The sequence below is a fragment of the Nocardioides montaniterrae genome, from assembly GCF_054782655.1.
The window spans coordinates 166,465-217,841 of sequence record NZ_BAAGSB010000005.1; the positions used below are offsets into that span (position 1 = coordinate 166,465).

The window sequence follows — 51,377 nt, forward strand, 5'->3', positions numbered from 1 at the left end:
AACTTGGTGTCGGAGGGCATGACGAGCGCGGTGTAGGCGTCGAGGATGGTGCTCTTGCCGACGCCGGAGGCGCCCGAGATCATCGTGGTGTCGGCGCCCAGCGGCACCAGCGTCAGGCCGTCGAAGCCGCCCCAGTTGACCAGCTGCATCAGCGAGGCGCGCCACTGCATCGTGTCGTCGGTCGGCGCCACGACGGATGCCTCGGCGAAGAGGCCCGACGCGTCGGTCTCGGTGGCCAGGTCGCTCATCGTGCCTCCTCCATCAAGGACTCGTCCTCGGCCCGCTCGGCCGGGTCGGGCTCGTCGGCGTTGGCGGCCTGGAGCGCCGCGAGCAGCTCCTGGAGCAGCTCGAGCGGCAGCAGCGGCTCGACGGCCTCGGAGATCTCGAACCGGTCATCGGTCGGGGCACCGATCAGCAGCCCCGCCTTGTTGATGCTCTGCACGGCTGCGCGGGCACGCTTCTCGTCGCCCGACTCGTCGGTGGCGTACCGCGGCCGGAACGTCGCGACGTGCTCGACGATGTCCTCGCGGTCGATGAAGACGCGGTCCTCACCGGCGGCGGCGCCGGCGCGCAGGCGGTCCCGGAGATGGACCAGGACGACGGTCTCCTCGCGCGACCAGCTGGCGTCGTACAGCAGCGTCGGGAAGCGGCTGCCGGTCTCGGAGACCGCCTGTCGCTTCCACGCCACCTCGCGGTGGTCGTCGATCACCAGGTCGAGGAACAGGTCGTTGAGCCGCGACCGCAGCAGCCGCTCGTGCTCGACCAGGACCTGCCAGTCGCGCGGGTGCGTGCGGTGGGAGATGAAGCGCTGCTTGAGCAGCGTGACCAGCGTGCAGCGCTGGGCCAGGTCCAGACCACCCTCGTCGCCCTCGAAGAGCGAGACCGAGTAGTCCTCGAGCGGCTCGAGGTCGAGATCGGTGGTCATGCGGGCTCCTGCAGGTCGGGGTCGGGCAGTGCGGTCCGTGGCACCGAGAAGGTGCGCGGCGTGCCGTCGGGACGTACGGCGGAGAACAGCTCGTGCTCCTCGCCCGTGGCCCAGTCGCGGGAGGCCGCCAGGTGCAGCAGCCCGAAGATCTCGACAGGACGACGCAGGCTCTCGTCGAGCCCCTCGAACAGCTCGCCCAGCGACGAGGGCGGCAGCAGCCCGCTCAGTGCGTCGTCGAGCCGGCGGCGCAGCTCGCCGAGCTGCGGGCCGCCGTACTGCTTGAGCTGGCTCAACGAGAGCGCCGCCGAGCCGGCGGGCTCGGAGCGGGTGATGCGCTCGGGAGGCACGTCGTCGGCCGGGTCGTAGAAGCGCTCACGCAGGTGCTCGACGCCGGCGCGTCCGGGCAGGAGGGGTACGTCGTGGGTGGCGCGCGGGCCGGTGGAGGCCATCCAGCCCATCAGCTCGGACTCGACCTGGCGCAGCGTCTGAGCGAGCTCACGGTCGCGCGCCGCGTCGTGGGAGACGATGTACTCCTTGAGCGTCGCCGTGACCCGCGAGCGCTGCGAGAGGACCCGGTCGAGACCGTCGCGCACGAGGCGGACGGTGCCGCGCAGCTCGGTGCGATCGGCGTCGCCGAGGATGCCGTCGGACAGCGGGTGGTCGAGCAGCGCCGTGAGGTCCTCACGGAGCTGCTGGACCAGGGCGTCGTCGCGGAGCAGCGCGAACGCGCCCTCGAACGCGCGGCCCTCCTGGGTCGCGGTCATCAGCGCATCGGCGCGGGTGAGGTAGACGTCGATCACCTCGCCAGCCGGACGATCGTCGGCGCGGAACGCCGCCAGGATCTCCGCGCGGATCTGGGTGAAGCGCTCCTCGACGCGGGCGAAGTCGCTGGGCAGGGCCGAGATCAGCGAGAGCAGCTCGGTGAACCCTTCGAGCATGTAGTCCTCGGTCGCGCTGACCAGGTCGGCGCCGTCCACGAGGCGGTCGCGCTCGGCCTTGAGTCGCGCGATCTCGTCGTTGAGGATCGTCACGCGCGCGGTGCGGTCGGGATTGGCCTCGGCGTTGAACCGTCGGACCGTGCCGAGGATGGTGGCGATCCGGTGCTCGCTGAGCGTGGCCCGGTCGCGGGTCAGCGTCTTGACCAGCTCGAGGGCCTGCTGGGCGTGCGAGGTGAGCGTGTAGACCTCGCGGCCGCGCTCGTCGAGCGAGCGCACCAGCCACTGGCCGCGCATCCAGCGCTGGCAGATCTCGCGGCCGCTGCCGCTCGGGATGTCGGTGACACCGCTGAGCCGGATCTCGGCCAGGTGCTGCTCGACCTGGGTGTGCAGCCGCGCAGTCGGGATCGGGTTGTTGGCCCGGCCGAAGGCGGCCTGGAAGACCGTGACGACGGCCGGTGCCTGGCGCTGGTGCAGCAGCTGCAGGGTCGGCTGCGCGAACGCCTCGCGCACGCGCGCAAGCTCCCCCACGATGTCGCTCATCCGGGGCAGCATGCCAGAGGCGGCCGACAGCCCCGGGGGCTACCCCGGCATGCCGTCGAGCGGGGCCGCGACGGCGGTGACCACCCCGATCACCTCCACCGCCGGTCCGAGCCAGCGGACCCCACGATCGCTGAGCAGGACCTCGCGGCCGAAGCGGCGCTCGAAGACCCCCGCGCTGCGCCGGCCGGCCTCGATGACGAGCAGCACGTCACCCCGCGCGGGACGTACGCCGGCCTCGACCCGCACCTCGCTGCCGGCCGGCCAGCCGCGGGTGCGGGAGAGCTCGCCACCGATGCGGAACGTGCTGGTCGGCGGGCCGGTCGGGCGTCGGCGTACGGGCGCGCGCGGAGCGGGTGCCAGCCCCAGGGCGAGCTCGCCCTGGCCACGGTTCATCGAACGCACGTTCGAACCCTACCGGGCGCGGCTACCGTTGACACGTGACGGCTCCCCCGGTCGAAGGTCAGCACAGGCATCTGGCCAGCCGCTTGATCGCGCGGCTCTACCTCGGCATCGCGACCCTGCTCATCCCGTGGACGGTGTACCTCGCGATCACGCTGCCCCGGCGCAGCGTGGCCCACCACTACGACGCGGCCTGGGTCGGCTTCGACGTGCTGCTCACCGTGGTGCTCGCCCGCATCGGCTGGCTCGCCGCACGGCGCCACGCGCACTTCGTCCTGACCGCGACGGCCGGCGCGACGCTGCTGATCGTCGATGCCTGGTTCGACGTCGTGACCGCCGGTCCCGGTGAGCCCCGGGTCCAGGCCATCGTGCTGGCACTCGCCCTGGAGCTCCCCGGCGCGTGGCTCTGCGCCATGCTCGCCCGTCGCGGCCTGGCCACCCTGGTCGCCCGCGCCGCGGCAACCCCGCGCAGATAGGGTCGCCGGGTGTCGCCGTACGCCTCTCCCGACGAGCGCATCCGCAAGCTGCTCCTGGCCGTCGACGCGCCCTCGTTGCTGCACCGCCACCACCACGCGCGGGCGCACACCCGCCTGCTCGATCGCGGCGGCCGGCCCGCCTGGGCGCTGCACGGGATGCTGCGCCAGATCATCGAGGCGATCGACGCGTTCGCACCCGACGCCGTGATCTTCGGGATCGACGACCGGGCGCGGTCGCTGCGCCGCGAGCGCTACCCGGACTACAAGGCCGGTCGCGCCGAGAAGGATGCCGAGCTGGTCGACCAGCTCGACCGCTGCGGCGCGCTCCTCGACGCGCTCGGCCTGGCGACCCTCACTCCCCCGGGCCTCGAGGCCGACGACGTCAACGCCTCGGCGGCGACCTGGGCGGTGCGCAACGACTGGGACTGCGTGCTGATCACGTCCGACCGTGACGCGTTCGCGCACATCAGCGAGCGCACGAGCGTGCTGCGGCTGATCGACGGCGGGATCCACGGGTCGCCGCTGCTGACGCCTCCCCGGATCGAGGCGATGTACGGCGTCCCCGCCGACCGCTACCTCGAGTTCGCGGCCATCCGCGGCGACGCGAGCGACAACCTGCCGGGGATCAAGGGGATCGGCGAGAAGACCGCCGCCACGCTGCTGGCCGAGATCGGCTCGATGCAGGCGGTCTGGGCCGACATCGAGCACAACGAGGGGGCCGCCCTGATCGCTGCCCTCGATGCCATCGCCGACGAGCGCGGGGCCCGGCGCAACGGCCGGACCGTGGTCAACCGGCTGCGGGCGGAGGGCGCGCGGGCGGCGTACGAGTTCAACCTGGAGCTGATGGCCGGCCGCGACGACCTCGACCTCGGGCTGACCCCGGACATCCCCGGTACGCCGGGCCTGCTGCCGCTCGACATCGCCCGCGTCGAGCGCGTCGTCGGCCACCTCAACACCGACGCCACCACCTCGCTCGCGCTACGCGTCCTCACCGGCGACCCGGCGTCGGTGCGGCCCGGCTGACGCGCAGGCCGTGCTCGTCTGCGCGCTCTCCGACGTGCTGCTGCTCGGCTCCCTGGCGGCTGTGCACGACAGCTCCGACGGTGGCCGCTGGTGGTTCCTGGCACGACCCCGCTCGTGGCAGGTCCTCGAGATGCTCGTCGCGGCGGCGATGCTCCTCGTGGCCGCGCGCCTGGCGTTCGGCTGACCCCGCTGCGACACCCGCCGTACCCTCGGCCCATGTCCCACCTCGACGTGCTCCGCTGGATCTGGCACGTCCAGGGCGACTGGATGGTGTGGAACACGGTGCTGGCGTGGGTCCCGGTGGGCCTGGCCGCGCTGCTCTTCCGGGGCCGCACCACGCACGGCGGCGTGCCGTGGTGGCTCGGGCTGGTGGTGTTCGGCCTGTTCCTCCCGAACGCGCCGTACGTCGTCACCGACCTGATCCACCTGCCGCCGACCATCGATCGGCTCGGACCCGACGCGCCCGTCGCGACGACCGTCTACCCGGTCTACGCGGTTTTCATCGCCTCCGGCTTCGTCGCCTACACGCTCAGCCTCGGCATGGCGGGCACCTTCATGGAGCGGGCCGGCCGGCACTCCTGGCGACTCCCCCTGCGTCTCGCTACCCACGCCCTCTGCGCGATCGGGATCTTCCTGGGCCGCTGGCCCCGGCTCAACAGCTGGGAGCCCTTCACCGACCCGCACTCGGCGCTCCACCGCATCGGCAACGCCCTCGCCTGGGACCGGGCGCCCGGGCTGATCGCGACGCTCTTCGTGGTCACGACCGTCGGTCACTTCCTGACCAAGGCCGTGCTCGATGCGATCGGCTCCGCTCGGAGACCACGCCACGCCGGCTGACGTCCCTGGTGGCCGGCCGCTCGGCGTACGCCGTCGCCCCACCGGTCACATCCGTCACCAGCTCTCATCATTTCCGGAACTTCCACCCCGTTGCATTGGGGTGGAAGTTCAGGAATCACCGGTGAACCGGTGATTCCTCCACAGACCGCCTCACCACGGCGAGGGCTGATAGTCCTTCACGAAGCAGCCGTAGATGTCGTTGCCCAGCTCGCCCTGCACGATCGGGTCGTAGACGCGGGCGGCACCGTCGACGAGGTCGAGAGGCGCGTGCCAGCCCTCGGCAGCGATGCGGAGCTTCTCGTAGTGCGGCCGCTCGTCGGTGATCCAGCCGGTGTCGACGGCCGTCATCAGGATCCGGTCGGACTCGAAGTACTCCCCCGCCGCGGTGCGGGTCATCATGTTCAGGGCCGCCTTGGCCATGTTGGTGTGGGGGTGGCCCGGCCCCTTGTAGCGTCGGGAGAACTGTCCCTCCATCGCCGAGACGTTGACGATGTACGCGCGGCGCGCCCCACCGGCCACGGCAGCGCGCATCGCGGGCCGCAGCCGCGAGTTGATCAGGAACGGCGCGATCGAGTTGCAGAACTGCACCTCGAGCAGCTCCAGCGGGTCGACCTCGTCGATGAGCTGGGTCCAGGAGTTGTTGTCCTGGATGTCCGGGATCAGCCCGCCGGCGTCGATGGCGGTGCCGGCCAGGTGCTGCTCCAGGGAGGCGCCGCCCGCCTTGAGCGCCAGCGCCGTCATGGACGCGGCGTTGTGGGCAGCCAGTGCGGCCTCGCTCGACTCGCCCTCGTGGTGGGCGACGGCATGGTCTGCCAGAGCGCCGGCGATGGCCGCCGGATGGGCCTCGGAGATGTGGTCGAAGGTGACCATCTCGGGCAGCTCGATGCCTGAGGGCAGCGGCGCCAGCTCGCCGTCGGTGAGGTGCGAGTAGGCGCCGGGGAGGCGACGTACGGTCTGGCAGGCGTTGTTGATGATGATGTCGAGCGGGCCGTCGGCCGCGACGTCGTCGGTCAGCGAGATGACCTGGGTGGGGTCGCGCAGGTCGATGCCGACCACCTTGAGCCGGTGGATCCAGTCCGCGGAGTCCTCCATGGCGGCGAAGCGGCGTACGGCGTCCTTCGGGAACCGGGTCGTGATGGTGGTGTGCGCACCGTCGCGGAGCAGCCGCAGCGCGATGTACATGCCGATCTTGGCGCGGCCACCGGTGAGCAGGGCGCGCTTGCCGGACAGGTCGGTCCGCTGCTCGCGCTTGGCGTGCGACATGGCGGCGCACCGGGGGCAGAGCCAGTGGTAGAACGCGTCGACGAGGGTGAAGTCCTCCTTGCAGATGTAGCAGCCGCGGGCGGTGATCAGCTCCCCCGCGAACGCACCCTGCGTCGTCGAGACCAACGGGATGCCGGCGGTCTCGTCGTCGATCCGCATGGGGCTGCCGGTGGCGGTCTTCGCGATGATGTCGAGGTCGTGCTGCAGCTTGGCCTGTCGGATCTCGGCCCGCCGCTGCTTCTTGATCAGCTTGTACATGTACGACGCGGCGCGCTTCATCGTGCGGACGTCGTCGTGCTCCGGATCGAGTCGCGGGATCTGCTTGAGGACCTTCAGCGCGATCGCGAGGTCATCCGGGTCGATCCGCTCGAGCGGTGCGTCAGCGTCAGGCACTGCCCGATTCTAGGCGGACGACGCCGAAGGCCGAGAACCCGCGAGAACACCTGAAAAAGGGTATCGGGCCGCGACCTCTGGGGGGGTCGGTCGCGGCCCGATGACATCCATCATTACACACCAGTCACACGACGCAACATCGGGGTCACGGCTCGTCCCAGAAAATCTTTTCCACCACCGATCGGGCCCGTCGGGTCGCTCGGAGGTAGTCGTTGACGAGCTCATCGGTGCGGTCGATCGGGTGCCCGAGGATGCACGCGACGGCCCTGCGCTCCAGGGGCGCGCGCGGGAATTGGTCCCCCGGTCTCCCCCTCGCGAGCACCACGGCGTTGCGGATCCGGCTCGCCAGTCGCCATGCGGTGGCCAGCCGCTCGGAGTCGGCGGCGTCCAGCAGACCTGCCTCGAGCGCGGCGTCGAGCGCGGCCAGGGTCCGGGTGGTGCGCAGGCCCGGAACGGCCGCGCCGTGCCGCAGCTGGAGCAGCTGGACGGTCCACTCGATGTCGGCCAGCGCACCGCTGCCGAGCTTGAGGTGGAGAGCCGCGTCGGCACCGCGCGGCAGCCGCTCGTCATCGACCCGCGCCTTGATCCGCCGGATCTCGCGGGTGTCGTCGGCCGAGAGTCCCGCCTCGGGGTAGCGCAGCGGATCGATCATCGTCCGGAACCGCTCGCGCACCCTCGCATCGCCGACGACCGGGTCGGCCCGCAGCAGCGCCTGCGCCTCCCACACGGCCGACCACTTGGCGTAGTAGGCGGCGTAGGAGTCGAGCGTGCGCACCAGCGCGCCCTGCCGACCCTCCGGCCGCAGGTCGGCGTCGACCACGAGCGCGGGCTCCGGTCCCGGGGCGGCGAGCGTGCGGCGTACCTCCTCGGCGACGGCCTTGGCGAAGCCCGCCGCGACATGGGCGTCGGCGCCCTCGAGCGGCTCGTGCACGAACATCACGTCGGCGTCCGAGCCGTAGGAGAGCTCGCCGCCGCCGTAGCGGCCCATCGCCACGATCGCGATGGCGGTGGGCGCGAAGTCGAGGCGTCGCACCTGCACGACCGACGCGATCGCGGCGTCGAGCGTGGCTGCCAGGGTCGCATCGGTCAGCGCGGTCAGGCCGCGCCCCACCTCGTCGACGTCGATCAGCCCCAGCGCGTCACCGGCCGCGATCCGCAGCAGCTCCCGACGACGTACGCCGCGCAGCGCGCGACTGGCCCGCTCGATGTCGGCCTGCCGGCCGGCGGTCGCGGACATCTCCTCGGCGAGCTGCTCGCGGCCGAGCGGGACGAGGTCCGAGCCCAGCAGGCGCACCCCCGCCGGCTCGCGCTCCAGGAGGTCGGTGCAGTAGCGCGAGGTCGAGAGCAGGTGGGCCAGCCGCTCGGCGACCTGGCCCTCGTCGCGCAGGGTGGTGAGGTACCAGGGAGTGGTGCCCAGCGCCTCGCTGATCCGGCGGAAGCCGAACAGCCCGCCGTCGGGGTCGGCGCCGTCGGCGAACCACTGCAGCATCGCCGGCAGCAGGGTCCGCTGGATCTGCGCGGTCCGGGTGACGCCGGTGGTGAGCAGCTCGAGGTGGCGCAGGGCGGCCTGCGGGTCGGCGTACCCCAGCGCCGCCAGGCGCTCGACGGCAGCGGTCGAGGAGAGCCTCGCCTCCCCCGACGAGATCTGCGCGACGGCGGTGAGCAGCGGACGGTAGAAGAGCTTCTGGTGCAGCCGGCTGACCTCGCGGCGCTGGCCCATCCAGACCTCCTCCAGGCGCTCGCCCGAGGACCGGAAGAAGCCCAGGCTGCGGCCGAGCCGGCGCAGCGACTCGGGGTCGCTGGGCAGGACGTGGGTCCGCTGCAGCCGGTGTAGCTGGATGCGGTGCTCGAGCTGACGCAGGAACGCATAGGCGCGGTGGAGGGCGGCACCGTCGTCGCGGCCGACGTACCCGCCCTCGCTCAACGCGTGCAGCGCCGAGAGCGTGGTCGGCTGGCGGATCGACTCGTCGGTGCGCCCGTGGACCAGCTGCAGCAGCTGCACCGCGAACTCCACGTCGCGCAGCCCGCCGACGCCGAGCTTGAGCTCCCGGTCGGCATCCTTGACCGGGATGTGGTCGACGACGCGACGACGCATCGCCCGGGCCGCGTCGACGAAGCCGTCGCGGTCGGCGGCCGACCACACCATCGGACGGGTCATCTCCACGAACTCACGTCCGAGCTCGAGGTCACCCGCCACCGGGCGGGCCTTGAGCAGCGCCTGGAACTCCCAGGTCTGCGCCCACTTCTCGTAGTAGCCGCGGTGGCTGGCGAGCGTCCGGCTCAGCGGGCCCGCCTTGCCCTCGGGCCGGAGGTTGGCGTCCACCGGCCAGATCGTGCCCTCGGCGGTGTGCTCGGAGCAGATCTGCATCATCTGCGCCGCCAGGCGGGTCGCCACCTGGACGTCGCCGTCGTGCACGAAGATCACGTCGACGTCGGAGACGTAGTTGAGCTCGTGACCGCCGCACTTGCCCATCGCGACCACCGCCAGACGGGTCCCGTCGGCGGCCTCCCCCAGCCGCTCACGGGCGATGGCGAGCGCCGCGTCGAGCGTGCCGGCGGCGAGGTCGGCCAGCTCGGCCGCCGCATCGTCGACGGCCAGGTCGTGGCTGAGGTCGCGGGCGGCGATCCGCAGCAGGTTGCGGCGGTACTCCACGCGCAGCGCGTCGGGATCGCGCGCGGCCATCAACCGCTCACGCAGGAGGTACGCCGGCGCCCGGGTGGTGCCGAGCGTCGGGTCGGCCAGCTCCCGCCAGTGCTCGGGGTGGGCGACCAGGTGGTCGGTCAGCGCGCTGCTCGCTCCGAGGACCGAGAGGAGCCGCATCGCGGTCCCCTCGTCGTCGACGACCTCCTCGACCATCCCCGCACCACTCACCTCGGCGAGCCGGGCCAGCCCGCCCAGAGCGGCGTCCGGGTCCGCCGTACGACCGAGGTAGGTCAGTGCCGGCTCGCCGTGGATGCCGAGCGCGTCCAGCCCCGCGCGCGCCCGCTCGACGTCCGCGAACCCGGCGCGGATCAGGTCGAGGCGTGAGGCGGAGCGGACCATGCCGGACCTCTGCTCAGAGGACCGAGAGCATCCGGTCGCGCTCGAAGGCCGTGACCTGGCCGCGGTACTCGTCCCACTCGGCGCGCTTGTTGCGCAGGAAGTAGTCGAAGACCTGCTCCCCCAGCGTCTCGGCCAGGAGCTCGGAGCTCTCGGCGACCTGGATCGCGTCGATCAGGTTCTTGGGCAGCGGGGTCAGGCCCAGGCTCCGGCGCTCGCGCTCCGAGAGCGCCCACACGTTGTCCTCGGCCTCGGGCGGGAGCTCGTAGCCCTCCTCGATGCCCTTCAGGCCGGCGGCCAGGATGACGGCGTACGCGAGGTAGGGGTTGGCGGCGCTGTCGATGGTCCGCAGCTCGATGCGCGCGGACTGGCCCTTGTTGGGCTTGTACATCGGCACCCGGACCATCGCCGAGCGGTTGTTGTGACCCCAGCAGACGTACGACGGCGCCTCGCCGCCGGTCATCATCCGCTTGTAGGAGTTGACCCACTGGTTGGTCACCACGCTGATCTCCCCCGCGTGGTGCAGGATCCCGGCGATGAACTTCCGCGCGGTCTGGGAGAGCTGGTACTCGGCGCCCGCCTCGTAGAAGGCGTTCTGGTCGCCCTCGAAGAGGCTGACGTGCGTGTGCATCCCGGAGCCCGGGTGGTCGGTGAACGGCTTGGGCATGAAGGTCGCCCACACACCCTGGCTCAGCGCGACCTCACGGATCACCGTGCGGAACGTCATGATGTTGTCGGCGGTGGTCAGCGCGTCGGCGTAGCGGAGGTCGATCTCCTGCTGGCCCGGACCGCCCTCGTGGTGGCTGAACTCGACCGAGATGCCCATCGCCTCGAGCATCGTGATCGCCTCGCGACGGAAGTCCGAGCCGTGTGAGTGGACGGTGTGGTCGAAGTATCCGCTGCGGTCGAGCGGGGTCGGCTTCTTGCCCTTCTCCGGCTCGTCCTTGAAGAGGTAGAACTCGATCTCGGGGTGGGTGTAGAAGGTGAAGCCCTGCTCGGCGGCCTTGGACAGCGTCCGCTTCAGCACGTTGCGCGGGTCGGCGTACGACGCCGAGCCGTCGGGCATCACGATGTCGCAGAACATGCGGGCGGTCGACGGACCCTCCACGCTGCGCCACGGGAGGATCTGGAACGTGCTCGGGTCGGGCAGCGCGAGCATGTCGGACTCCGACGTACGGGCGAAGCCCTCGATGGCCGAGCCGTCGAAGCCGATGCCCTCGCTGAAGGCGCCCTCGAGCTCGGCCGGCGCGACCGCGACGGACTTCAGGAAGCCCAGGACGTCGGTGAACCAGAGCCGGACGAACCGGACATCACGCTCTTCGAGTGCGCGGAGTACGAAGTCTTCCTGCTTGCCCATGCGGGCAGCCTAGTGGGCCGCTGTGACAGGACTATTTCGCAACCCTGATCACGGGTCTACCGTGAAGGAGGGACGTTCCTTCACAAAGGAACAACCCGCCGGAACAACAGAAAAAAGGAGGAACTCCCATGGCCACCACCCATGCCTGGGACAACCTGGTCCACGACATGCGCGACGAGGTCCACGACCTCGCCCACCTGCAGGAGCAGACCGCGCCCCGCCAGGCCTTCCTGGCGATGTGGGCGACCTTCGTCGTGCTGCCGCTTCTCTTCGGCATCGACAAGCTCGCCACGATCATGACGAACTCCTGGGACGGATACGTCGCCGTGTGGGCGAACAACTTCCTGCCCGGCAACGCCGCCGACGCCGTGATGTGGGTCGGCCTCGTGGAGATCGCCCTCGCCGTGGTCGTCCTGATCGCACCGCACGCCGGCGGTGACCTGCTCGGCGCGTTCTACGTGCTGCTCGCGATCAACCTCTTCGGCGTCGACCAGATGGCGCACCTCGCCGTCGGCATGCTCGCGCTGGCCGCCTGCTCGTTCGCCATGGCCCGGATGGCCCGGGGCGAGCACAAGCGAGAGGCCTGACCACCCTCGCTGGGTGGCTGGGCGGAGCGATTTCGCTCCGACCAGCCACCCAACTCCGCGGCCTGTGGAGGACGCGCGCACGATCTGTCCAGGTGTCACATCGTGGGTGCCATGCCGAACGACACCTGGCGAGCCTTCGCGCGCAACCAGGCCGGCCTGCTCACCCGGCATCAGCTTGCGCGCCTGGGAGTCGCGCGCTCGACGATCCGGCGGCGCGTCGCCCGCGGAGACTGGCAGACACTCGGGCCCAGCGTGGTCTCGACCAGCAGCGGACCGTCCAGCCGCGACCAGCTGTTGTGGCTTGGGGTGCTGACCGGCGGTCCGGGATGCGCGGTCGGCGAGATCACCGCGGCGGAGCAGTGGGGTCTCCAGCGCTGGGAACGCCCGACGATCATCGTCACCATCCCCCACGAACGGGCACGGCCCGGCCACACGCCGGGAGTCGAGTTCCGGCGCACCCGGCGATGCCTCGCCGACCAGATCGTCCGGCGTGAAGGACTTCCGCTGATCCCGGCTGGAGCCGGCCGTTCTCACCTGGGCGGCCCGGCAGAGCTCGGGCCGCACCGCCGAGGGGATCGTCGCAGCGTGCGTCCAACAACAGCTGACCTCGCCGAGCTCGTTGTCGGACTGGCTCGACCGACTCCACCCGCTGCCACAATCCGCGCGGCTGCGGGCAGCACTCGACGAGATCGCCGGGGGCGCGCAGTCCGTCGGCGAGCTCGACGTGCGCCGGTTGTGCAAGCGCTTCGGGCTGGCCCCACCCGCCCGGCAGGTACGTCGCCGCGACATGCACGGCCGCTGGCGATTCACCGACTGCGAATGGGTGCTGCCCGACGGACGCATCCTCGTGCTCGAGGTCGACGGCGCGTTCCACATGAACGTCGAGCAGTGGGAGGAGGACCTGGCCCGCCAGCGGGCTCTGTCGGACCCGCATCGGTTGGTCATCCGTTGCACGACCCGCGAGCTGCGCGACGTACCCGAGCGGGTCGCGCACGATCTGCGGCTGCTCGGAGTGCCAGCGGCTTGAGGTTGGGTGGCTGAGAGGAGCGAATTCGCTCCACTCAGCCACCCAACTCGCTCAGAAGGTGTGCTCGGGCGCGGGGAACTCGCCGCTGGCGACCTCGGCGGCGTACCGCTTCGCGCCGTCGAGGAGCGCAGCCCGCACGTCGGCGTACTTCTTGACGAAGCTCGGGACGCGGCCGCCGTTGAGGCCGAAGGCGTCCTGCCAGACGAGGACCTGGCCGTCGGTCTGGTTACCGGCGCCGATGCCGATGGTCGGGATGTGCAGCTCATCGGTCACCTGGGCGGCCACGTCGCCGGGGACCATCTCCATGACGACCGCGAACGCGCCGGCCTCCTGGACGGCGTGCGCGTCCTCGAGGAGCTTCTCGGCGCCGGCGCCGCGGCCCTGGACGCGGAAGCCGCCGAGCGTGTGCTCGGACTGCGGGGTGAAGCCGATGTGGGCACAGACGGGGATGCCGCCCTGCACCAGCTTGGCGATCGTCTCGGCCATCTCCACGCCGCCCTCGAGCTTGACGGCGGAGACGCCGGCCTCGCGCATGAGGCGCGCCGCGTTGAGGTAGGCCTGCTCGGGCGAGGCCTGGTAGGTGCCGAACGGCAGGTCGCCGACGACCAGCGCGCGGTGCGCGCCACGGGCCACGGCGGCCGCGAGCGGGATCAGCTCGTCGAGGCTGATCGCCACGGTCGAGCTGTAGCCGTAGACGGTGTTGGCGGCGGAGTCGCCGACCAGCAGGGTGTCGATGCCGGCCTCGTCGAAGATCTGCGCGCTGAAGACGTCGTACGCCGTCAGCATCGTGAACTTCTCGCCGCGCTCCTTCATCTCCCGCAGGTGATGGGTGCGCACGCGCTTGATGCTCGCGCCCGGCTTGCTCGGTGCGCCGGCGTACGGCGCCTGGGTCTCGCTCATGTCCTGCTCCCTCTTGCCTCGCGGCCCGCTGCGCGGGTCCACGGGTCGGTGTGAACAGTTGAACGCTAGTGCCGATGGTGGGCTCCGGCGAGGTGGCGCTGGTCACCCCGCCGGAGTCCGGTGAGGAAGACGGGTCAGGCGATGGCCTCGACGATGACGGCCGTGCCGTAGGCGCAGACCTCGATGCCGGTGCCGGCGAACTCGGTGGTCTCGAAGCGGAACGCGACGACGGCGTTGGCGCCCTTGTTCTGAGCCTCCTGGGCCAGGCGCGCGAGGGCCTCCTGGCGGCAGTCGTGGAGCAGCTGCGTGATGCCCTTGAGCTCGCCACCGGCGAGGGCCTTGAAGCTGGCGCCGATGTTGGAGCCGACGTTGCGGGACCGGACGGTGAGGCCGAAGGTCTCGCCGAAGGTGTGGGTGATGCGGGCGCCGGGGACGTCGTTGCTGGTCACGATGATCATGTTCCGCAGACTAGCCGCAGCCGGTGACCCATAAACTCGCTGACGTGGACTTCTTCTCGTCGTACGCGCAAGGGTTCGCCCGGGTCGCGGCGGTCACCCTCCCGGTCGCCGTCGCCGACCCCGCGACCAACGCGGCCCGCACCCTCGAGCAGGCGCGCCTGCTGCACGACGAGGGTGTCGCGGTCGCGGTCTTCCCCGAGCTGGGCCTGACCGGTTACGCCATCGACGACCTGTTCCTCCAGGACACCCTCCTCGACGCCGTCGAGGAGGCGTTGATCGAGCTGACCGTCGCGTCTGCCGACCTGATGCCGGTGCTGGTCGTCGGTGCTCCGCTCAAGTACGGCGACCGGGTGCACAACTGCGCGGTCGTCATCCACCGCGGCGAGGTGCTCGGCGTCGCGCCGAAGTCGTACCTGCCCACCTACCGCGAGTTCTACGAGGCGCGCTGGTTCGCCTCCGGCGGTCGCATCTTCGGCGACCACGAGATCGAGCTCAACGGTGCGTTGGTCCCGTTCGGCACCGACCTCATGTTCATCGCCGCCGACGTGCCCGGCCTGCGGCTGCACGTCGAGATCTGCGAGGACATGTGGGTGCCGATCCCGCCGAGCGCGGAGGCGGCCCTCGCCGGCGCCACGGTGCTGGCCAACCTCTCGGGCAGCCCGATCACCATCGCGCGCGCCGAGGACCGCAAGCTCCTGGCCCGCAGCGCGAGCGCGCGCTGCAACGCGGCGTACGTCTATGCGGCCGCCGGCCAGGGTGAGTCCACGACCGACCTGTCGTGGGACGGCCAGACGATGATCTACGAAATGGGCGACCTGCTCGCCGAGGGCGACCGCTTCCCCGAGGAGGCACGGCGCACGATCGCCGACGTCGACCTCGACCGGCTGGTCCAGGAACGCCGCCGCCAGGGCACGTTCGACGACAACCGGCGGGACCAGAAGATCGACGTCGAGGGCTTCCGCCGGATCCGGTTCACCCTCGACCCGCCGGCCGGGGACATCGGCCTGCGCCGCAAGGTCGCCCGCTTCCCGTTCGTCCCCGACGACCCGGCGCGGCTCGCCCAGGACTGCTACGAGGCCTACAACATCCAGGTCTCCGGCCTGGAGCAGCGGCTCACCGCCATCGGCCAGCCGAAGATCGTGATCGGCGTCAGCGGCGGCCTGGACTCCACGCACGCGCTGATCGTGGCGGCCAAGGCGATGGACCGGCTCGGCCGCCCGCGCAGCGACATCCACGCGTTCACCATGCCGGGCTTCGCGACCGGCGAGACCACCAAGGGCTACGCGACCGAGCTGGCGACCAAGCTCGGCTGCACCTTCGCCGAGCTCGACATCCGTCCGGCCGCCGAGCAGATGCTCAAGGACCTCGGGCACGCGTTCACCGACGGCCACCCGGTCTACGACATCACCTTCGAGAACGTCCAGGCCGGGCTGCGCACCGACTACCTCTTCCGGCTGGCCAACCACCGCGGCGGCATCGTGCTCGGCACCGGCGACCTGTCCGAGCTCGCGCTCGGCTGGTGCACGTACGGCGTGGGCGACCAGATGTCGCACTACAACGTCAACGCCGGCGTGCCGAAGACGCTGATCCAGCACCTGATCCGCTGGGTGATCAGCACCAACCAGCTCGACGACGTCGACGACGTGCTGAGCGCGATCCTCGCGCAGGAGATCACGCCCGAGCTGATCCCCGGGGGCGAGCAGAAGACCGAGGACTCGGTCGGCCCGTACGCGCTCCAGGACTTCAACCTCTACCACGTGCTCCGGCGCGGCTACCGGCCCAGCAAGATCGCCTTCCTGGCCCACCAGGCCTGGGGCGACGAGCAGGAGCTGGCCACCATCAAGCGGTGGCTCGAGGTGTTCGTACGCCGCTTCTTCTCCAGCCAGTTCAAGCGCTCGGCGCTGCCGAACGGACCCAAGGTCAGCCCCGGCGGGACGATGTCGCCGCGCGGTGACTGGCGGATGCCGTCCGACGCCAGCAACGCGGCCTGGCTGGCCGACCTGGAGAACGTCCCGGACTGACCCCACCTCCGCCGGTGAAGCAAATCGCTTCAGATTGACCAAATGAAGGTATGATCTTCATATGGCCCGGCTTTGCGCAACGCTGATCGGCGACGTCGTCGCGTCCCGCACCGCATCCGACCGCGCCGCGCTGCACGACGCGGTGGAAGCAGCCATCGCCGAGATCAACGCGACCTGCTCCCCCACCGTGGCGCTGCGGATCACCGTCGGCGACGAGTACCAGGGCTGCTTCGCGACCGTCGGCCTCGCCGCGCGTGCCACGCTCCGGCTCCGCCTGGCGCTGGCCCCCGGGTTCGAGGTACGCCACGGCATCGGGTGGGGCACGGTGCGGACCCTGGCCGAGGAGCCGCGGGTCGAGGACGGCCCGGGATGGTGGGTGGCGCGCGAGGCGATCGAGCACGTCGCCCACGCACAGACCCGCGCAGCGTCGCGCACGCTGCGCACGGCGTACCGCCGCGACGGCGAGGACGGCCCCGACCCCGACCTGGTCAACGCGGTGCTGGTGGGACGCGACGAGCTGCTCGCCGGCACGGACGAGCGATCAGTGTCGGTGCTGTCGGGGATGCTGGAGGACATGAGCCAGCAGGAGATCGCGCAGCGCCTCGGGGTGAGCGCGTCCGCGGTCTCCCAGCGGGTACGCCGCGACGGGCTGGCCGCGCTCGTGACGATGGACCGGCTGCTGGGCGGGTCGCGATGACCTGGCTGGCGCTCCTGCTGATCGGCCTCGGCCTGGCCGACCTCGCTCACGCCATGCGGCCCGTGCGCCACGTACCGGAGGGCGTCGCCGCTGCCGCGACCGTGGTGATCGGCCTGCTCGCCGGGCTCACCGACGGTCGCGACCTCGCGGCCCTCGGCGTCCTGGCCCTGCTCACCTTCGGCTGGGGACCGGCGGTGCGGTTCGGCTTCGGCCGCGACCTGGCAGCGCTTCCCCTCACCTACCTGACGGCGGCCGTCACGCTCGCGATCGCGACATCGCCACTGGCGGGAACCGCCGACGGCCCACTGGCCGACTGGCTGCGCGCGACTCCCCTGCCGTTGCTCGACCATGCGAGCGCCGACCGGATGCTGTTGATCCTCGGCGCCGTGCTGGTCCAGGGCTCGACCGGCAACGTGCTGGTGCGCCTGGTCCTGCTGGCGACGCACACCGTGAACCCCGCGCACGCGGTCGCCCGCGAGCCCGGCCCTGCCCTCAAGGGCGGCCGGCTGCTCGGCCCGATGGAGCGACTGGTCATCCTCGGGCTGGGCCTGGCCGGCGACTACACGGCGGCCGGCCTGGTCGTCGCTGCCAAGGGCCTGCTGCGCTTCCCCGAGCTGCAGGCGGCCCGTGACCGGACGTCGGGGCCGTCCATCGCTGCGGTGACCGAGTACTTCCTCGTCGGCAGCTTCGTCTCCTGGCTGGTCGCGCTGACCTGCCTGGTCCTCGTCGGTCACTGAGACACAGAACGGGCCCGGAGCATCGCTCCGGGCCCGTTCGCGATCAGGCGATCAGGTGATCAGCCGTTGAACTTCTCGGTGATGTTGGTGCCGTTCGACTTCAGCAGCGACGTGAGACCGCCGAGGGAGCCGAAGATGCCGGTGATGCTGCCGAGGTCTCCGTGCAGGATCTTCGACTTCAGGTTGCTCAGGGAGTCCGAGAGCGCCGCAAGCTTCGAGCCGATGAGCGGGCAGAGCTTGGACGACGCCTTGACGTTGTCCACCGCGTTGCCCAACAGGTGGTAGGTCAGCGCAGCCGCCGCGCCGGCCTTGATCCGCTTGAGGGTGTGGCCCTTGGCGTCACTGCTGAGCTGGCCGGCCTTGTACGGGTTGTAGATCCAGTGGTGGAAGGTGCCCGCCGCGAGTCCCATGTCCGCGACGAAGCGGGTGGTGGCGAACGCCTTGGTGTTGTCGCTCGGGCAGGAGAAGCCGGCGGCCGTGTTCGTCGGCGCCGCCTCCTTGCCACAAGCGGTGACGGTGAAGGCCAGCATGAGCGCGGCCAGGATGAGCGCGATACGACGCATTGGTAGTTCCCCCTGAGAGCTGTGGGTTCCCACCCCGAGTTGGGCGGCGGGACGACGCTAGCGCATCTGAATCACGGACGGTTGCGTCCAAGATCGTCGTGCGCCTGCACCCACTCCTCGGCGACGACGGCCGATCCGAGCGACAGCTCGCCGGCCAGGACGGTCGCCGCGATGATCTCCGCGAGCTTGTGGACCTTGCCCGCGCCGTAGCAGTCCATCAGCTCCAGGCACTCGCGCTGGGTGGCCAGCCCGGTGCCTCCGCCGTACGTCGCGATGATCAGCGCGGGCAGCGTCACCGAGGCGTAGAAGTCGCCGTTGGGCAGCAGCTCGGAGAAGCCGTAGAGCGCCGAGGACTCGGCCACGTTGGCCACGTCCTGGCCGGTCGCGATGAACATCGCGGTGATGCCGTTGGCGGAGTGGTTGCCGTTGTTGTTGGTGACGCTCATGATCGAGCCGAGCTGGCCGCGCATGCGGGCGGCGTACAGTTTCTCGGTGGAGACGTGCATCTGCTCCTGGACGAGGTCCTTGGGCAGGGTGATCTCGGCGACGACCCGCTTGCCGCGGGTGTGCAGCATGTTCACGACCGAGGTCTTCTTGTCGGTGGCGAACTGGCCCTCGAGCAGGAAGTGCAACGGCTCGGGGTAGTTCTGCTTGATCCAGGCGCAGGCCGCGAACGTCGCCTTGCCGGTCATGTTCTGCCCGGCCGCGTCGCCGGTGGAGTAGTTGAAGCGCGTGTAGAGCAGCTTGGAGACCGAGAACTGCTGGATCTCCAGCAGCCTGCCCGAGCTCGTGGTCGTCTCGGCGGCGGCCTTGACGTCCTCGAAGTGCTCGTCGAGCCACGCACCGAACGCCCGCGCCTGGCGCGCGTCGTCGAAGCTGAACACGGGCGCGCGCTGCATCTTGTCGTCGAGCACGGTGGTGGTGATGCCCCCGGCCTCGCGGCAGAGCTTCATACCGCGGTTGTACGACGCCACGAGCGTCCCCTCGGTCGTGGCCAGCGGCACGAAGAACTCACCGTTGGCGTGCTCGCCGTTGACCTGCAGCGGACCGGCCAGGCCGATCGGGACCTGGGCGACGCCGAAGAAGCTCTCGATGTTGCCGGGCAGCGTGCCCGGGTCGAGGCTGAAGTGGCCGACGTTGGCCAGCTCGCTCCCGCGCCGCTCGGCCGCGAAGGCCTGCCGCTCCTTGATGATCCGCTCGGAGTAGTCGTCCGCAGGGTCGCGGGGCACGCGCAGGTCGCTCATGGGGGCGAGTCTGGCATCTCCCCCGCGGCGACCGCAGGGGTCTCGGCCGTCCGGCCACGACGGCGGGCCGGACGAGCAGAGGGGCGGCGGAGACGCGTCGACGGACGACTGTGGGGGCGCCGTCGGGTGCCGGACGCCTCCGCCGCACCACGCAGCCAGTGAAGCGCCCCCGCCCGTGCGACCGCAGGCGAACTCGGAGAATTTTGCCGAACGCGGGATGAGAGGATGCCGCCCGTGGCGGAGTTGCGTTTCTACACAGGTGCGATGGACTCCGGTAAGTCGACGCTGGCGCTGCAGACCAACCACAACCACGCCGCCAACGGTCGCCTCGGCCGGATCTTCACCACCCACGACCGCTCGGGCCGGGCCAAGGTCTCCTCCCGGCTCGGTCTGACGCACGACGCGATCGAGGTCGGCGCCGACTTCGACTTCTGGCGCTACGTCGTCGAGGCGTTGACCGCCGGCGGCCGGATCGACTACCTGATCTGCGACGAGGCCCAGTTCTACACCGCCGCGCAGATCGACCAGCTCGCCAAGGTCGTCGACGAGCTGCAGATCGACGTGTTCTGCTTCGGCATCCTCACCGACTTCCGCACGCGCCTCTTCGAGGGCTCGGCTCGCCTGGTCGAGCTCGCCGACTCGACCCAGGTCCTCCAGGTCGAGGCGCTGTGCTGGTGCGGCAAGCGCGCCACCCACCAGGCCCGGATCGAGGACGGCGTGATGATCACCGAGGGCGAGGTCATCGTCGTCGGCGACACCGAGGAGCAGCCCGCTGCCGGCACCGTGACCTACGAGGTCCTCTGCCGCCAGCACCACCGCCGTCAACTCACCGCCGACCGTGCCCGCGCCGTCTCGCTGACCGCCGATCCGCTGCCGTTCACCTGAGGACCCGTCGTACCTGACCTTTTGGCCCCATTTCGCCCGAAAACAGGGCCAGAACATCAGGTACGACGGGCCTGTCAGTCGACCAGGATCGGGATCAGCATCTCGGCGGGCGTGAGGGAGCCGTGCATGCCGATCAGCTTCGCCTCGTAGGGGAACGCGTCGGTCGACATGACCGCGAAGCTTCCGTGACAGGCGACGACCACGTCGCCGATGCGCGGCGCGACGGCCTCGGCCACGGGGCCGAACCAACTGCGCGCGACCGCTTCGGCCCGGGTCAGCACGGTGGCGCGGGAGCCGACCAGCTCGCGCCAGGTCGCCACGACGTCCGGGACAGCGCCGGGAGCGCAGTAGAGGTGGCGGAAGCGCGCCTCTCCCCCGACCAGCGTGACGCCCGAGCGCAGCCGATCGTCGGCGGCGATGTCGACCCGGTTCTGCGACGGTACGTCGACCATCCCGTGGTCGGCGACGACCAGCAACCGCCGGTCCGAGGGCAGCGCCTCGCGCAGCTGCTCGGCCTCGCTGTCGATCGACCCCAGCTGCTGCAGCCACTCCTGCGAGGCGACGCCCCAGCGGTGACCGGTCCAGTCGAGGTCGGAGTCGTAGACGTAGGTGAGCGAGGGACGGTGCGCGGAGGCCGCCTGCACGGCCGCGATCCGCTCGCCGATCTTGTCGACACCGACGTACGTCGCCCCGCGCTGCGCGGCGATGGTCAGGCCCGAGCCCTGGAACTCACGCTTGTTGACCACGCTCGCCGTCACGCCCATCGCCTGCAGGCGCCCGAACGCCGTCTCGTGGGGCTGCCACTTGACCGGGTCGAGGTCCGGGACGTCCCACTGCAGCGCGTTGAGCAGGTCGTTGGTGCCGGGCACACGGGTCGTGAACCCGATCAGCCCGTGCGCGCCGGGGGTGAGCCCAGTGCTGAACGAGGTGAGCGAGGTCGAGGTCGTCGACGGGACCCCGGCGGTCGCCGGCTCCTCGTCGAGCAGGGACGACAGGTAGGGCGCGATGTAGGAGTAGCGGCGCAGCTGCTCGGCCCCCAGGCCGTCGATGAGGAAGACGACGTACGCCGCGGCGTCGGGCAGCTCGAGGCCCGTCGGGACCCGGTCGAACGGGTTGCCCAGCGCTCGGGCGACGGCCGGGAGGACGTCGCTCAGCGAGCGGTCGCCGTACGCCGGCTCGCGGAACTTCTCCGCCACTCAGCGGCCTCGGGTGAGGGCGGACAGGTGGCCGGCGAAGGTGAGCAGGCCCTTGACGGCGTCGCGGCCGTCGGCCGCCGCGGAGACCCGCAGCGAGAAGTCGTCGGAGGCCAGGACACCGGTGTAGCCGTGGTCGGCGTCGCACTGCGGGTCGTTGCACGCGGCCGGCTCGAGGTCGAGCCGGCTCACCCCGCCCCACCCGATCGTCATCACGGCCTCGGCCGCGGGCGCCGGGCCCTTGGTCGGGTTGGTGACCATCCGGGTGACGACCACGGAGGCCACCGACGACAACGTCACGGCCTCGGTCGAGGTCGAGGTGTAGGGCTCGGGCAGCAGATCGTCGCCGGCGTGCTCGTCGGTGTGGCAGAGAATCAGGCGCGTGGGCGTCAGGACCACGACGGTCTGGTGCCGGCGTACCTCGTCACGCTCGAAGGTCGGCTCGTGGTGCACGTAGTAGGAGACGACCTCCTCGCCACCCACGGCGTCGGAGACGGCGTCCGCGACCACCTCGGGGTAGTAGCCGGTGCGGTCGAGCGCCTTGCGCAGATCCATGGATGGATCTTCGCACCTACTCCGCGATGGTCGTGATCAGGTCGGGCATCCGGCGTACGGCGGAGTCCGGCCGGGGGTCCTTGATCAGCGCGACGCGGGCGCGGGCGGTGAGCACCGCAGCGGACCGGGCGCCGGCGAGCACCATCGAGAGCTCGAGCGAGACGACCTCGGGCAGGTCGTTCTGGAGGGCGGCCACCTTGGCGATGAGCTCCTCGACCGCCCCGATGTCGACCGCCTCGGATCCGCGGTAGCCGAACAGCAGCGGCGCGGTCTTCGGCTCGCGCACCATCGCGGCCACGGCGCGCTGGTCGAGCGGCGGGATGCGGTAGGACCAGTCGCCGAGCAGCTCGATCACCGGACCGCCGACGCCGAAGGACACGACGGGCCCGAAGAGCGGGTCCTCGAACGACCGGATCGCGAGCGGTACGCCGGGCGCGGCCGTCGCCTGCACCACGAAGCCCGCCCGGTCGGCGTCCTCGACGACCCGGGTGAGCGAGCGCCAGGCGTCCTTCATCTCCGCCGAGGAGGTGATGTTGCGGTAGATGTGCCGCTGGTCGGGCCGCTCGCGCAGCGACGCCTCGGTCGCCTTGAGCACGACGTCGCCGCCCAGCTGCTCGGCGGCGTCCGCTGCCTGCTTGAGGTCGGCGACCGGGATCGCGGGCCACAGCTCGATGCCGTACGCCGCGAGGAGGTCGGTGACCTGCGCGTCGGTGAGGTCGATGCCCGCCGCCGCCTGCGCGCGGTCGGCGTCGAGCAGGATCCGCTGGACCGCGTTGCGGGCGCGCGCGGGGCTGATGCCGTCGGGAACGGCGGGCTCGCCGTCCGGCGTACGGACCCACACGGCGTACTCGACGACGCGCGCGAGCGCGCGGACGGCGGCCTCGACGGCGGGGTAGGACGGGACCGAACCGCGACCGGCGGACGAGCCGGCGACGTCGGGGACGCGCAGCAGCTCGGGGATGCCCTCGGCACCGAGGAACGAGGAGACCAGCGGCTTGTCGGACTGCTCCCCCACGGCCGCGAGCACGTTGGCGACCTCCTCGCCGGAGACGTCGAGCGGCGGGATGTAGACCGCGACCACCGAGTCGACGTCGGGGTCGTCGATGGCGGCGTCGAGGGCGTCCTCGAAGTCCTCGGCGGTGGCGTCCGCGCCGAGGGCGACCGAACGGTTGACGACGAGGCCGACGGACGCAGCGGCATCGGCCGCCAGGAGACCCAGCGCGTCCGAGTTGCCGACCACGGCCACGCGGCGACCGCGCGGCAGCGGCTGGTGGGCGAGCAGCTGGGCGACGTCGAACATGTCGTCCAGGGTGTCGACCTGGATCACGCCCGCCTGGCGGAACATGGCGTCGACGGCACCCTGCGGCGCGCCGATCCTGCGCACCGCATGGCCCATCGGCACACCCTGCGTCGTACGGCCCGAGCGGACCGCGACGATCGGCTTGCGCTTGGAGACGCGGCGGGCGATGCGGGAGAACTTGCGCGGGTTACCGATCGACTCGAGGTACATCATCACGACCTCGGTGGAGTCGTCCTCCTCCCAGTACTGCAGGAGGTCGTTGCCGGAGACGTCGGCGCGGTTGCCCGCGCTGACGAAGGTCGAGATGCCCAGGCCCCGGCCGCGGACCTTCTCCAGGATCGCCGAGCCCAGGGCACCGGACTGGCAGAAGAAGCCCGCACGACCCCGTGCCGGCATGACCGACGAGAGGGAGGCGTTGGCCTGGACCCGCGGGTCGGTGTTGATGATGCCCAGGCAGTTGGGGCCGATCAGCCGCAGGCCGTAGGAGCGTGAGAGCCCGACCAGGTGCCGCTGGCGCTTGCGGCCCTCCTCGCCGGCCTCGGCGAAGCCCGAGGAGATGACGATCAGGCCGTGCACGCCCTTGGCAGCGCAGTCGAGCACGACGTCGGTCACCGCGTCGGCCGGGACGGCCACGATCGCGACGTCGACGTCGTCGGGGATGTCCTGGACGCTCTTGTACGCCGGCATGCCCGACACCGCGCGGGCGCTCGGGTTGACGACGTACACACGGCCGGCGAAGTCGGCGGTGACCAGGTTGCGCACCAGGACCTGGCCGATGGTCTCCTGGCGGCGGGAGGCACCGATGATGGCGACCGAGCGCGGGTTGAAGAAGCGGTGGATCGAGGCGGCCTCGGCGGTGTGCTCGCGGGAGCGCATCAGCCCGACGGCGGTGTCGGTCGGGTCGATCGGGAACTCGAGGGTGATCACGCCGTCGGCGTAGCCGCTGGCGACGCGGTAGCCGGCCTCGCGGAAGATCTGGATCATCCGGTGGTTGTCGGGCAGCACCTCGGCGATGAACCGCTCGACGCCGCGCTCGCGGCCGGCACCGGCGAGGTGCTCGAGCAGGAGCTGGGCGATGCCGCGGCCCTGGTGCTGGTCCTCGACCAGGAACGCGACCTCGGCCTCGCTGCCGTGGCGGCCGTCGGCGGTCTCCACGACGTCGTAGCGGCCGACCGCGATCATCCGGCCCTGCAGGATGATGACGAGCGCGACCCGCTGGTCGTGGTCGACGTGGGTGAACCGGCGTACGTCGCGCTCGGAGAGGCGCGGCATCGGCGAGAAGAACCGGTAGTACTTCGACTCGTCGGAGACCCGTGCGTAGAACTCCACGAGGAGCTTCTCGTCGTCGGCGTGCATGGGCCGGATGTGCGCCGTACGGCCGTCCCGCAGGAGCACGTCGGCCTCCCAGTGCTCGGGAGGCGCCACGATCTCAGCGGTCGGGGGCACTTCCGAGGACGTCACGTGCGAAATCTATCCACGTCGTACGCGATACCGAAGGTGCGTCACCCGATCACCGGCGATGACGACGTCCGGGTCCTCCAGCATCACCTGCTCCTCGAGCGCCCCGAAGAACCGCTTCCCGCGCCCAAGGACGACGGGTACGACGTCCATGGCGACCTCGTCGACCAGCCCGAGCGCGAGTGCCTGGCCGCCGACATCGCCCGCGGTGAGCGCGACCGCACGGTCCCCCGCACGCGCGCGTGCCTCGGCGATCGTCTCCGCCACCGAGGTGAAGAAGGGGACGTCCGCCTCCGGGTGCCAGCCGTCGGGCTTGGGCCGGTGCGAGACCACGAGCAGGTGGTCCCCGGCCGGTGGCTTGGCGTCCCAGCCGTTGGTGAGGTCGAACAGGTGCCGGCCCATCACGGTCGCGCCGATGGAGGACCACATCGCGCCGACGTACTCACTCGACGCCGCGGAGATCCGGAACGGGCCGCGGGAGTCGCCCGCGTCGTCGAGGATCGGCCGGTCGCCGTTGAAGTACCAGTCGAACAGCGGCCCCACGTCGTCGTGCTCGTCGGCGATGAAGCCGTCGACCGACACCACCGCGTGCATCAGGACCTGGGCCGAACCGGTGCTCATCGGTCCATGATCACCCCACCCCGGCGGCGCGCCGCGTGTCGCAGCGTCGGCACCGACCGGAAGAATGACCGGTTATGGCACGTCGTACGACCAAGGCAGAGCCCGAGGACTTCGAGGAGCGCATCCTCGACACCAACATCAAGGACGAGATGCAGTCGTCCTTCTTGGAGTACGCCTACTCCGTCATCTACTCCCGTGCCCTGCCCGACGCCCGCGACGGCCTCAAGCCGGTCCAGCGCCGCATCCTCTACACGATGAACGACATGAACCTGCGGCCCGACCGTGGTCACGTCAAGTGCGCCCGCGTCGTCGGTGAGGTGATGGGTCGCCTGCACCCGCACGGCGACGGTGCGATCTACGACGCCCTCGCCCGTACGGCGCAGGCGTGGTCGCTGCGGCTCCCGTTCATCGACGGCCACGGCAACTTCGGCTCGCCGGACGACCCGCCCGCCGCGATGCGATACACCGAGTGCCGGATGGCGCCGCCGGCGATGGCGATGACGGAGTCGATCGACGAGGAGACCGTCGACTTCAAGCCCAACTACGACAGCCGCGAGCTCGAGCCGACCGTCCTGCCGTCCGCCATCCCCAACCTGGTGGTCAACGGCACCACCGGCATCGCGGTCGGCATGGCCACCAACATGGCGCCGCACAACCTGGTGGAGGTGGTGCAGGCGCTGCGCCACCTGATCCAGCACCCGAACACCGACACCGAGGGCCTGATGCGGTTCATCCCGGGCCCCGACCTGCCGACCGGCGGCAAGATCGTCGGCCTGGACGGCATCCGCGATGCCTACGAGACCGGCCGCGGGTCGTTCAAGATGCGCGCCACCGCACGCATCGAGACGATCGGCCGGCGCAAGGGCATCGTCGTCACGGAGCTCCCGTACGGCGTCGGCACCGAACGGGTCCGGGAGGCGATCAAGAAGCTGGTCCTGGCCAAGAAGCTCCAGGGCATCGCCGACGTCGTGGAGCTCACCGACCACGTCCACGGCCTGCGCCTGGTCATCGAGGTCAAGAACGGCTTCGTCCCCGAGGCGATCCTCGAGCAGCTCTACCGCCAGACGCCGCTCGAGGACTCCTTCGGCATCAACAACGTCGCGCTCGTCGAGGGCCAGCCCCGCACGCTCGGCCTGCGCGAGCTGCTGATGGTGTTCCTCGAGCACCGCTACGACGTCGTACGCCGCCGCAGCCAGTTCCGCCGCAACAAGAAGGCCGAGCGCCTCCACCTGGTCGACGGCCTGCTGATCGCGCTGCTCGACATCGACGAGGTCATCCAGGTCATCCGGACCTCCGACGACTCCGCGGCGGCGAAGGAGCGACTCATGTCGGTCTTCGACCTGAGCGTGCCGCAGGCCGACTACATCCTCGAGATGCAGCTCCGCCGGCTCACCCGCTTCTCCCGCATCGAGCTGGAGAAGGAGCAGGAGGCGCTGCGCAAGGAGATCGAGGAGCTCGACGCGATCCTCGCCGACGAGAGCCTGCTCAAGAAGGTCGTCTCCTCGGAGCTCGCCGACGTCGCCAAGACCTACGGCACCCCGCGCCGCACCGTGCTGCTCGAGTCCGCCGGCACCGCCGCCGTCACCGCGGCCACCGCCTCCCTCGAGGTGGCCGACGACCCCTGCATCGCGCTGCTGTCCTCGACCGGCCTGCTGGCCCGCACGATGAGCGCCGAGGAGATCGGCACGGGCGGTCCGCGCGCCAACCACGACGTCATCGTCTCCGCGGTCCGCACCACCGCGCGCGCCGATGTCGGCGTGATCACCTCGGCCGGCCGCCTGCTCCGGCTCGCCGTGCTCGACCTGCCCGCCATCCCACCCAGCGCCAACGAGCCCAACCTCCAGGGCGGCCTGCCGCTCTCCGAGGTGCTCTCGCTCGCCGCCGGCGAGCGCGCCCTCGCGCTGACCACCTTGGACACCGAGGGTCCCGGCCTGGCGCTCGGCACCAAGCAGGGTGTCGTCAAGCGGGTCAACCCGGAGGTCCTCAGCCGCGACGAGTGGGACGTGATCGGCCTCAAGGACGGCGACGAGGTCGTCGGCGCGATCCAGCTGGCCACCGGCGAGGAGGAGCTCTGCTTCGTCACGACCGACGCGCAGCTGCTGCACTTCCCGTCCGGCAACGTGCGCCCCCAGGGCCGCAGCGGCGGTGGCATGTCCGGCGTACGTCTCGCGGAGCGGCAGGGCGTCGTCTGGTTCGGCGCCCTCGACCTCAAGGCCGCCGACGGCGTCGTGCTGGTGACGGCATCCGGCTCGTCGACCGCGCTCCCCGGCACCGAGGTCGGCGCCGTCAAGGTCACCGACTTCTGGGAGTACCCCGCCAAGGGACGCGCGACCGGCGGCGTACGTTGCCACCGCTTCCTCAAGGGCGAGGACGCGCTGGTCTTCGCCTGGGCCGGTCCGCTCCCGGCCCGTGCAGCCGCCCAGAGCGGCGCCCCGATCGACCTGCCGGAGGCGACCGGCAAGCGCGACGGGTCCGGCGTACCAGGTGCTCAGGCGATCGCTGCCTGCAGCGGTCCCCTGACGGCGCTGGTGACCGTAGGGTGAGCGCCATGAAGCTCGCTCTCGCCCCTGTCGCGATCGCTGCGTCCTTGACCTTCGCGCTGACGGGGTGCGGCTCCGGGGGTGGCGACAAGTTGCCGCCCGCCGACGCCATGGCAGCCGCCAAGGCCAAGCTCGACAACACCAGCGGCGTCGAGGTCTCCCTGAGCACCCCCGACGACCCGGGCGGCGACTACCTCAAGGCCGCGGACGGCACCATCGTCGCCGACCCGCCCTCCTTCGACGGCACGGTCGCAGGGCGCGTGAGCGGCTTCCCGGCGAGCAGCATCCACGTGATCTCCGTCGACGGCACGCTCTGGATCGACGCGCCCCTGATCGGCTGGACCGACCAGTACCAGCCCAAGGACCTCTGCGCGCCCGACCCGGCCACGCTGCTCGACCCGTCCTCGGGCGTCTCGGCGCTGCTCACCGCGGCGACCGGGCTCAAGGCCGGCACGTCCGAGCGCGACACCGACGACGCCTCGGTCGTGGTCACCCCCTACTCCGGCACCACGCCCGGTGACGCGATCCGCAAGGTGCTCCCCTGCGCCAGCGGCGACTCCTTCGACACGACGTACACCGTCACCGACGACGGAGCGCTGCGCAGCGCCGAGCTCACCGGCAAGTTCTTCCCCGACGCCGGCCCGGTGACGTACACGATCTCCGTCACCAAGTACGACGTCACCAAGGACATCAAGGCCCCGAAGTAGTGGGCGCCGTGAGGCCCGTGCTGGCGATCGCGGCCATCGCGGTCGCGTTCGCCGCGATCGACACCTACGTCGTCGTCCTGGCCCTGCCCGACATGATGAGCGGCGTCGGCCTCTCGGTCGAGCAGCTCCAGCGCGCCGCCCCGATCGTCTCCGGCTTCCTGCTGGGGTACGTCGCGATCCTCCCGCTCATCGGCCGCATCGCCGACCTGCGCGGCCCCGTGCCGGTGCTGGTCGCCTCGCTGGTCGTCTTCGCGCTCGGCTCGCTGCTGACCGCCATCTCCTCCGACCTGACCTCGCTCGTCGTCGGCCGCTTCCTCCAGGGCGTGGGCGGTGGCGGCCTGGTGCCCGCGACGCTGGCGATGGTCGCCGCGCTCTACCCGCCCGAGAGCCGCGGACTCCCCCTCGGCCTGGTCTCCGCGGTCCAGGAGATCGGCTCGGTCCTGGGCCCCCTGTACGGCGCCCTGGTCCTCGCCGCCGGCCCGTGGCGGCTGATCTTCGGGATCAACCTGGTCGTGGGGTTGGTCCTGGCAGGCGTCCTGCGCATGGTCGGTTTCGATACGTCCTCGCCTAGCGGCTCGGACTACTCAACCAGCGACCGGCGGCGCCGCCGCCCCGACCTCGTCGGCGTGGTCCTCGCAGCGATCGCGCTCGGCGCGACCTTCCTGGTCTACGTCCAGGTCGACCAGATCAAGCGCGACCTGACCTGGGGTCAGATCTTCATCCCGTACGCCGACCACGGCAGCGCCTGGCTGACCCCCATCGGCAGCGTGGCGATGGGTGGAGCGGTGCTGTTCGTGGCGTGGTGCCTGGTCGCGAGGCGACCGCTGGTGGACCTGCGCGCGTGGGGCACGAACCTGCGCGACGCCGACCTGCGTGGCGCGCTGCTGCTGGCGATCGCACTCGCCGGGATCGTGCTGGCGTTCGCGACCGCGGACCCGAAGGTCGCGGTGTTCGCCCCGCAGGGCTGGTGGTACCTCCTCGGCAGCGCCGTGGCCGGCGTGCTCCTCGTGCTGCACCTGCGGACCGCGAAGGCACCGATCATCCCGCGCGGCGCCCTGCGCCGGACGCCGGCGTGGGGCTCGCTGGTCGTCAGCTTCCTGGTCGGGTTCGCCCTGATCGCGGCGCTCGTCGACATCCCGCTCTTCGCCCGCACGACCGTCTATCCCGACTCCCAGCTCAAGGCCGCCCTGGTGCTGCTGGCGTTCCTGGTCGGCGTACCCGTCGGTGCGGTCGCCGGCGGCTGGCTGCTGCGCCACCTCGGTCCCGGCCCGATCACGGCGATCGGCATGCTGCTGGCGGCTGACTCGTTCTTCTGGATGTCGAGCTGGGGCATGACCACGCTCGCACACCACTGGACCGTGGTCCCGCTGTTCCTCGGCGGCCTCGGCTTCGGCCTCGCCCTCGCGCCCGTCAACGCCGCGATGCTGGTCAGCACGCCGGACGACACGCACGGTCTCGCCTCGGCGCTGGTCGTCGTGGCACGGATGATCGGCATGCTGGTCGGTATCTCGGCGCTGACCACGATCGGCCTGCGCCGCCTGTACGCCGCCCGCGACGCCCACCCGTCCTGGGACCTCGATCGGCTCGGCATCCTCCAGGAGCACGCGGTGTTCCTCGGCGCCGGCGTCGTCGCGCTGACCGCCGGCGCGGTGGCGCTACCCCTTCTGCGGGCGAAGCATGCACGTGGCGTGGATCTCGCCGAGTCCCTGCTGACCGGCGGGTGAATGATCGATAACCTCACCCCCATGGGTGACTTCGACGACCTCCTCGAGGCCAACAAGGCCTTCGCCGGCGACTTCCAGCTCGGCGGCTTCGACGGCATCGCACGCGCCGGCGTGGCGATCGTGACCTGCATGGACTCCCGCATCGACCCGCTCGGCGTGGTCGGCCTCAACGCGGGTGACGCCAAGATCCTGCGCAACCCCGGCGGTCGGGTCGACGACCTGACGCTCGATGCGCTGGTGATCTCGGTGCACATGCTCAACGTCAGCCGGATCATGGTCATCCCGCACACCCGCTGCGCGGTGGCGAGCAACCCCGAGTCGGTCCTGCGCGAGAAGCTCGACGCCTCCACGGGCCAGGACACCTCCTGGCTGACCCTGCCGATCACCGACGGCCAGGACGCCGCACTGGTCCGCGACGTGCAGCGCGTCAAGGCGCACCCGCTCATCCCCGACACGGTCTCCGTCGGTGGCTTCGTCTACGACGTCGACTCGGGCCTGCTGAGCCAGAAGGTCTGACTCGGGTTCCGCGTCTCTGGGCGTGCTGACGGTCGTCCGTCAGCCTCGCCCGGGATCGTCGGGGAGCAGGGCCCGCAGCCGCGCATCGACGAGCACGTCGGCCCGGGAGTCCAGCCAGCCACCGAGAGCGGCGAGGTCCCCGACGCCCGACAGCTCGGCGACCAGACCGGTGGTCGCGCCGACCGGGTCCGAGGTGACGTCGACGTCGACCAGCAGCGGGCAGTCGACAGCGCCGCCGTCCGGCTCGGGCGGGAGCGACGCCGTCCAGCAGCCGACCTCGAGCACCAGCCGCTGACGCGCGCCGGCGCCCGAGACCCGCGAGTCGACGTACCAGCACAGCTCGCCGACCTGGAGGCGCAGGTGACCACGCCGCGCCTTCGCTCCGGCGCCCTTGAGCACCCTGGCGACAGCGGCGCGGTCCGCGACAGCGCTCATCAGGCGTCCAGCGCCGCCATGTCGATCTCGTAGGCGCCCTGGACCAGGAACTCCTTGCGAGGTGCCACGTCCGAGCCCATCAACAGCTCGAAGACCTCGGCGGCGTCGGCCGCGTCGTCGACGGTGAGCCGGCGCAGGGTGCGGTGGCGCGGGTCCATCGTGGTCTCACGGAGCTGCGCGGCATCCATCTCGCCCAGGCCCTTGTACCGCTGGACGGGGTCCTTCCACCGCACGTTCTTCTTGCGCAGCTCGGCGAGCTTGCGCTGCAGCTCGTCGTCGGAATAGGTGTAGATGTACTTCTCCTGCCCCTTCTTGGGGTTGGAGACCTCGATCCGGTGCAGCGGCGGCACGGCGGTGTAGACCCGGCCCGCCATCACCAGGTCGGGCATGTACTTGAAGAACAGCGTCGCGAGCAGGGTGCGGATGTGGGCGCCGTCGGAGTCGGCGTCGGCCATGAAGATGATCCGGCCGTAGCGGCGTGCCTCGAGGTCGAAGGTGCGCCCCGAGCCCGCGCCGACGACCTGGATGATCGAGGAGCACTCGGCGTTCTTGAGCATGTCGCCCACGGACGCCTTCTGGACGTTGAGGATCTTGCCGCGGATCGGCAGCAGTGCCTGGAACTCGGAGTTGCGCGCGAACTTGGCGGTTCCGAGCGCGGAGTCACCCTCGACGATGAACAGCTCGGTGCGCTCGTTGTCACCGGAGCGGCAGTCGTTGAGCTTGGCGGGCAGCGAGGAGGACTCCAGCGCGTTCTTCCGTCGCTGGGTCTCCTTGTGCTGGCGCGCCGCGATGCGGGTCTTGGCCGCACCGGCGACCTTCTCCATCAGCAGCTTGGCCTGGGCCTTCTCGGCGCGCTTGGTGGAGGTCAGGAACTCCTTGAGCTGCGCGGCCACCACCTTGCGCACGACGGTCCGTGCGGCCGGCGTACCGAGGATCTCCTTGGTCTGGCCCTCGAACTGGGGCTCGGCCAGGCGCACCGTGACGATGGCGGTCATGCCCTCGAGGATGTCGTCCTTGATGACGTCGTCGTCGTTGACCTTGAGCGCCTTGGAGGCGCGCATCGCGTCGTTGAAGGTCTTGGTCAGCGCCGTCTCGTAGCCCGAGACGTGGGTGCCGCCCTTGGGCGTCGCGATCACGTTGACGAAGGACCGGACGGTCGTGTCGTAGCCGGTCCCCCACCGCACGGCGACGTCGACGGTCAGCTCACGCTCGACGTCCTGCGGCGTCATGTGGCCCTGCTCGTCGAGCAGCGGCACGGTCTCGGTGAACGTGTCGCTGCCCTGCAGCCGGATCACGTCCGTGACGGGCTCGTCCTGGGCCAGGAACTCGCAGAACTCGCCGATGCCGCCGTCGTGGCGGAAGCTCTCCTCGGTCCACTCGGCCTGGTCCTGGGCGCGCTGGTCGCGGATGACCAGCTCGAAGCCGGGGACGATGAAGGACGTCTGCCGGGCGCGACCGATCAGGCCGTCGAGGAGGAACTCGGCGTCCTTGGTGAAGATCTGGCGGTCCGGCCAGAACCGGATCCGGGTGCCGTGCTTGGTCTTGGTGACGCGGCCGCCCTTGCGGGTCAGGCCCGACTGCTGGGTGAACTTCGCCGCGGGGCCCTCGCCGTCGAAGACACCGGGTACGCCGCGCTGGAAGCTCATGCCCTGGGTCGCCGGCGAGCGGTCGACGTCGATGTCCATCCGGCTCGAGAGCGCGTTGACGACCGACAGGCCGACGCCGTGCAGGCCACCGGTGGCGTTGTAGGAGCCGCCGCCGAACTTGCCGCCCGCGTGGAGCTTGGTCGCGACCAGCTCGACACCGGACAGCCCGCTCTTGGGCTCCTTGTCGGTCGGGATGCCGCGGCCGTCGTCGTACACCTCGACGGAGCCGTCGCCGTGCAGCGTCACCTCGACCTTGCCGGCGTGCCCGCCGAGCGCCTCGTCGACACCGTTGTCGATGATCTCCCAGACGCAGTGCATGAGTCCGCGGGTGTCGGTCGAGCCGATGTACATGCCCGGGCGCTTGCGCACCGCCTCCAGTCCCTCGAGGACCAGGAGATGAGCGGCGTTGTAGGTGTTGTCGGCGATGATGCAACCCTCCTCGTGAGTGCCCGAATCTACCGGCGACACGCCGTGCCACGGTGCAGGCACACGGGTCACGCCGGGGTCACGATGTGGCTCAACGGCAGTGGGCTCGATATTCGCGTGATTGGATGCACATCGATCAGGGAATCTTTGGTCTACGGACTACGTTGATCCGGACACCAGGGTGTGGGGAACACCTTGGAGAACGAAGAGAGAGAGGCCGACGTGACAACTGCAGTTGCCCCCGCCCCGCTGACCGCCGAGGACCGTTGCGATCGGTGCGGAGCCCAGGCCTACCTTCGTGTCGAGCTCGGCACCGGCGGTGAGCTGCTGTTCTGCGGCCACCACGCCCGCGAGCACGGCGACAAGCTCAAGGAGATCGCCGTGGCCGTCCAGGACGAGACCCACAAGCTCACCGACAAGCCGGCTCCGGCCAACGACTGAGTCCACCGACTTCCACACCGAGGCCCCGGGCGTCCGCCCGGGGCCTCGGCCTTTCCCGGAACGTGCCATGACTGTCCTCCTCGCCCTCACCTCCGCCCTCCTGTACGGCATCTCCGACTTCGTCGGAGGGCTCGCCTCCCGGCGTACGTCGGCCTGGCCGGTCGCCGTCATGTCCGGAGCAGGCGCGCTCGTGGGCGCGATGGTGCTGAGCCTCGTCGACCCCGGTACGCCGACCCACGCCGACTGGTGGTGGGCGGCGCTGGCCGGAGCAGCGGGCGGGACCGGCATCGCGTTCCTCTACCGCGGCTTCGCGGCGGGCCAGATGGCCGTCGCCGGTCCGGTCTCGGCGGTCGGCACCGCTCTCCTGCCCGTCGCCGTCGGCGTCGCCACGGGTGAGTCGCTCGGACCGTGGACCTGGGTCGGCATCACCGCTGCGGTCCCCGGGCTGTGGCTGGTCGCCCGCACGCCGTCCGAGGAGGGCGTCGAGCCGGTCCTCGCCGAGGGCCTGGTCGACGGAGCGCTCGCCGGCGTCGGCTTCGGTGTCGCCTTCACCGCGATGGGCCAGTGGAGCGACCACGCCGGCTTCGCGCCGTTCCTGCTGCTGCAGGTGGTCAACATGCTGACCGTGGTCGCCCTCGCGACCGCGTTCCGGCAGGCCTGGATCCCCCGCCGTCCCGCCGTGCTCGGAGGCGGCCTCGCCGGCCTCGTCGCCGCGGGCGCGCTGCTCTGCTTCGTGGTCGCCGTCGGCGGTGCCGACCTGGCGGTCTCCTCGGTGCTGGCCTCGCTCTACCCGGCCGTCACGGTGGTGATGGCGCTCGCGATCCTGCGCGAGCGCATCACCGCGGCGCAGGGCCTCGGGCTGCTCCTGTGTGGAGCGACCGTCGCGCTCGTGGCTGCGGGCTGACCCGACCGGTCAGGCGTCGCGGTCGGCGGTGACCACGAGCCAGCGCCAGATGGCGACGGCGCCGACGACGAGCAGCAGGACCGCCATGATCCCGAAGGACAGGGTGTGGCGGTCGTCGCCGTTGTGGGCGGCGGTGAGCGCGATCAGACCGGCGAACAGCCCCATCACGAGCCCGAGGACACCGATCAGGTAGAACTTCGGCGCCTGCCGGACGCGCCGGGACAGCGCGTAGCGCCGCTCGAGCGCACGTCCGCCGATGGCACCGACGAGGACCGCCACGACCGCAGCCACGATCGGCCAGATCATGGCGACTCAATCCAGGTAGTCGCGCAGGACCTGCGAGCGCGACGGGTGCCGCAGCTTCGACATGGTCTTGGACTCGATCTGGCGGATGCGCTCGCGCGTGACGCCGTAGACCTTCCCGATCTCGTCTAAAGTCTTCGGCTGGCCGTCGGTCAGGCCGAAGCGCATCGAGACGACACCTGCCTCGCGCTCGGAGAGCGTGTCGAGGACGGCGTGCAGCTGCTCCTGCAGGAGCGTGAACGAGACGGCGTCGGCCGGCACGATCGCCTCGGAGTCCTCGATGAGGTCACCGAACTCCGAGTCGCCGTCCTCACCCAGGGGCGTGTGCAGCGAGATCGGCTCACGGCCGTACTTCTGGACCTCGACGACCTTCTCGGGCGTCATGTCGAGCTCCTTGGCGAGCTCCTCGGGCGTGGGCTCGCGACCGAGGTCCTGCAGCATCTGGCGCTGGACGCGGGCGAGCTTGTTGATGACCTCGACCATGTGCACGGGGATGCGGATCGTGCGGGCCTGGTCGGCCATGGCGCGGGTGATGGCCTGACGGATCCACCAGGTGGCGTACGTCGAGAACTTGTAGCCCTTGGTGTAGTCGAACTTCTCGACCGCGCGGATCAGACCGAGGTTGCCCTCCTGGATCAGGTCCAGGAAGAGCATGCCGCGGCCGGTGTAGCGCTTGGCCAGGGAGACGACGAGGCGCAGGTTGGCCTCGAGGAGGTGGTTCTTGGCGCGCTTGCCGTCCTCGGAGATCCACTCCAGCTCGTCCTGCAGCTTGGCCGAGATCTTGCCGCCCTTGGCGAGCTTCTCGTCGGCGAACAGGCCGGCCTCGATGCGGGTGGCGAGCTCGACCTCGAGCTCGGCGTTGAGCAGCGGGACCTTGCCGATCTGCTTGAGGTAGTCCTTGACCGGGTCGGCGGTCGCACCGGCGACCATGACCTGCTGGGCCGGCTCGTCGGTCTCGTCGGCAGCCGAGACCACGAAGGTCGAGGTGGCCGAGGCCTCCTCCTCGTCCTGCTTGATCGTCGGGTCGGTCTTGACGTCCGTCTCGAACTGGTCGTCGGGGATGTCGGGCAGGACCTTCTTGCCGTCGGCGCCGATGACGGGCGCGACCACGGTCTCCTCGACCTCGGACTCAGCCGCGGCAGCCTTCTTGGCAGCCGCACGCTTGGCCGGAGCGGCCTTCTTGGCGGGAGCGGCTGCGGCCTTCTTGGCGGCCGGAGCAGCCTTCTTCGCGGCAGGCGCGGCAGCCTTCTTGGCGGCAGGCGCCTTCTTGGCAGCAGCCGTCGTCTTGCTGGCGGCGGCCACCGCACGATGGTCGGCGGGCATGTCGACGGAGACACCGGCAGCGGCCAGGTGCACCATCAGCGGCTTGAGCTGCGCCGGGGCGACGTCGGCCTCGGTGAAGGCCTGCCGCAGCTGCTCGGGGGTGACGGTGCCCGTGGGCTTCGCCTGCTCGATGAGGTCGACGATCGCAGCGTGCTGGAGCACCTCTGCAGGGAGAAGCTTGGAGGACACGTACACCTCTCGAAAGGGCGGAGCGGAACAACAACATTTCGGAACGTGGGCGCACACCGGCCCGCAGGCGTCAAGAGTGCGCGTCGTCATTGTGCCACGGCACCGGTCGACCCTCACGCATCGCCCGTCCGCGGTGCGCCAGAATGGCGCCATGGCCATCCACATCACTGACGACCCGGCTGCCGACGAGCTGCTGACCGAGAGCCCGTTCGCCCTGCTGATCGGCATGATGCTGGATCAGCAGTACCCGATGGAGCACGCCTTCATGGGCCCGCAGAAGGTCGCCGGCCGCCTCGGCGGCTTCGACCCCGCGACGATCGCGGCGGCCGACCCCGAGGAGTTCGCGGCGCTCTGCGCGACCACCCCGGCGATCCACCGCTTCCCCGGCTCCATGGCCGCCCGCCTCCAGGAGATCGCGCGGATCGTCGTCGACCAGTACGACGGCGACGCCTCGCGCATCTGGACCGAGGCCGCCGACGGCAAGGACCTCGGCAAGCGGGTGCAGGCCCTGCCCGGCTTCGGCAAGCAGAAGGCGCAGATCTTCGTCGCGCTGCTGGCCAAGCAGCTCGGCGTACGCCCGGCGGGTTGGGAGCAGTTCTGCGGCGACTACGCCCTGGAGGGCTTCCGCTCCGTCGCCGACGTCGTCGACCCGGCCTCCCTGCAGAAGGTCCGCGACCACAAGAAGGCGGTCAAGGCGGCCAAGTGAGCGGCAGCGCCGAGCCAGGGACGACCTCGAAGCAACGCGGCCATCAGCCGAAGAGCACCCCGCCGCCGATCGCGATCACCGGCCACAGCGCCAGGGCCGCCACGCCCACCCACGGCAGCCGCGAGGGGTGCGGGTTCCACCACCGCAACGCGACCACGAGCAGCACCACGCACAGGCCCAGCCCCACGAGGACGACCCACGGCGGCGTGAAGAGCCACGATCCGGCGTACAGGAAGAACGCGCAGGCGATCAGGCTCAGCCCGATGAAGGGCGCGGGCGAGATGACCTCGCCGGTGGCGAGGTCGACCTTCTTCTTGACCTTGCGACGCCGGGCCAAGTCAGTCGTCGCTCCACTTGGGGTCGTTGTCCCACGACTCGTTGCGCTGCGCGGCCTTCTCGAGCGCGTGCTGCGCGTCGGCCTCGGTGTCGTAGGGTCCGAGCCGGTCGATCGGCGGGCAGATGTCCGCGCCGGACTCGACGGCGTGGTGCTTGACGCAGAACCAGTAGGCCATGGGGCCAACCTAGCCCGGTCTAGCCCAACGTCGCGAGCAACCCGTGCCCGCCGTCCCAGGCCGCCTCGAGGCGCGCGCCGTCGGTCTCGGGCGCCGCGTCGAGGTCGTCGTAGATCGTGAGCGCGGCCTCGGCCGGTACGTCGACGGTGAGGGCGGTGAGCTGAACGGCAGGCTCGCGTACGCCGACCAGCTGGTGGTCCTCCCACAGCTCGAGGACCGCCTGCTCCTGCTCGCCTTTCAGTGCGCGGGTGAAGACGGCCAGGGCGACCGGGTCGGTGCTGCCGTCGTACACCCAGCGCTCGCCGAGCTCGGTGTGGTCCATCGTGGAGATCAGGGCCGCGTCGTCCAGCGGCGCACCGCGGTAGGTCATCACCAGGTGGCGGGTGCGGCCGTCGTACCTGACGACGAAGCCCTCGATGCCCACCTCGCCCTCGGGATCGTCGAGGCGGTAGCTGCCGATGAGCTCCACCTCTCCCCCGAAGCGCATCGCCAGCAGCTCGGGCTTGGTGGGCGTGATCGTGGAACCGACGTGGAGGATCGCCATGGTCCGAGCGTACGGCGCTACGCTGCGCACGGACGGGCTGGCCGGGCGACCGCGTGACCACCGCCGTGAGGCGACTGGTCCCGAGGAAAGTCCGGGCTCCACAGAGCAGGGTGGTCGGCAACACCGACCCGAGGTGACTCGCGGGACAGTGCCACAGAGAGAAGACCGCCTCCGGCAACGGAGGTAAGGGTGAAACGGTGAGGTAAGAGCTCACCAGCTCTCCGGGTGACCGGAGAGGCTAGGTAAACCCCACCCGGAGCAAGGCCGAACAGCACACGCCTGAGGGCTGCTCGCCCGAGTGTGCGGGTAGGTCGCTCGAGGCCGTCGGCAACGGCGGCCCTAGATGGATGGTCGCCCCTCGCAAGAGGACAGAACCCGGCTTACAGGCCAGCCCGTCCCCCACATGGCTCCTGACCTGTAGCGGAGCAGAAGTCAGGCCTCGCCGGTCCCCGCCGAGTCCCAAGCCTGCGCGTCCGGGCTTCGAGAGGCGTGGCTGATCTAGAGGTCCAGGTGGCTGGCGGCCCCGCACCGGAGCGGAACAGCTGTCGGACCACCCATCCGGTCGCCCCGTAAAGCCGTAAAGCCCATCTCAGCGCCGGGACCGCTCCTCGTGTACTCGCAACCCCAGGCTGACGCCGACGGCCGTCGTCGCGATCAGGAAGAACGTGGAACCGACCGCCAGCATCAGCAATCCCGCGATCTGCGCGCCAGTCCTGGAGGAAGCCACCAGCGTGACGCCCGCTACCACGGTCAGGAATACGCCTGCGACGAGCAGGTTCCACATCGTGTTGGTGGCACGACTCTCGGCTGGACCGCGGTGGTCGTCCTTCCACTGCGGTTGCATGCGGCGTTGGGGCGGCGGCGCGCTCTCCTCAACCTCCTCGAGCTCGCCTCCGGGTTGGACGGCGGGTGCCCCGCGCAGGGACCCGTGACACGCCTCGCAGCGGTTGGCCTGGTCGGACCAATGGCCGCAGCCTGGGCACTGAACTGGCATCGGGCTTCCTCTCCAACGTTGCGACGTTGATCGCGAAACATCGGCCCGAACCTAAGCCGGATCTCGCCTCAGCGGGGCCGATATCGATGAACCGGTGTGAAGCCGTCGGAGACTGACCTCGAGCGTCCGGCCTAGCAGCCGCGCCACCGGCCGGCAGCCAGCGCGTCCCTTCAACGCCCAGGCCGCACGCGGTCCGGCGTACCGGCCTGCCACCTGCATGTTTCTGAGCCAACCAGGCCCTTGTCAGCGAACTCGGCGGAACTTTACGTTCAGCGAACATCCACACGACGGATGCCAGCAAGGGACCCGCCCCCTATCTCGGGCAGTGCTCCCCTGAACCCCTAGGAGTGCAACAGATGGTCAAGAAGATGCTCGTGGTCGCCAGCGCGATCGCAGCGACCCTCGGTGCGATGGCGGGACCCGCCGGAGCCCAGGGAAGCCCTGTCCACCAGGCCAGCGGACACGCGCGGCACATGTGCGCGACCGCCGCTCCCGGCCACGCGCGCTGCTTCGCGATGACCTGGGTCGCCGACGGCGCGAAGCCCGACGGCACCGCGCCCGCCGCCGGCTCCTACGGCCCGGCCGACATCCAGAGCGCCTACAAGATCGCCGGCCTGAGCAGCGGCAGCAAGACCGTCGCGATCGTCGACGCCTACGGCTATCCGACGGCCGAGTCCGACCTCGCGGTCTACCGCTCGCACTGGGGCCTCCCGGCCTGTACGACGGCCAGCGGCTGCCTGCGGATCACCGACCAGAACGGCGGCACCCGCTACCCCGCCAAGGACGACGGCTGGGACACCGAGCAGGCCCTCGACCTGGCCGCCGTGTCCGCCGCGTGCCCCGACTGCAAGATCCTGCTGGTCCAGGCGAAGTCGGCCGGCTTCGCCGACCTGGCCGCCGCTGAGAACACCGCCGCCGCGCAGCCCGGTGTCGTCGCGATCTCCAACAGCTACGGCGGTGGCGACGTCAGCGACACCGCCACCATCCACGGCAAGGCCGTCGGCTCGTTCTACAACCACCCGGGCATCGCCGTCACCGCGTCGACCGGCGACGACGGCTACACCGGCGCGTCCTTCCCGGCCAGCTCAACCTACGTCACCGCCGTCGGCGGCACCAACCTGGTCAAGGACTCCTCGGCCCGCGGCTGGTCCGAGACCGCCTGGTACGACTCCTCCCGCCAGTACGGCGCCGGCTCGGGCTGCTCGGCGTACAACACGGCGCTGAGCGTGGCCAGCAGCTTCGACACCGGCTGCTCGAAGCGCGCGAGCGCGGACCTGTCGGCCGTCGCCGACCCCCGCACCGGCCTGGCCATCTACACCTCGGCGGTCGACTCCTCGACCGGCCAGCCGTTCGGCTGGGTGACCTTCGGCGGCACCAGCCTCTCCTCGCCGCTGATCGCCTCGATGTACGCCCTGGCGCACAACGTCACGGGCCTGTCGAACACCTTCCCGTACACCCACGCGGGCAGCTTCAACGACGTCACCTCCGGCAGCTTCTGGGGCAGCTGCCCGGTCACCCAGTGGTGCAACGCGCGCAGCGGCTGGGACGGCCCGACCGGCGTCGGTACGCCGAACGGCATCGGTGGTCTCTGAGACCTGACCGAACCATCGAGCGAGGCGCCCGCCCGGGGTATCCGGCCGGGCGCCTCGTCGCCGAAACGCTCGCTGGAAAGGAAGGTGCGTGATGACCAGTCGTCTGCTGATAGCGGTCGGAATCGTCGTCGCGGTATTCGGGCTGGTCTTCAGCCTGCAGGGGTTCGGTGCGCTGAAGGGCAGCCCGATGACCGACACGACGACGTGGTCGGTCCTGGGGCCGATCATCGCCGTCGTCGGTCTCGGCGCGGTGTGGCTCGGGCTGCGGCGACGTCCTTAGCGGTCTAGGTTGGCGAGCGTGAGCGACCCGACGCCCGAGCAGGCCATCGACCGCATCCGCCACGCGTTCCACGCGGAGAACAGCAAGGACCGGACGCTCCATGCGAAGGGCGGGTTCTACGCCGGCACCTTCACCGCCTCCGCACGGGCGGGCGAGCTCTGCCGGGCGGAACACCTCTCGGGCGCGCCGGTCGACGCGCTGGTGCGCTGGTCGAACGGCGGAGGCAACCGTCGTACGCCGGACAAGGCGCCGGACGTGCGCGGCATGGCGGTCAAGCTCTCCACCCCGGCCGGGGCGACGGACCTGCTGGGGCAGACCGCGCCGCGGTTCGTCGTACGCACGCCGGAGGACTTCCTCGCCTTCGTCGAGGCATCGGCCAACCCGGTCAGGCTGCCGGGGTTCCTGCTCCGCCACCGCTCGGCGGTCGGCCCGCTCGTCGCCAACGCCAGGGCGAAGGCGATCGTGCCGCCGTCGTCGTACGCCGCGATCCCGTACTACACCGTCCACGCCTTCGGCTGGCTCGCTCCGGACGGGAGTCGGTCGTGGGTGCGCACCGTGCTTCGCCCGAAGTCCTCGACCGCTCCCGACGGCACCTTCACCGGCCCCGATCGGCTGCAGGAGGAGATCGTGGCGCGCCTGGCGGCGGGCCCGGTGGAGTACACGCTCGAGGCGTCGGTCGCCTCCCCGACCGACGACCCGCACGACCCGATGTCGGTGTGGCGGCCGGTCGAGGTCTTCGATGCCGGCACGCTCCGGATCACCGGCGTGGCCGAGGATCCCGAGCCCGCCACTCCCGTCGTCTTCGACCCGATGCGCCTGATCGACGGCATCGTGCCCTCCGACGACCCGATCCTGCGCTACCGCCCGCTCGCCTACTCCGAGTCGATCCGCAGGCGCGTCGGCTGACGCATGCGCCGGAGCCCGCCCGGGTACCGCGCACCCATGAGAAACGGTGTCGGAAGCGGAGTAGGGATCCTGGTGGTCGTCTGGCTGCTGATCGGCGTCCTCGCCGCCTGGCAGCGCGGATACTTCGGCGGCAACGGTGACGTGAACTGTCGCAAGTTCAGCGACACGGCCCTGACCATCGTGGCCGGGCCGCTCAACTACGTCGGCGTGAACCCGAAGGTCGACTGCGCCAAGGTCAAGGCTCCCCAGCCTTCCAAGTGATCCAGGTCCTCGGCGGCCGGCCAGACCGGCCGCGGTAGCGAAACGCGCGATCCGCTGCGGTGATCGCGTCGTGGAGCGAGGATCAGCGGGTGCGCATCGTCAGTGACCTCGTCGTCGATCTCGTGACCTTCCTGCTCGCCATCGGCGGGCTGCTGGAGGTCTGCACCTCTGATGCGCCGCACGACGCCTTCGTCGGCATCGCGCTGATCCTCCTGTCCTGCGCACTGGTACTCGGGCAGATCCGGGAGGAGGTCCGCGCCAGCCGGTCCTCCGTCGAGATCGTCGCGTCGCGCCGGCGACCCTGAGTCCTCAGCAGTCGATGTCGCCGAGGATCTGGAGGCCCCGGAGGTCGCCAGCACCGTAGGAGAGCGCGGAGATCGACGGGTACATGATCTGGTTGCGGTCCTTGACGTGGGCCAGACCGAGGACGTGTCCGAGCTCGTGCATGACGACGGCGCGCTCGACGTCGTGGTGGCCGCGGGCGTCCTCGTGGGCGAACCAGCTGGCCTTGAGGGCGATCGAGCCGGAGACAGCCTCACGGCGGGCACCGAGCTGGACGGTCAGTGCCCCGCCGACACCGACGGCGTCCGGGTCGGACTTCATCCGCGGGATCTCGTCCGCATCGGCGAAGCCGATCACGACGGGGCCGCTCGAGGCCTCAAACGGGCGGGCGGTGGTCGTGCCGTCGTACGCGAACTCCAGGCCGGAAGCATCGGACGCGACCTTGACCGCGGACTGGATGATCTCGATCGAGTCGTCCGGTCCGGCGGCGGTGTAGATCACGTAGTGGATCGGGCTGCAGGGGCTGAAGGCAACCGGTTCGTGCGTGCCGAGCTGTGTCGTCTCGAAGGCGTAGCTGCTCGAGCTCCCGGCCGCGGTACTCAGCCCGGCCGCGCGACGCAGGAGGTCGCGCCCGGGACCGGGCACGGCCGCGACGGCGATCAGCGTGAGGGTCACGCAGACGACGCCGGCGACGAGCTCCGGGCTCCCGTGCCGGGTGTCGGAGGTCAGGCCTCGCAGGCGGTGCCGTCCTTGTCGCGGTCCATGCTGCGGTAGACGGTCCAGTAGATGTTCTGGGCGCGCTTGCCGTAGGCGGGCCGTCCGTAGCCCTGGCGGACCTGCTTCTGCGCGGCCGCGGCGGACTTCGCGACGCCGTGCTTGAAGTCGCGGTGGAGGGCGGTGCAGTTGGCGTACGACGCCGCCTCGGCGGACGGCGCCACGGAGAGGGCGAGGCCGCTGGAGAGCGCGGCGACGGACAGGGCGGCGATGACTCGGGTCTTCATGAGTCGCACGCTAGGCAGATCCGGACCCGCCTGTACTTGGATTACGCGAACCCAGGCTGGCCCGGTCCAAGTTCGGTCCGATCGGTTGCGACGACCGACCCACACGGGCCATCACGGAATGTTCCGTTTGGCCGCTTCCCGTCGGCTGTGCGCCCTAGCCTCGATCCATGTCCCACCTGCCGCCGCCTGTGCCCGCACAACAACCTCCGCCGGGTTGGTATCCCGATCCCAACATGCCAGGCACCTTGCGGTACTGGGACGGCCGGAACTGGGGCGACCAGGTAGCGCCGAACCCTGGCCCGGCGCAGCCTGCTCAGGCCAACGTCCCGCCTGCCGTGCTGACCTTCGGAGTGCTCGCCATCGCCGCCATCGGCGCGTTCATGGCACTGCAGCCGGCCTCGCTCCTTTCTGGCACCGGGACCAACTGGATCGGCGTGGCACTCGCCGTCGTGGCCACGGTCACGGCCTGGATCTTGAGACCGGTGCCGATGTGGGCGAAGGTCGTCTGTTCGATCATCGTCGCGCTCGCCCTCATCTGTGGAGTCGCGCTCGAGGTCGAGCTCGAACAAAAGCGACAGGAGATCGACCAGGTTTTCGACGGTGCCAACTAGTCAGCGCGCCGAAGGACGTACCAAACCCCGCCGCAGACATCGCCGTCACGCTCAGCGTTGTCGCCGGTAACGCACTTTGGTACGTCCGTTGGTACATCCTGGGTGCATGACCGTGCTGATCACAGCGGCCGAGCTGGCCGAGGCGCTCGAGTCCCCCAGGCCGCCGGTCGTGCTCGACGTGCGATGGCGGCTGACGGTCGCGGGCGGGGCGGCGTACGACGGCCTCGCCGACTATCGCGCCGGGCACATCCCGACGGCGGTGTACGTCGACCTCGACACCGAGCTCGCGCGGCACGGCGAGCCGACCGACGGGCGTCATCCGCTCCCGTCGATCGCCGACCTGCAGGCCAGCGCGCGCCGGTGGGGCATCAACGACGGCGACTCCGTCGTCGTGTACGACGGCGCAGGCAACCTCGCCGCCGCGCGGGCCTGGTGGCTGCTGAAGTGGGGCGGCGTCGCCGACGTACGGCTGCTCGACGGGGCGTTGCTGGCGTGGGACGGCGCTGGGTTCGGTCTCGACAGGCTCGACCACCCGGAGGTCGATCGCCGGGGCGACGTGACGTTGACCGAGGGGAACATGGCGACGCTGGGCCTCGCGCAGGTCCCGCACTTCGCTGGCCAGCTGGTCGACGCGCGGGCGGCGGAGCGCTACCGCGGCGAGACCGAGCCGATCGACCCCAAGGCCGGCCACATCCCCGGCGCCGTGAACGCGCCGACGACCGAGAACCTCAACGACGACGGCACGTTCCGGACCGCCGACGAGCTGAAGGCCCGCTTCCGCGACGCCGGCATCACCGGCGAGGCACCCGTCGCGGCGTACTGCGGCTCGGGCGTGACCGCCGCCCACGAGGTCGCCGCGCTGGCGATCGCGGGGATCGACGCGGCGCTCTACCCCGGCAGCTGGTCGCAGTGGAGCAACCACGATCTGCCGGTCGCGACTGCGTAGAGACAAGCATCACCCGTGGGAGCGCTCACATCCCCGGTTCCATGCGGGTTCTGGGCGTCAGGCTGGGGTCATGCGCAAGCTGCTCACCGCCCTGGCCGTCGTCGTCGCCACCCTCGGAGTCGTCTCCCCCGCCGACGCGCGGACGACCTCCACCAACGACGCGGTGCTCAGGTCGAGCGGTGGGTACGTCGGGCCGCACGCCTGCCGCCGTGGACCGGCGTACTTCCGGCTCAGCGTCGACGAGTCGAAGGTGCCCGACCTCGAGGTCTGGTCGGCCGACGTCACGATCGACGGGCCGGGGAAGTACCACGACACGGCGTTCATCTACGGCCCCACCGACGACGGCGCCTGGAACGGCCTGTGGTTCTGCAAGCGGACCAACCGCGCGGGCACCTACACGATCCGCGCCGTCATCGACTTCCAGCACACCCGGTGGGCGCCCCAGGCACACACCTACGAGGCACTCAGGACGACGCTCTCCGTGCGGACGACCCGCTAGAGCTGCTGCGCGCCGGCCTTCGAGCCGGCCAGCCACTGCTGCCAGGTGAGGTTGAAGGCGGCGTACCCGTTGTCGGGGTCGGCCTCCTCGCGGACGGAGCCGGTGACGGTGACCGGGTCACCGACCTTCATGTAGTTGTAGAACCACTTGGCGTCGGCGAACGACAGGTGCACGCAACCGTGCGAGCCGTTGGCGGAGCCCGGGTGCGGGTCGGCCGGCGAGTAGTGCAGGAACGTGCCCGACCAGGTCAGCCGGACGTCCCACGGGAGCGAGAGGTTGTAGTAGTTCGACGACCCCTTGTCGCAGGAGATCTTCACGCTGCAGGAGTCCATCTGGACCGTCGGCTCCTTGTTGACCACGGCCATCGTGCCGGTCCAGGTCGGCCAGTCGGGACTGCCGGCGTCGCTCGGCATCGTGCGGACGACGGCGCCGTTCTTGGTCACCACCGTCCGGTGCGCCCTGACCATGACGTGGGCGCGTACGTCGTCGCCGACCGTGAAGGTCTGCTCCTTGGTCGCGCGGCCGAAGTGGGTGGTCAGGGTGACCGTGGTGCCGGACTTCCAGAAGTCCTTCGCCCGGAAGTCCACGCGCCGCTCGCTGAACCAGTGCCACGCGCCCTGACCGCCGTCGGTCGCGGTCACCTTCATGGCGTCCTCGACGGCCTCGCGCTCGGAGTCGGGTACGCCGGAGCGGAACACCACCGAGATCGGCATCGCCACGCCGACGGTGGCGCGGTCGAACGGCGCGATGCTGGAGACCGTCACGTTCGGGCCCGCCGGAGTCGGCTTGGGCTTGGGCTTCACCGAGGTGGAGGCGGACGCCGAGGCCGAGCCCGAGGTCGCCGACGAGCCGGTGGTCGGCGTACCGGCAGCGTCGTCGGACCCTCCGCCGGACGAATCCATCCCGCACCCCGCGAGCGACAGCGAGGCGACGACGAACGCCGTGGCGACAGCAGCTTTCCGAAGGCTCATGCCTCCAGTGTCCCTGACGTCAGGTCGAGGTCGTGAATGCGCCCCGGCCACTTCCCGCGAGCCAGTCCGACCAGCCGAGGTTGTAGTCGGCGTACCCGTTGTCGCCCTCGGCCTTGCCGCGCGGCGAGCCCTGGATGGTCACCGGGTCACCGGTCTTGGCCAGGTTGTAGAACCACTTGGAGTCGTCCCAGGACAGGTGGACGCAGCCGTGCGAGCCGTAGCTGTGGCCCGGGTAGGGGTCGCCGGTCGAGTAGTGCAGGAAGGTGCCGGAGTTGGTGATCCGGACGTCCCACGGCAGCACGATGTCGTAGAAGTTCGGGTCGTTCTTGTCGCAGGCGATGCCGACGCTGCACGACTTCATCTCGGTCGTGCGCTCCTTGTTGACGACCGCCATCGTGCCGTCCCAGGACGGGAACTCCGGGCTGCCGGCGTCGATCGGCATCGTCCGCGCGAGCTTGCCGTTGATGGTCACGGTCGCCTTGTGCTGCTTGACGTACACACGAGTGCGTACGTCGGAGCCGATCGTGAAGTCGCGGGTGTAGCTGTGCGTGCCGTAGCGGCCGTTGCCGTCGGGCACGTGGGCGAAGTCGGCGACCATCTGGACGTGGGTGCCGGACGGCCAGAACCGCTTGGGGCGGAAGTCGGCGCGCTGCGGGCCGAACCAGTGCCAGGCGCCGTCGATGGGCTGGGAGGTCTTGATCGAGATCGCCTGCTCGACGCCCTTGCGGGCGGAGGTGGCGACCGGGTCGGTGAAGACGATCGAGATCGGCATCGCGACGCCGACCTTCTGCCCGCTCAGCGGCGCGATGCTGTCGAGCAGCATCGGCGGGCCGGTCGGCGTGGGCTTCGGCTTCGGCTTCGGGGCGTGCTGGTGGTGGGGCGTCACCTGCGGCGTCGGCGCCGCATCGCTCGACCCCGAGACGAGCTTGGTGGCGTCGCAACCGGCCGAGGCCAGCAGCAGACCGACCGCGACGACCCCCGTGGCGCGCTTGGTCCATGAGTTCATGGCGTCATTGTCCATGCCAACCAAGCCGTACGACGACACGACGCCGCACGGAGAGGTGTGATTCTCAGCGCCCCGCTGCCGCGACGAAGTCGCTGATCGCCTCGACCATCTGGTCCAGCCCGGGCTGCTCGAGCGGGTAGTGCCCGGCTTTGTCGAGCATCACCGTGGTGACCGGGACCTTCGTGATCCGGCTCAGGAACGGCGTGGAGAGGCTGAGCGGCGTCCAGCGGTCGGCGGCGGGCTGGGTGAGCAGCACCGGGCAGACGTCGAAGTCCTCGGGCGCCACGTCGGGCCGGTAGGCCAGGAACGAGTCGAGGAAGGCGATCGTCGAGCTGTTGCCCGCCGACGTCGGGTCGGCGTAGCAGGCCTGCTTGGCGGCCTTGTCGTTGACGAGCGCGCGCATCTTGACGGCCAGCCACATCGGCAGTCGCAGCCGCTTGAGCGGCGTCCTGGCGAGCAGCCGCAGCACCGGGCCGGCGAGGAGGCCGGAGATCGGGTCGAAACCGGAGGTCATCTTCACCTTGCGCGAGCTGGTGTCGAGGAAGGTCATGCCGACGATGCCCTGGACGTTCTTGTTGACGGCGGCCACGTGATAGGTCTCCATGCCACCCGCCGAGAGGCCGTAGAGCACGATCGGGCGTCCGTCGCGCTCCTTCTCGACGAGGTCGCTGCCGATCCGCACCCAGTCGTCGTAGGTGACGAGGTGGTTCGGGGCGACCTGCGTGACGCCGTACGTCGGCATGTCGACCGCCACGGTCTCGTACCCCTTCTCGGCGAGTGGGCGTCCGAGGATCAGGCTCATCTGGCGGCCGTTGGTGCCGACGCCGTGGAAGAGGATCACCTTCACGGGGGCGGCCGGGTTGCGGTAGGTGTCGAGGTGGATGCGATGGCCGTCGTGCTCCCACACCTCCTCCGTGGGCGCCGTCTCGTCGGTGAGGCGGAACCGCTCCGGGAGATGCGTCTGGATGTCGCGCCAGGCCGACTGGTCGCGGTAGCTCACGTCGTTCACATCGGGCATGGGGACCCCTCACAGCACGGGCGGATGTAGCCGCAACCGTCGCAGCGCTCGTGGGAGGTCTCCCAGCGCAGCAGCCGGCCGCAGTTCGGGCAGGGCTCCGTCAGATCACGGCTCACGCCTCCGAGAGTAACGTCGAGGACGTGTATGCACCCCGAGCGCTCGCCCGTTTCAACCGTGTCGTCACCAACCCGATCCAGCGCCGCTGGGCCGGGCGGCTGCCGCTGCACGGGATCGTGACGCACGTCGGTCGGAAGTCAGGTCGCGTCTACCGGACTCCCCTGCTCTGCTTCCGGCGCGGAGATCGGGTGGCCTTCATCGTGGGCTACGGGCTGCAGTCCGACTGGGCGCGCAACCTGATCGCTTCCGGCGGCGGGGAGCTCCAGCACCGGGGTCGGTCCTACGTGCTGTCGGACGTCGCGCTGCTGCCGCCCGAGGCCGGCCGGCCGCTGCTGCCGTGGTTCTTCCGGAAGGTGACCGGGGTGATCGGGATCGGGTCGGTCGTCTCGGGGACGATCACTCCGCGCTGATCGTCACGTCCTTGCAGATGACCTCGAGCTCGCACGCCTCGTCCCACAGGATCAGCGTGAGCTTCTTGCCCTGCGGGTGGTCCTCGATGATCGCCTCGGTCAGGTCGGCGTAGTCCCACGGCAGCTCGATCTCGTTGTGGAACGTCATCCGGGTCACGGCAACACACGCAATGCGGTACTTGCGAAGCATCCACTGCCGCGCTCCTTTTGTCAGTCTTCCTGCTCACGCGCCAGCACCGCGCGGGCGGCCTCCTCCCCTGCATCGGTCAGGTCGAGCCACACGATCTCGCCCGGCGCGACAAAGGGGTCGTCGCGGCGTCGCCACTCATCGGCGATCCTCACGCTCGATACCGGCGGCGTGGAGTCCCATGGCACGAAGTCAGCCGCTGCATCTCCGGCGACCGCCAGGCCCCTCGTGATCAGGTCGTCGACGATCCTCAACGCGCGTGCGAGAGATACGTCCAGGGGTTCGTCAGCGGACTCGCGTGCGACCTGGATGATCTCCGCCGCGGAGAGCACATCGCCGAGGCCGCTGACGAGAAGGTCCTCGGTCGCTGTGCGGCTCAGTTCATGACCGTTCATTGACGTGGACCTTCCAGGTTTCGCGCGTCTCAGGAATATTGATGTCGATCGTAAGTCCGCTCTTCTGCGATTCGCGCAAGCCAATCTCGATCCCATCTCGCCGACGCACCCAGAACCCGTGATAGGTCGCACCGGGTCGTTCGAATCGACGTGATCCCTGAACGAGCAATTCGTGCAACGCACGGAGATCACGCTCTGTTCTCACTGTCCGAATGATCTTGGCGCTCCCCTTCGGGAGGCTGCGCATCAATGCCCCGACCGCTTCGGCACCTTCGACCCCTTCGGCGCCGCCACGAAGGGCAAGCAGCAGCCCGGCTGTGCCGTCTGGGATCAACAGCAGGTCGAGGGTTCCTCCCGCGCTGCCGAGCATCTCGCGCTGGGCGGCTTGGAGGTCGGCCGAGGTGCCTGGCAGTGGGAGTCCGTGGGTGCCGGCGTACTGGCTCAGGCCCAGGCCTTCGAAGGAGCCGAGGATGTTGCCGACGTAGCCGTGGAGCAGGTGGTACGGGCTGGTGACCAGGCCTGCCAGCTTGTCGCCGAAGGACTCGTGCTGGTCCGGGGCCAGCGGTGTCGGCGAGGTCGCCGAGGCGGCATCGAGGGCCTTGGCCGCGTCGCGGCCGGCGGCGGCCACATCGGCGCGAGCCTGCTCGAGCTCGGCTGCCGCGCCCGTCGTCGTGACCGGAATCGCGATGCTGCCGATCACCCCCGCATTGGCCGTGCGACAACGTGCCGCGGCGTGCTTGGCCCTGATGAAGTCCTTCTGGGCGTCGCCCGCTCGATGGCGCGCGTCGATGAGCGCGAGCGCGTAGTAGGCGAGCGCACGGGCCGCCACGTCGTACGCCGTCGCGGCGGTCGCGAGCTTGCCCAGGTGCGCCGTCCGCGCCGCCTCGTAGACGTCGGCCGCTCGGCCGGTCCAGGAGCTGCCATGCAGCTGGATGTAGGTGACGGCCTGCCGGGTTCGGGCCAGCTGGGTCGCGAACCCTTCACACGCTCCCGCGAGCTTCTCCACCGCGGCCAGGTCGCCGGGGATCAGCTCGCTGGGCGAGTAGGCGCCGGCGTCGAGATCGTCGTAGGCGCTCATCGAAGGTCCAGACCCCGCTCGAGCACTGCGTGCCGGTAAGCGACGTCAACATCGACCCCGAGGAAGTCGTTCACCGTGTCTCGCAGGCCACGCGCCAGGCGCGTCTGCTCGTCGACGATCGACACCACGCCCGGGTTCCAGCTGCCGTGGAACCGGCCGAGGGCATTGTCGAGATCGACGCTGCCGGTGTTGATCAGGCCATCGCCCCAGACCACCAGATCCTGACGCCGCAGCTCTGCGGCCAGCGCGTCGAATCCGCCGGCAGCCGCGACCAGCTCACGGTGATCGACGTGGATCGTCATCGCATCCTCCCGAGATGAATCAGCGAATGCGCCCGACCGTACGTCGATCCGCCGATCAGCGTCGGAAGTTATCCACAGTGATGATCCGAGGGCTGCTTCATCCACAGGTACGGCGTGTGCGGCTTCGGCTGCCGAGGTCGGTGCCGAGGATGAAGTGGAAGTCCCCGG

At 70.5% G+C, this 51,377-nt stretch carries 58 protein-coding genes, 1 other RNA gene and 1 pseudogene (1 of these 60 running past the window's edge); 28 read left to right on the top strand and 32 right to left on the bottom strand.

The features are described from left to right. The 4 genes in view from ACYVJ3_RS10395 to ACYVJ3_RS10410 are tightly spaced (at most 39 nt apart) and all read right to left on the bottom strand, a layout consistent with a single transcriptional unit that may run on beyond the window. A protein-coding gene (locus ACYVJ3_RS10395; RefSeq protein ID WP_460852895.1) for an ATP-binding protein crosses the window boundary here: on the bottom strand, nt 1-248 show its 5' portion. 3,217 nt of this gene lie to the left of the window's left edge; 248 of the gene's 3,465 nt are visible here — the first part of the coding sequence; it begins with the start codon at nt 246-248; its stop codon lies off the left edge, out of view. After that, nucleotides 245-925 carry a DUF4194 domain-containing protein gene (locus ACYVJ3_RS10400; RefSeq protein WP_460852896.1) on the bottom strand — a complete coding sequence of 227 codons (681 nt, stop codon included), beginning with the start codon at nt 923-925 and terminating at the stop codon, nt 245-247. The genes ACYVJ3_RS10395 and ACYVJ3_RS10400 overlap by 4 nt, the downstream gene beginning before the upstream one ends. Beyond that, nucleotides 922-2,403, bottom strand: coding sequence for a DUF3375 domain-containing protein (locus ACYVJ3_RS10405; RefSeq protein WP_460852897.1), 1,482 nt, complete (start codon nt 2,401-2,403; stop codon nt 922-924). Before ACYVJ3_RS10405 ends, ACYVJ3_RS10400 begins: the two co-directional genes overlap by 4 nt. A 39-nt stretch (nt 2,404-2,442) precedes the next feature. Beyond that, on the bottom strand, nt 2,443-2,805 hold the full coding sequence (locus tag ACYVJ3_RS10410; protein WP_460852898.1) for a hypothetical protein: 363 nt from the start codon (nt 2,803-2,805) through the stop codon (nt 2,443-2,445). Between the two features lie 35 nt (nt 2,806-2,840). On the opposite strand from ACYVJ3_RS10410, the gene ACYVJ3_RS10415 reads away from it, so the two are divergent. The 4 genes from ACYVJ3_RS10415 to ACYVJ3_RS10430 are packed head-to-tail and all read left to right on the top strand — an operon-like array spanning nt 2,841 to nt 5,138. After that, on the top strand, nt 2,841-3,278 hold the full coding sequence (locus ACYVJ3_RS10415) for a hypothetical protein (RefSeq protein WP_460852899.1): 438 nt from the start codon (nt 2,841-2,843) through the stop codon (nt 3,276-3,278). Nucleotides 3,279-3,287: 9 nt separating this feature from the next. Further along, complete coding sequence (locus tag ACYVJ3_RS10420; RefSeq protein ID WP_460852900.1) at nt 3,288-4,301, top strand: 5'-3' exonuclease H3TH domain-containing protein; 1,014 nt, start codon at nt 3,288-3,290, stop codon at nt 4,299-4,301. Between the two features lie 10 nt (nt 4,302-4,311). Next, nucleotides 4,312-4,485, top strand: a complete 174-nt coding sequence (locus ACYVJ3_RS10425) for a hypothetical protein (protein ID WP_460852901.1) — start codon at nt 4,312-4,314, stop codon at nt 4,483-4,485. A 32-nt stretch (nt 4,486-4,517) separates the two neighbouring features. Continuing rightward, on the top strand, nt 4,518-5,138 hold the full coding sequence (locus ACYVJ3_RS10430; RefSeq protein ID WP_460852902.1) for a DUF1361 domain-containing protein: 621 nt from the start codon (nt 4,518-4,520) through the stop codon (nt 5,136-5,138). A 150-nt stretch (nt 5,139-5,288) separates the two neighbouring features. Here ACYVJ3_RS10430 and ACYVJ3_RS10435 read toward each other — a convergent pair whose 3' ends face one another. The 3 genes from ACYVJ3_RS10435 to ACYVJ3_RS10445 all read right to left on the bottom strand — a co-directional run bounded on the left by ACYVJ3_RS10435 (nt 5,289) and on the right by ACYVJ3_RS10445 (nt 11,191). Then, the gene (locus tag ACYVJ3_RS10435) at nt 5,289-6,794 is read right to left on the bottom strand and encodes an SDR family NAD(P)-dependent oxidoreductase (RefSeq protein ID WP_460852903.1); all 1,506 of its coding nucleotides are present in this window, start codon (nt 6,792-6,794) and stop codon (nt 5,289-5,291) included. 145 nt (nt 6,795-6,939) lie between these two features. Beyond that, a complete protein-coding gene (locus ACYVJ3_RS10440; protein WP_460852904.1) occupies nt 6,940-9,837 on the bottom strand; it encodes a bifunctional [glutamine synthetase] adenylyltransferase/[glutamine synthetase]-adenylyl-L-tyrosine phosphorylase in 2,898 nt (965 codons plus the stop codon). A gap of 13 nt (nt 9,838-9,850) precedes the next feature. Next, nucleotides 9,851-11,191 (bottom strand): glutamine synthetase family protein, encoded by a 1,341-nt coding sequence (locus ACYVJ3_RS10445; RefSeq protein WP_460852906.1) that lies wholly within the window; start codon nt 11,189-11,191, stop codon nt 9,851-9,853. A gap of 128 nt (nt 11,192-11,319) precedes the next feature. Here ACYVJ3_RS10445 and ACYVJ3_RS10450 point away from each other — a divergent pair, with 128 nt between their 5' ends. The 3 genes and pseudogenes from ACYVJ3_RS10450 to ACYVJ3_RS10460 all read left to right on the top strand — a co-directional run bounded on the left by ACYVJ3_RS10450 (nt 11,320) and on the right by ACYVJ3_RS10460 (nt 12,805). After that, on the top strand, nt 11,320-11,778 hold the full coding sequence (locus ACYVJ3_RS10450; protein WP_460852907.1) for a hypothetical protein: 459 nt from the start codon (nt 11,320-11,322) through the stop codon (nt 11,776-11,778). Between the two features lie 111 nt (nt 11,779-11,889). Beyond that, nucleotides 11,890-12,021 (top strand): annotated as a pseudogene (locus tag ACYVJ3_RS10455) (type IV toxin-antitoxin system AbiEi family antitoxin domain-containing protein); the annotation flags it as partial. A 376-nt stretch (nt 12,022-12,397) separates the two neighbouring features. Further along, nucleotides 12,398-12,805 carry a hypothetical protein gene (locus tag ACYVJ3_RS10460; RefSeq protein ID WP_460852957.1) on the top strand — a complete coding sequence of 136 codons (408 nt, stop codon included), beginning with the start codon at nt 12,398-12,400 and terminating at the stop codon, nt 12,803-12,805. Nucleotides 12,806-12,856: 51 nt separating this feature from the next. Here the strand turns inward: ACYVJ3_RS10460 and panB are convergent, their stop codons facing one another. Both panB and ACYVJ3_RS10470 read right to left on the bottom strand, forming a co-directional pair. Beyond that, nucleotides 12,857-13,705 carry a 3-methyl-2-oxobutanoate hydroxymethyltransferase gene (gene panB, locus ACYVJ3_RS10465; protein WP_460852908.1) on the bottom strand — a complete coding sequence of 283 codons (849 nt, stop codon included), beginning with the start codon at nt 13,703-13,705 and terminating at the stop codon, nt 12,857-12,859. Nucleotides 13,706-13,839: 134 nt separating this feature from the next. Beyond that, nucleotides 13,840-14,163: a YbjQ family protein gene (locus ACYVJ3_RS10470; protein ID WP_460852909.1), complete on the bottom strand. Its 324-nt coding sequence runs from the start codon at nt 14,161-14,163 to the stop codon at nt 13,840-13,842. A gap of 44 nt (nt 14,164-14,207) precedes the next feature. Between ACYVJ3_RS10470 and ACYVJ3_RS10475 the strand changes: the two genes are divergently transcribed. The 3 genes from ACYVJ3_RS10475 to ACYVJ3_RS10485 all read left to right on the top strand — a co-directional run bounded on the left by ACYVJ3_RS10475 (nt 14,208) and on the right by ACYVJ3_RS10485 (nt 17,618). Next, nucleotides 14,208-16,184, top strand: coding sequence for an NAD(+) synthase (locus tag ACYVJ3_RS10475; protein WP_460852910.1), 1,977 nt, complete (start codon nt 14,208-14,210; stop codon nt 16,182-16,184). 61 nt (nt 16,185-16,245) lie between these two features. Beyond that, nucleotides 16,246-16,881: a SatD family protein gene (locus ACYVJ3_RS10480; protein WP_460852911.1), complete on the top strand. Its 636-nt coding sequence runs from the start codon at nt 16,246-16,248 to the stop codon at nt 16,879-16,881. After that, nucleotides 16,878-17,618 carry a hypothetical protein gene (locus ACYVJ3_RS10485; protein ID WP_460852912.1) on the top strand — a complete coding sequence of 247 codons (741 nt, stop codon included), beginning with the start codon at nt 16,878-16,880 and terminating at the stop codon, nt 17,616-17,618. The genes ACYVJ3_RS10480 and ACYVJ3_RS10485 overlap by 4 nt, the downstream gene beginning before the upstream one ends. Before the next feature lie 59 nt (nt 17,619-17,677). Here the strand turns inward: ACYVJ3_RS10485 and ACYVJ3_RS10490 are convergent, their stop codons facing one another. Continuing rightward, nucleotides 17,678-18,181, bottom strand: coding sequence for a hypothetical protein (locus tag ACYVJ3_RS10490; protein WP_460852913.1), 504 nt, complete (start codon nt 18,179-18,181; stop codon nt 17,678-17,680). Nucleotides 18,182-18,252: 71 nt separating this feature from the next. Then, nucleotides 18,253-19,425 (bottom strand): hydroxymethylglutaryl-CoA reductase, encoded by a 1,173-nt coding sequence (locus tag ACYVJ3_RS10495; protein WP_460852914.1) that lies wholly within the window; start codon nt 19,423-19,425, stop codon nt 18,253-18,255. Nucleotides 19,426-19,659: 234 nt separating this feature from the next. On the opposite strand from ACYVJ3_RS10495, the gene ACYVJ3_RS10500 reads away from it, so the two are divergent. Continuing rightward, nucleotides 19,660-20,310: a thymidine kinase gene (locus ACYVJ3_RS10500; RefSeq protein ID WP_460852915.1), complete on the top strand. Its 651-nt coding sequence runs from the start codon at nt 19,660-19,662 to the stop codon at nt 20,308-20,310. A 74-nt stretch (nt 20,311-20,384) separates the two neighbouring features. Here the strand turns inward: ACYVJ3_RS10500 and ACYVJ3_RS10505 are convergent, their stop codons facing one another. From ACYVJ3_RS10505 to ACYVJ3_RS10520, 4 genes are read right to left on the bottom strand one after another with little or no spacing between them, the layout of a single operon-like run. After that, a complete protein-coding gene (locus tag ACYVJ3_RS10505; RefSeq protein ID WP_460852916.1) occupies nt 20,385-21,506 on the bottom strand; it encodes an alkaline phosphatase family protein in 1,122 nt (373 codons plus the stop codon). Then, nucleotides 21,507-22,058 carry a DUF5998 family protein gene (locus tag ACYVJ3_RS10510; RefSeq protein ID WP_460852917.1) on the bottom strand — a complete coding sequence of 184 codons (552 nt, stop codon included), beginning with the start codon at nt 22,056-22,058 and terminating at the stop codon, nt 21,507-21,509. 16 nt (nt 22,059-22,074) lie between these two features. After that, the gene (locus tag ACYVJ3_RS10515) at nt 22,075-24,819 is read right to left on the bottom strand and encodes a bifunctional acetate--CoA ligase family protein/GNAT family N-acetyltransferase (protein ID WP_460852918.1); all 2,745 of its coding nucleotides are present in this window, start codon (nt 24,817-24,819) and stop codon (nt 22,075-22,077) included. A 9-nt stretch (nt 24,820-24,828) separates the two neighbouring features. Next, nucleotides 24,829-25,437 carry a dihydrofolate reductase family protein gene (locus ACYVJ3_RS10520; protein ID WP_460852919.1) on the bottom strand — a complete coding sequence of 203 codons (609 nt, stop codon included), beginning with the start codon at nt 25,435-25,437 and terminating at the stop codon, nt 24,829-24,831. Nucleotides 25,438-25,511: 74 nt separating this feature from the next. On the opposite strand from ACYVJ3_RS10520, the gene ACYVJ3_RS10525 reads away from it, so the two are divergent. From ACYVJ3_RS10525 to ACYVJ3_RS10540, 4 genes are read left to right on the top strand one after another with little or no spacing between them, the layout of a single operon-like run. Beyond that, complete coding sequence (locus ACYVJ3_RS10525; protein ID WP_460852920.1) at nt 25,512-27,980, top strand: DNA gyrase/topoisomerase IV subunit A; 2,469 nt, start codon at nt 25,512-25,514, stop codon at nt 27,978-27,980. Nucleotides 27,981-27,985: 5 nt separating this feature from the next. Next, complete coding sequence (locus ACYVJ3_RS10530) at nt 27,986-28,684, top strand: LppX_LprAFG lipoprotein (RefSeq protein ID WP_460852921.1); 699 nt, start codon at nt 27,986-27,988, stop codon at nt 28,682-28,684. 8 nt (nt 28,685-28,692) lie between these two features. Then, nucleotides 28,693-30,408: an MFS transporter gene (locus tag ACYVJ3_RS10535; RefSeq protein WP_460852922.1), complete on the top strand. Its 1,716-nt coding sequence runs from the start codon at nt 28,693-28,695 to the stop codon at nt 30,406-30,408. Nucleotides 30,409-30,429: 21 nt separating this feature from the next. Next, entirely contained in the window at nt 30,430-30,924 is a 495-nt protein-coding gene (locus ACYVJ3_RS10540; RefSeq protein ID WP_460852923.1) for a beta-class carbonic anhydrase, read from the top strand. 39 nt (nt 30,925-30,963) lie between these two features. Here ACYVJ3_RS10540 and ACYVJ3_RS10545 read toward each other — a convergent pair whose 3' ends face one another. Together ACYVJ3_RS10545 and ACYVJ3_RS10550 are read right to left on the bottom strand one after the other, a co-directional pair. After that, entirely contained in the window at nt 30,964-31,359 is a 396-nt protein-coding gene (locus ACYVJ3_RS10545; protein WP_460852924.1) for a hypothetical protein, read from the bottom strand. Further along, the gene (locus ACYVJ3_RS10550; protein WP_460852925.1) at nt 31,359-33,473 is read right to left on the bottom strand and encodes a DNA gyrase/topoisomerase IV subunit B; all 2,115 of its coding nucleotides are present in this window, start codon (nt 33,471-33,473) and stop codon (nt 31,359-31,361) included. The genes ACYVJ3_RS10545 and ACYVJ3_RS10550 overlap by 1 nt, the downstream gene beginning before the upstream one ends. 180 nt (nt 33,474-33,653) lie before the next feature. Between ACYVJ3_RS10550 and ACYVJ3_RS10555 the strand changes: the two genes are divergently transcribed. Both ACYVJ3_RS10555 and ACYVJ3_RS10560 read left to right on the top strand, forming a co-directional pair. Further along, complete coding sequence (locus ACYVJ3_RS10555) at nt 33,654-33,872, top strand: DUF7455 domain-containing protein (RefSeq protein WP_460852926.1); 219 nt, start codon at nt 33,654-33,656, stop codon at nt 33,870-33,872. 67 nt (nt 33,873-33,939) lie between these two features. Further along, the gene (locus ACYVJ3_RS10560; protein ID WP_460852927.1) at nt 33,940-34,776 is read left to right on the top strand and encodes an EamA family transporter; all 837 of its coding nucleotides are present in this window, start codon (nt 33,940-33,942) and stop codon (nt 34,774-34,776) included. 9 nt (nt 34,777-34,785) lie between these two features. Here ACYVJ3_RS10560 and ACYVJ3_RS10565 read toward each other — a convergent pair whose 3' ends face one another. Then, a complete protein-coding gene (locus ACYVJ3_RS10565; protein ID WP_460852928.1) occupies nt 34,786-35,082 on the bottom strand; it encodes a hypothetical protein in 297 nt (98 codons plus the stop codon). 6 nt (nt 35,083-35,088) lie between these two features. Next, nucleotides 35,089-36,564, bottom strand: a complete 1,476-nt coding sequence (locus ACYVJ3_RS10570) for an RNA polymerase sigma factor (RefSeq protein WP_460852929.1) — start codon at nt 36,562-36,564, stop codon at nt 35,089-35,091. Between the two features lie 178 nt (nt 36,565-36,742). On the opposite strand from ACYVJ3_RS10570, the gene ACYVJ3_RS10575 reads away from it, so the two are divergent. Then, entirely contained in the window at nt 36,743-37,297 is a 555-nt protein-coding gene (locus tag ACYVJ3_RS10575; protein ID WP_460852930.1) for an HhH-GPD-type base excision DNA repair protein, read from the top strand. A gap of 43 nt (nt 37,298-37,340) precedes the next feature. Here ACYVJ3_RS10575 and ACYVJ3_RS10580 read toward each other — a convergent pair whose 3' ends face one another. Genes ACYVJ3_RS10580 through ACYVJ3_RS10590 form a run of 3 tightly spaced genes read right to left on the bottom strand, consistent with a single transcriptional unit; the run spans nt 37,341 to nt 38,353 of the window. Beyond that, complete coding sequence (locus ACYVJ3_RS10580) at nt 37,341-37,634, bottom strand: hypothetical protein (RefSeq protein WP_460852931.1); 294 nt, start codon at nt 37,632-37,634, stop codon at nt 37,341-37,343. Between the two features lies 1 nt (nt 37,635). Beyond that, entirely contained in the window at nt 37,636-37,809 is a 174-nt protein-coding gene (locus tag ACYVJ3_RS10585) for a hypothetical protein (protein ID WP_460852932.1), read from the bottom strand. Nucleotides 37,810-37,828: 19 nt separating this feature from the next. After that, the gene (locus ACYVJ3_RS10590) at nt 37,829-38,353 is read right to left on the bottom strand and encodes a maltokinase N-terminal cap-like domain-containing protein (RefSeq protein WP_460852933.1); all 525 of its coding nucleotides are present in this window, start codon (nt 38,351-38,353) and stop codon (nt 37,829-37,831) included. A gap of 33 nt (nt 38,354-38,386) precedes the next feature. Here ACYVJ3_RS10590 and rnpB point away from each other — a divergent pair. Further along, nucleotides 38,387-38,752, top strand: an RNA gene (rnpB, locus tag ACYVJ3_RS10595) — RNase P RNA component class A. A gap of 190 nt (nt 38,753-38,942) precedes the next feature. On the opposite strand, the gene ACYVJ3_RS10600 is transcribed toward rnpB, so the two are convergent. Beyond that, nucleotides 38,943-39,137, bottom strand: a complete 195-nt coding sequence (locus tag ACYVJ3_RS10600) for a hypothetical protein (protein WP_460852934.1) — start codon at nt 39,135-39,137, stop codon at nt 38,943-38,945. 566 nt (nt 39,138-39,703) lie between these two features. On the opposite strand from ACYVJ3_RS10600, the gene ACYVJ3_RS10605 reads away from it, so the two are divergent. From ACYVJ3_RS10605 to ACYVJ3_RS10625, 5 genes are all read left to right on the top strand, one after another. Then, nucleotides 39,704-40,939, top strand: coding sequence for a S53 family peptidase (locus tag ACYVJ3_RS10605; protein WP_460852935.1), 1,236 nt, complete (start codon nt 39,704-39,706; stop codon nt 40,937-40,939). 91 nt (nt 40,940-41,030) lie between these two features. Next, nucleotides 41,031-41,219 (top strand): hypothetical protein, encoded by a 189-nt coding sequence (locus ACYVJ3_RS10610; protein ID WP_460852936.1) that lies wholly within the window; start codon nt 41,031-41,033, stop codon nt 41,217-41,219. 18 nt (nt 41,220-41,237) lie between these two features. Then, complete coding sequence (locus ACYVJ3_RS10615; RefSeq protein WP_460852938.1) at nt 41,238-42,125, top strand: catalase; 888 nt, start codon at nt 41,238-41,240, stop codon at nt 42,123-42,125. A 36-nt stretch (nt 42,126-42,161) separates the two neighbouring features. Further along, complete coding sequence (locus tag ACYVJ3_RS10620) at nt 42,162-42,386, top strand: hypothetical protein (RefSeq protein ID WP_460852939.1); 225 nt, start codon at nt 42,162-42,164, stop codon at nt 42,384-42,386. A gap of 89 nt (nt 42,387-42,475) precedes the next feature. Beyond that, complete coding sequence (locus tag ACYVJ3_RS10625; RefSeq protein ID WP_460852940.1) at nt 42,476-42,691, top strand: hypothetical protein; 216 nt, start codon at nt 42,476-42,478, stop codon at nt 42,689-42,691. 4 nt (nt 42,692-42,695) lie between these two features. Here ACYVJ3_RS10625 and ACYVJ3_RS10630 read toward each other — a convergent pair whose 3' ends face one another. Next, complete coding sequence (locus tag ACYVJ3_RS10630) at nt 42,696-43,343, bottom strand: matrixin family metalloprotease (RefSeq protein ID WP_460852941.1); 648 nt, start codon at nt 43,341-43,343, stop codon at nt 42,696-42,698. Nucleotides 43,344-43,393: 50 nt separating this feature from the next. Continuing rightward, a complete protein-coding gene (locus ACYVJ3_RS10635) occupies nt 43,394-43,669 on the bottom strand; it encodes an excalibur calcium-binding domain-containing protein (protein WP_460852942.1) in 276 nt (91 codons plus the stop codon). A 167-nt stretch (nt 43,670-43,836) separates the two neighbouring features. On the opposite strand from ACYVJ3_RS10635, the gene ACYVJ3_RS10640 reads away from it, so the two are divergent. The 3 genes from ACYVJ3_RS10640 to ACYVJ3_RS10650 all read left to right on the top strand — a co-directional run bounded on the left by ACYVJ3_RS10640 (nt 43,837) and on the right by ACYVJ3_RS10650 (nt 45,725). Next, nucleotides 43,837-44,280 (top strand): DUF2510 domain-containing protein, encoded by a 444-nt coding sequence (locus tag ACYVJ3_RS10640; protein ID WP_460852943.1) that lies wholly within the window; start codon nt 43,837-43,839, stop codon nt 44,278-44,280. Between the two features lie 106 nt (nt 44,281-44,386). Beyond that, entirely contained in the window at nt 44,387-45,226 is an 840-nt protein-coding gene (locus tag ACYVJ3_RS10645) for a sulfurtransferase (RefSeq protein WP_460852944.1), read from the top strand. Nucleotides 45,227-45,296: 70 nt separating this feature from the next. Beyond that, the gene (locus tag ACYVJ3_RS10650) at nt 45,297-45,725 is read left to right on the top strand and encodes a hypothetical protein (RefSeq protein ID WP_460852945.1); all 429 of its coding nucleotides are present in this window, start codon (nt 45,297-45,299) and stop codon (nt 45,723-45,725) included. On the opposite strand, the gene ACYVJ3_RS10655 is transcribed toward ACYVJ3_RS10650, so the two are convergent. From ACYVJ3_RS10655 to ACYVJ3_RS10665, 3 genes are all read right to left on the bottom strand, one after another. Then, nucleotides 45,722-46,696: a L,D-transpeptidase gene (locus tag ACYVJ3_RS10655; RefSeq protein WP_460852946.1), complete on the bottom strand. Its 975-nt coding sequence runs from the start codon at nt 46,694-46,696 to the stop codon at nt 45,722-45,724. The two genes, ACYVJ3_RS10650 and ACYVJ3_RS10655, sit on opposite strands and share 4 nt — an antisense overlap. A 19-nt stretch (nt 46,697-46,715) precedes the next feature. Then, a complete protein-coding gene (locus ACYVJ3_RS10660; protein ID WP_460852947.1) occupies nt 46,716-47,702 on the bottom strand; it encodes a L,D-transpeptidase in 987 nt (328 codons plus the stop codon). Nucleotides 47,703-47,766: 64 nt separating this feature from the next. Continuing rightward, nucleotides 47,767-48,720: an alpha/beta hydrolase gene (locus tag ACYVJ3_RS10665; RefSeq protein WP_460852948.1), complete on the bottom strand. Its 954-nt coding sequence runs from the start codon at nt 48,718-48,720 to the stop codon at nt 47,767-47,769. Nucleotides 48,721-48,860: 140 nt separating this feature from the next. On the opposite strand from ACYVJ3_RS10665, the gene ACYVJ3_RS10670 reads away from it, so the two are divergent. Then, on the top strand, nt 48,861-49,247 hold the full coding sequence (locus ACYVJ3_RS10670) for a nitroreductase family deazaflavin-dependent oxidoreductase (RefSeq protein ID WP_460852949.1): 387 nt from the start codon (nt 48,861-48,863) through the stop codon (nt 49,245-49,247). On the opposite strand, the gene ACYVJ3_RS10675 is transcribed toward ACYVJ3_RS10670, so the two are convergent. The 4 genes from ACYVJ3_RS10675 to ACYVJ3_RS10690 form a co-directional block, all read right to left on the bottom strand. After that, complete coding sequence (locus tag ACYVJ3_RS10675; protein WP_460852950.1) at nt 49,234-49,395, bottom strand: hypothetical protein; 162 nt, start codon at nt 49,393-49,395, stop codon at nt 49,234-49,236. The genes ACYVJ3_RS10670 and ACYVJ3_RS10675 overlap by 14 nt on opposite strands. 62 nt (nt 49,396-49,457) lie before the next feature. Next, on the bottom strand, nt 49,458-49,766 hold the full coding sequence (locus ACYVJ3_RS10680) for a hypothetical protein (RefSeq protein WP_460852952.1): 309 nt from the start codon (nt 49,764-49,766) through the stop codon (nt 49,458-49,460). A 49-nt stretch (nt 49,767-49,815) separates the two neighbouring features. Next, entirely contained in the window at nt 49,816-50,907 is a 1,092-nt protein-coding gene (locus ACYVJ3_RS10685; protein WP_460852953.1) for a putative T7SS-secreted protein, read from the bottom strand. Next, nucleotides 50,904-51,377, bottom strand: a 474-nt coding sequence (locus ACYVJ3_RS10690) for a hypothetical protein (RefSeq protein ID WP_460852954.1), incomplete at its 5' end; no start/stop codon positions are given. The genes ACYVJ3_RS10690 and ACYVJ3_RS10685, both read right to left, overlap by 4 nt.

Bases quoted from the DNA above. Each gene is read 5' to 3' on its own strand.
- ACYVJ3_RS10400 (WP_460852896.1), bottom strand. From the start codon at position 925: ATGACCACCGATCTCGACCTCGAGCCGCTCGAGGACTACTCGGTCTCG.
- ACYVJ3_RS10405 (WP_460852897.1), bottom strand. From the start codon at position 2,403: ATGAGCGACATCGTGGGGGAGCTTGCGCGCGTGCGCGAGGCGTTCGCG.
- ACYVJ3_RS10430 (WP_460852902.1), top strand. From the start codon at position 4,518: ATGTCCCACCTCGACGTGCTCCGCTGGATCTGGCACGTCCAGGGCGAC.
- ACYVJ3_RS10440 (WP_460852904.1), bottom strand. From the start codon at position 9,837: ATGGTCCGCTCCGCCTCACGCCTCGACCTGATCCGCGCCGGGTTCGCG.
- ACYVJ3_RS10445 (WP_460852906.1), bottom strand. From the start codon at position 11,191: ATGGGCAAGCAGGAAGACTTCGTACTCCGCGCACTCGAAGAGCGTGAT.
- ACYVJ3_RS10450 (WP_460852907.1), top strand. From the start codon at position 11,320: ATGGCCACCACCCATGCCTGGGACAACCTGGTCCACGACATGCGCGAC.
- panB (WP_460852908.1), bottom strand. From the start codon at position 13,705: ATGAGCGAGACCCAGGCGCCGTACGCCGGCGCACCGAGCAAGCCGGGC.
- ACYVJ3_RS10470 (WP_460852909.1), bottom strand. From the start codon at position 14,163: ATGATCATCGTGACCAGCAACGACGTCCCCGGCGCCCGCATCACCCAC.
- ACYVJ3_RS10480 (WP_460852911.1), top strand. From the start codon at position 16,246: ATGGCCCGGCTTTGCGCAACGCTGATCGGCGACGTCGTCGCGTCCCGC.
- ACYVJ3_RS10485 (WP_460852912.1), top strand. From the start codon at position 16,878: ATGACCTGGCTGGCGCTCCTGCTGATCGGCCTCGGCCTGGCCGACCTC.
- ACYVJ3_RS10490 (WP_460852913.1), bottom strand. From the start codon at position 18,181: ATGCGTCGTATCGCGCTCATCCTGGCCGCGCTCATGCTGGCCTTCACC.
- ACYVJ3_RS10495 (WP_460852914.1), bottom strand. From the start codon at position 19,425: ATGAGCGACCTGCGCGTGCCCCGCGACCCTGCGGACGACTACTCCGAG.
- ACYVJ3_RS10510 (WP_460852917.1), bottom strand. From the start codon at position 22,058: ATGGATCTGCGCAAGGCGCTCGACCGCACCGGCTACTACCCCGAGGTG.
- ACYVJ3_RS10520 (WP_460852919.1), bottom strand. From the start codon at position 25,437: ATGAGCACCGGTTCGGCCCAGGTCCTGATGCACGCGGTGGTGTCGGTC.
- ACYVJ3_RS10525 (WP_460852920.1), top strand. From the start codon at position 25,512: ATGGCACGTCGTACGACCAAGGCAGAGCCCGAGGACTTCGAGGAGCGC.
- ACYVJ3_RS10530 (WP_460852921.1), top strand. From the start codon at position 27,986: ATGAAGCTCGCTCTCGCCCCTGTCGCGATCGCTGCGTCCTTGACCTTC.
- ACYVJ3_RS10540 (WP_460852923.1), top strand. From the start codon at position 30,430: ATGGGTGACTTCGACGACCTCCTCGAGGCCAACAAGGCCTTCGCCGGC.
- ACYVJ3_RS10545 (WP_460852924.1), bottom strand. From the start codon at position 31,359: ATGAGCGCTGTCGCGGACCGCGCCGCTGTCGCCAGGGTGCTCAAGGGC.
- ACYVJ3_RS10560 (WP_460852927.1), top strand. From the start codon at position 33,940: ATGACTGTCCTCCTCGCCCTCACCTCCGCCCTCCTGTACGGCATCTCC.
- ACYVJ3_RS10565 (WP_460852928.1), bottom strand. From the start codon at position 35,082: ATGATCTGGCCGATCGTGGCTGCGGTCGTGGCGGTCCTCGTCGGTGCC.
- ACYVJ3_RS10575 (WP_460852930.1), top strand. From the start codon at position 36,743: ATGGCCATCCACATCACTGACGACCCGGCTGCCGACGAGCTGCTGACC.
- ACYVJ3_RS10585 (WP_460852932.1), bottom strand. From the start codon at position 37,809: ATGGCCTACTGGTTCTGCGTCAAGCACCACGCCGTCGAGTCCGGCGCG.
- ACYVJ3_RS10590 (WP_460852933.1), bottom strand. From the start codon at position 38,353: ATGGCGATCCTCCACGTCGGTTCCACGATCACGCCCACCAAGCCCGAG.
- ACYVJ3_RS10600 (WP_460852934.1), bottom strand. From the start codon at position 39,137: ATGTGGAACCTGCTCGTCGCAGGCGTATTCCTGACCGTGGTAGCGGGC.
- ACYVJ3_RS10605 (WP_460852935.1), top strand. From the start codon at position 39,704: ATGGTCAAGAAGATGCTCGTGGTCGCCAGCGCGATCGCAGCGACCCTC.
- ACYVJ3_RS10610 (WP_460852936.1), top strand. From the start codon at position 41,031: ATGACCAGTCGTCTGCTGATAGCGGTCGGAATCGTCGTCGCGGTATTC.
- ACYVJ3_RS10620 (WP_460852939.1), top strand. From the start codon at position 42,162: ATGAGAAACGGTGTCGGAAGCGGAGTAGGGATCCTGGTGGTCGTCTGG.
- ACYVJ3_RS10635 (WP_460852942.1), bottom strand. From the start codon at position 43,669: ATGAAGACCCGAGTCATCGCCGCCCTGTCCGTCGCCGCGCTCTCCAGC.
- ACYVJ3_RS10640 (WP_460852943.1), top strand. From the start codon at position 43,837: ATGTCCCACCTGCCGCCGCCTGTGCCCGCACAACAACCTCCGCCGGGT.
- ACYVJ3_RS10645 (WP_460852944.1), top strand. From the start codon at position 44,387: ATGACCGTGCTGATCACAGCGGCCGAGCTGGCCGAGGCGCTCGAGTCC.
- ACYVJ3_RS10650 (WP_460852945.1), top strand. From the start codon at position 45,297: ATGCGCAAGCTGCTCACCGCCCTGGCCGTCGTCGTCGCCACCCTCGGA.
- ACYVJ3_RS10655 (WP_460852946.1), bottom strand. From the start codon at position 46,696: ATGAGCCTTCGGAAAGCTGCTGTCGCCACGGCGTTCGTCGTCGCCTCG.
- ACYVJ3_RS10660 (WP_460852947.1), bottom strand. From the start codon at position 47,702: ATGAACTCATGGACCAAGCGCGCCACGGGGGTCGTCGCGGTCGGTCTG.
- ACYVJ3_RS10665 (WP_460852948.1), bottom strand. From the start codon at position 48,720: ATGCCCGATGTGAACGACGTGAGCTACCGCGACCAGTCGGCCTGGCGC.
- ACYVJ3_RS10675 (WP_460852950.1), bottom strand. From the start codon at position 49,395: ATGACGTTCCACAACGAGATCGAGCTGCCGTGGGACTACGCCGACCTG.
- ACYVJ3_RS10685 (WP_460852953.1), bottom strand. From the start codon at position 50,907: ATGAGCGCCTACGACGATCTCGACGCCGGCGCCTACTCGCCCAGCGAG.